This is a genomic window from Paenibacillus sp. FSL R5-192, from assembly GCF_000517845.1.
Taxonomy (GTDB): domain Bacteria; phylum Bacillota; class Bacilli; order Paenibacillales; family Paenibacillaceae; genus Paenibacillus; species Paenibacillus amylolyticus.
Window position 1 is genome coordinate 173,014 of sequence record NZ_ASPR01000022.1, and the last position, 57,671, is coordinate 230,684.

At 45.3% G+C, this 57,671-nt stretch carries 40 protein-coding genes (2 of these 40 only partly in view); 7 read left to right on the plus strand and 33 right to left on the minus strand.

The annotated features are described in order from the left end of the window. The 3 genes from srtB to C161_RS18115 form a co-directional block, all read right to left on the minus strand. Positions 1-710 carry the 5' portion of a class B sortase gene (gene srtB, locus C161_RS18105; RefSeq protein ID WP_036671839.1) on the minus strand. The gene continues 67 nt to the left of window position 1, outside the view, so 710 of the gene's 777 nt are visible here — the first part of the coding sequence; its start codon is at positions 708-710; its stop codon lies off the left edge, out of view. Between the two features lie 22 nt (positions 711-732). Beyond that, positions 733-6,786, minus strand: coding sequence for a DUF7601 domain-containing protein (locus C161_RS33345; protein ID WP_036671840.1), 6,054 nt, complete (start codon positions 6,784-6,786; stop codon positions 733-735). Between the two features lie 387 nt (positions 6,787-7,173). Next, the gene (locus tag C161_RS18115; protein ID WP_036671842.1) at positions 7,174-9,297 is read right to left on the minus strand and encodes a bifunctional metallophosphatase/5'-nucleotidase; all 2,124 of its coding nucleotides are present in this window, start codon (positions 9,295-9,297) and stop codon (positions 7,174-7,176) included. Positions 9,298-9,888: 591 nt separating this feature from the next. Between C161_RS18115 and C161_RS31615 the strand changes: the two genes are divergently transcribed. Further along, on the plus strand, positions 9,889-10,515 hold the full coding sequence (locus C161_RS31615; protein WP_051447237.1) for a hypothetical protein: 627 nt from the start codon (positions 9,889-9,891) through the stop codon (positions 10,513-10,515). Between the two features lie 211 nt (positions 10,516-10,726). Here C161_RS31615 and C161_RS18125 read toward each other — a convergent pair whose 3' ends face one another. After that, positions 10,727-17,017 (minus strand): Ig-like domain-containing protein, encoded by a 6,291-nt coding sequence (locus tag C161_RS18125; RefSeq protein WP_036671844.1) that lies wholly within the window; start codon positions 17,015-17,017, stop codon positions 10,727-10,729. Between the two features lie 344 nt (positions 17,018-17,361). On the opposite strand from C161_RS18125, the gene C161_RS18130 reads away from it, so the two are divergent. Together C161_RS18130 and C161_RS18135 are read left to right on the plus strand one after the other, a co-directional pair. Beyond that, the gene (locus tag C161_RS18130; RefSeq protein ID WP_036671845.1) at positions 17,362-17,775 is read left to right on the plus strand and encodes a DUF6199 family natural product biosynthesis protein; all 414 of its coding nucleotides are present in this window, start codon (positions 17,362-17,364) and stop codon (positions 17,773-17,775) included. A 298-nt stretch (positions 17,776-18,073) separates the two neighbouring features. Then, positions 18,074-19,114, plus strand: a complete 1,041-nt coding sequence (locus tag C161_RS18135) for a hypothetical protein (protein ID WP_051449798.1) — start codon at positions 18,074-18,076, stop codon at positions 19,112-19,114. Between the two features lie 396 nt (positions 19,115-19,510). Here the strand turns inward: C161_RS18135 and C161_RS18140 are convergent, their stop codons facing one another. Next, on the minus strand, positions 19,511-20,179 hold the full coding sequence (locus tag C161_RS18140) for a DNA alkylation repair protein (RefSeq protein ID WP_036671847.1): 669 nt from the start codon (positions 20,177-20,179) through the stop codon (positions 19,511-19,513). A gap of 213 nt (positions 20,180-20,392) precedes the next feature. On the opposite strand from C161_RS18140, the gene C161_RS18145 reads away from it, so the two are divergent. Both C161_RS18145 and C161_RS18150 read left to right on the plus strand, forming a co-directional pair. Then, positions 20,393-21,367, plus strand: coding sequence for a YndJ family transporter (locus tag C161_RS18145; RefSeq protein WP_036671848.1), 975 nt, complete (start codon positions 20,393-20,395; stop codon positions 21,365-21,367). A gap of 91 nt (positions 21,368-21,458) precedes the next feature. Next, a complete protein-coding gene (locus C161_RS18150; protein WP_036671849.1) occupies positions 21,459-21,911 on the plus strand; it encodes a HEAT repeat domain-containing protein in 453 nt (150 codons plus the stop codon). A 222-nt stretch (positions 21,912-22,133) separates the two neighbouring features. Here the strand turns inward: C161_RS18150 and C161_RS18155 are convergent, their stop codons facing one another. Continuing rightward, positions 22,134-23,624, minus strand: a complete 1,491-nt coding sequence (locus C161_RS18155) for an aldehyde dehydrogenase family protein (RefSeq protein WP_036671851.1) — start codon at positions 23,622-23,624, stop codon at positions 22,134-22,136. A gap of 28 nt (positions 23,625-23,652) precedes the next feature. Continuing rightward, a complete protein-coding gene (locus C161_RS18160; protein ID WP_036671853.1) occupies positions 23,653-24,738 on the minus strand; it encodes a 5-methyltetrahydropteroyltriglutamate--homocysteine S-methyltransferase in 1,086 nt (361 codons plus the stop codon). A 275-nt stretch (positions 24,739-25,013) separates the two neighbouring features. On the opposite strand from C161_RS18160, the gene C161_RS18165 reads away from it, so the two are divergent. Further along, positions 25,014-27,038: a right-handed parallel beta-helix repeat-containing protein gene (locus C161_RS18165; protein ID WP_036671854.1), complete on the plus strand. Its 2,025-nt coding sequence runs from the start codon at positions 25,014-25,016 to the stop codon at positions 27,036-27,038. Positions 27,039-27,273: 235 nt separating this feature from the next. On the opposite strand, the gene C161_RS18170 is transcribed toward C161_RS18165, so the two are convergent. The 7 genes from C161_RS18170 to C161_RS18190 form a co-directional block, all read right to left on the minus strand. After that, the gene (locus tag C161_RS18170) at positions 27,274-28,827 is read right to left on the minus strand and encodes a hypothetical protein (RefSeq protein WP_156946133.1); all 1,554 of its coding nucleotides are present in this window, start codon (positions 28,825-28,827) and stop codon (positions 27,274-27,276) included. A gap of 417 nt (positions 28,828-29,244) precedes the next feature. Further along, positions 29,245-29,724 carry a 23S rRNA (pseudouridine(1915)-N(3))-methyltransferase RlmH gene (gene rlmH, locus C161_RS18175; protein WP_017691463.1) on the minus strand — a complete coding sequence of 160 codons (480 nt, stop codon included), beginning with the start codon at positions 29,722-29,724 and terminating at the stop codon, positions 29,245-29,247. 257 nt (positions 29,725-29,981) lie between these two features. Beyond that, positions 29,982-30,113, minus strand: a complete 132-nt coding sequence (locus C161_RS33350) for a hypothetical protein (RefSeq protein WP_268745230.1) — start codon at positions 30,111-30,113, stop codon at positions 29,982-29,984. Between the two features lie 291 nt (positions 30,114-30,404). After that, a complete protein-coding gene (locus tag C161_RS32030; protein WP_017691462.1) occupies positions 30,405-30,572 on the minus strand; it encodes a CxxH/CxxC protein in 168 nt (55 codons plus the stop codon). 206 nt (positions 30,573-30,778) lie between these two features. Further along, positions 30,779-31,750 carry an MBL fold metallo-hydrolase gene (locus C161_RS18180; protein WP_036671858.1) on the minus strand — a complete coding sequence of 324 codons (972 nt, stop codon included), beginning with the start codon at positions 31,748-31,750 and terminating at the stop codon, positions 30,779-30,781. Between the two features lie 374 nt (positions 31,751-32,124). Continuing rightward, complete coding sequence (locus tag C161_RS33045; protein ID WP_051449799.1) at positions 32,125-32,649, minus strand: hypothetical protein; 525 nt, start codon at positions 32,647-32,649, stop codon at positions 32,125-32,127. 300 nt (positions 32,650-32,949) lie between these two features. After that, the gene (locus tag C161_RS18190; protein WP_036671859.1) at positions 32,950-34,227 is read right to left on the minus strand and encodes a S1C family serine protease; all 1,278 of its coding nucleotides are present in this window, start codon (positions 34,225-34,227) and stop codon (positions 32,950-32,952) included. Positions 34,228-34,944: 717 nt separating this feature from the next. Here C161_RS18190 and C161_RS18195 point away from each other — a divergent pair. Further along, positions 34,945-35,157, plus strand: coding sequence for a hypothetical protein (locus C161_RS18195; RefSeq protein ID WP_036611899.1), 213 nt, complete (start codon positions 34,945-34,947; stop codon positions 35,155-35,157). On the opposite strand, the gene C161_RS18200 is transcribed toward C161_RS18195, so the two are convergent. The 19 genes from C161_RS18200 to C161_RS18290 all read right to left on the minus strand — a co-directional run. Beyond that, entirely contained in the window at positions 35,126-35,932 is an 807-nt protein-coding gene (locus tag C161_RS18200; RefSeq protein ID WP_036671861.1) for an MBL fold metallo-hydrolase, read from the minus strand. The genes C161_RS18195 and C161_RS18200 overlap by 32 nt on opposite strands. Before the next feature lie 6 nt (positions 35,933-35,938). Beyond that, positions 35,939-36,682, minus strand: a complete 744-nt coding sequence (gene yycI / locus C161_RS18205; RefSeq protein WP_036612041.1) for a two-component system regulatory protein YycI — start codon at positions 36,680-36,682, stop codon at positions 35,939-35,941. Between the two features lie 272 nt (positions 36,683-36,954). Continuing rightward, the gene (locus C161_RS18210) at positions 36,955-38,235 is read right to left on the minus strand and encodes a YycH family regulatory protein (RefSeq protein ID WP_036671862.1); all 1,281 of its coding nucleotides are present in this window, start codon (positions 38,233-38,235) and stop codon (positions 36,955-36,957) included. Next, positions 38,219-40,069 carry a cell wall metabolism sensor histidine kinase WalK gene (gene walK, locus C161_RS18215; protein WP_036671863.1) on the minus strand — a complete coding sequence of 617 codons (1,851 nt, stop codon included), beginning with the start codon at positions 40,067-40,069 and terminating at the stop codon, positions 38,219-38,221. Before walK ends, C161_RS18210 begins: the two co-directional genes overlap by 17 nt. Beyond that, on the minus strand, positions 40,069-40,791 hold the full coding sequence (yycF, locus tag C161_RS18220; RefSeq protein WP_017691453.1) for a response regulator YycF: 723 nt from the start codon (positions 40,789-40,791) through the stop codon (positions 40,069-40,071). The genes walK and yycF overlap by 1 nt, the downstream gene beginning before the upstream one ends. Before the next feature lie 247 nt (positions 40,792-41,038). Next, positions 41,039-42,571, minus strand: coding sequence for a peptidoglycan DD-metalloendopeptidase family protein (locus tag C161_RS18225; RefSeq protein ID WP_036671864.1), 1,533 nt, complete (start codon positions 42,569-42,571; stop codon positions 41,039-41,041). Positions 42,572-43,057: 486 nt separating this feature from the next. Next, entirely contained in the window at positions 43,058-43,867 is an 810-nt protein-coding gene (locus tag C161_RS18230) for a class I SAM-dependent methyltransferase (protein WP_235193858.1), read from the minus strand. 286 nt (positions 43,868-44,153) lie between these two features. Next, entirely contained in the window at positions 44,154-44,921 is a 768-nt protein-coding gene (locus tag C161_RS18235; protein WP_036671865.1) for a hypothetical protein, read from the minus strand. 222 nt (positions 44,922-45,143) lie between these two features. After that, positions 45,144-46,430 carry an adenylosuccinate synthase gene (locus C161_RS18240; RefSeq protein ID WP_036671866.1) on the minus strand — a complete coding sequence of 429 codons (1,287 nt, stop codon included), beginning with the start codon at positions 46,428-46,430 and terminating at the stop codon, positions 45,144-45,146. A gap of 444 nt (positions 46,431-46,874) precedes the next feature. Continuing rightward, positions 46,875-48,236, minus strand: a complete 1,362-nt coding sequence (gene dnaB, locus C161_RS18245) for a replicative DNA helicase (RefSeq protein ID WP_036611922.1) — start codon at positions 48,234-48,236, stop codon at positions 46,875-46,877. A 1-nt stretch (position 48,237) separates the two neighbouring features. Beyond that, positions 48,238-48,681, minus strand: coding sequence for a 50S ribosomal protein L9 (gene rplI / locus C161_RS18250; RefSeq protein WP_036611925.1), 444 nt, complete (start codon positions 48,679-48,681; stop codon positions 48,238-48,240). Further along, on the minus strand, positions 48,678-50,669 hold the full coding sequence (locus C161_RS18255; RefSeq protein WP_036671867.1) for a DHH family phosphoesterase: 1,992 nt from the start codon (positions 50,667-50,669) through the stop codon (positions 48,678-48,680). The genes rplI and C161_RS18255 overlap by 4 nt, the downstream gene beginning before the upstream one ends. Before the next feature lie 11 nt (positions 50,670-50,680). After that, a complete protein-coding gene (locus C161_RS18260; protein WP_036612044.1) occupies positions 50,681-51,592 on the minus strand; it encodes a DUF2232 domain-containing protein in 912 nt (303 codons plus the stop codon). Between the two features lie 5 nt (positions 51,593-51,597). Then, positions 51,598-51,900 (minus strand): MazG-like family protein, encoded by a 303-nt coding sequence (locus tag C161_RS18265; RefSeq protein ID WP_017691445.1) that lies wholly within the window; start codon positions 51,898-51,900, stop codon positions 51,598-51,600. Positions 51,901-52,164: 264 nt separating this feature from the next. Beyond that, positions 52,165-52,590, minus strand: a complete 426-nt coding sequence (locus C161_RS18270) for a CBS domain-containing protein (RefSeq protein WP_036671868.1) — start codon at positions 52,588-52,590, stop codon at positions 52,165-52,167. 184 nt (positions 52,591-52,774) lie between these two features. Further along, the gene (locus C161_RS18275) at positions 52,775-53,809 is read right to left on the minus strand and encodes an LCP family protein (protein WP_036671869.1); all 1,035 of its coding nucleotides are present in this window, start codon (positions 53,807-53,809) and stop codon (positions 52,775-52,777) included. 242 nt (positions 53,810-54,051) lie between these two features. Beyond that, complete coding sequence (locus tag C161_RS18280) at positions 54,052-55,638, minus strand: MFS transporter (protein WP_036671871.1); 1,587 nt, start codon at positions 55,636-55,638, stop codon at positions 54,052-54,054. 252 nt (positions 55,639-55,890) lie between these two features. Then, on the minus strand, positions 55,891-56,796 hold the full coding sequence (locus C161_RS18285; RefSeq protein ID WP_036671873.1) for a D-alanyl-D-alanine carboxypeptidase family protein: 906 nt from the start codon (positions 56,794-56,796) through the stop codon (positions 55,891-55,893). A 254-nt stretch (positions 56,797-57,050) separates the two neighbouring features. After that, on the minus strand, positions 57,051-57,671 hold the 3' end of the coding sequence (locus tag C161_RS18290) for an oligopeptide ABC transporter substrate-binding protein (protein WP_036671874.1). The gene runs 1,206 nt beyond the window's last position; 621 of the gene's 1,827 nt are visible here — the last part of the coding sequence; its start codon lies beyond the right edge, outside the window; it ends in the stop codon at positions 57,051-57,053.

The following is a 57,671-nucleotide window of genomic DNA, read 5'->3' on the forward strand; positions in this document are numbered from 1 at the left end:
ATAAGCTTGTCCCCATACTGTGCTGTTACACCTGTGTCATAAAGAGAGCGTTGTTTGATATTCTGAACATATGAATCGAACTCGGCGGGCGTATTTACATTCTCAATCTGGTAGTATTTAAACACGTCGTCCGATTTGCGATAAACTTTTGACAGAATAACGGCAACAATCTCATACTCTTCCTTTTCGTAAAGCGTGCTGAACTGGAACGTCGCATGTTCTTGATAAAAGCTTTCGTTCTTGTACTTCATTAAATCTTTAAACATCCAACCACTTTTCATGTGATGACCATGAATCAGCAAAATGTCCGAATTGTTGGTCGTACTAGACTCGTCCAAAAAAGGAAGACCGCCTTGGTTGTCTTTTCTATCGAAATCATGATTGAGATAGTACTCCGAATCCTGTGGGCTCTGCATGACCGGGTACTCAATTCGGGTACCGTCAATCTTCAGCCAGCCGACGATGTCTGAGTTCCTCTCGTAAAGATCTCGAAATTCGGGAAGCATAACCGGCTCATTGCCTTTATTGAACAAAAGGGAGGGGATTGCATCCCCTCCACCTTGTTCTGATCCTTCTTTCCAAACCTTTGTTAACTCTTCGATTTTCTGCTTCTCGGCATAGTCTCGCAAGAAAGTCCTCGCAAGACTGACAAGTGAAAATACCAACACAAGCAAGGAAACAGCGATAAGAATTTTTTTAGTTTTGCTCATTTTCTTACCGCCTTCCCTTCCATTACTGGATGTGCTTTTTCTTCTTGTACCCGAGCAGACAGAACCCGATCGTCATTAAGGACATCAGCGCCAAAACCATATACAAGAATGGCGATACACTGTTATCTCCAGTTTTCGGAGCATCGTCCAACTCGTTGCTATCGTTCTTAAGCTGATCGTTACCATTGCCCGGTTCAGGCGTTACGGTTCCTGGTTCTGGCGTTACCGTGCCCGGATCTGGCGTTACCGTGCCCGGATCTGGCGTTACGGTGCCCGGATCTGGCGTTACGACGCTGCCTGGTTCAGGCGTTACCGTGCCTGGTTCAGGCGTTACCGTGCCTGGTTCAGGCGTTACAGTGCCTGGTTCAGGCGTTACATTGCCCGGTTCAGGCGTTACCGTGCCCGGTTCAGGCGTTACAGTGCCCGGATCTGGCGTTACTGTCCCTGGACCAGGCGTTACGGTGCCGCCTCCGTTGTTACCATTGCCGCCACCAGAACTAATTGGCTTCATTGGCACATCGTACCTGACAATGTCAAAATCGACTGAAATCGTACCACTTGTGTGCGTTTCGTATCCGTCCTTCGTTACGATCAGATAGTAATCCGCTTCAGGAAACACCATGTACGCATAGAAGCCATCTGCATCACTACTCTGCTCCGGGCTCTCGTTGTCGTACGGCGGGAAATTTGGAACCTTTGGAAGCGTTACTTTAGTACCCGGAATGCGGCCGTTATCTCTATTCCGCTGCGTATCCGCATAATACAGTGTAACTTTGGCTCCATCAATTTTCTTGCCAGTGACGGCATCTCCTGTCGTTTCATCATAGACCGTACCGTAAGGGTCGACTAACTCCTCTGAAATATTCAGCTCTCCGTTAGCTTTAACGTCAAGTTGCGCCACTTTGAGGAGCAATTCCTCGCCGGTCTCAGCTTGATAGCGAACTTCCATTGTGTACTTCTGCTCGCTTAGCCCTTCCACAGAGAAAGTTCCATTCGTAGCCATAGGGAATGCTTTAGGTTGGCCGTTTTCCTTAACATAATTGCCATCCTTGTCTTTCAAATAGATATGCATCTGGCTAGTCAACAAATCATTGAATAGCACTGTTGTTCCATCCAGTTGTTTGAACAGAATGATCCCCACGGCCGTAATGTCCGCTGGAACAGTCTCGTCCGTTACACTGCTGTTCACTTTTGCTTTCTGCGTAAATTCAACAGGTACATCCTTACCGCCTACCCGATACAATTTCGTATATCTGATCGTATAATCGGTATCCGCTACGGCTGGAATTGAATATTCACCCTTCTCGTTCGTCTGCGTCTGAATCTCTTCGCCTGTCTTCAGATCAGTTACCGTAATCGGTGCATTCGGAATGACTTCTCCTGTGTTATTGTTACGCAACACGCCTTCCAGATACGGTCGGGTATTGGCAAAATGTGCTTCAGATAATTTTTTCTCTGGAATAGTGCCCATGTGAATGAGACTCTCTGGATCAGTCACATAGCCATCTTCCGTATAATCATCTTGGGTCACTTTATACTGAAGATTGGTTGGAAGCCCTTGGACAATGAGCGTCTGTCCATCTGTAAGCTCAAAGCTCTCACCGCTCTTGATCATACCCTTACTGCCGTCTGATTTCTCATAGACGTAGGATTCGTCCGATCCCTCGCCGGTGAAGGCAACCGTGTACTTAAACAGCTTCTTCTTGTCTTCATCTTTGCCTTTAACTGTGTTGCTGATTAATAGGCCGCCCTTCAAGACTCGCACGTTCGTGAACGGGGCATCTTCATCAATGCCTTTCATGACTCCGGTATAGTACCGTTCCTCAGGAGTAGTCATGTATTCATCGGTTGTGTAATCTTGTTGGGTAACTGTATATTTCAGATTCTTAGGCAGGCCCAAAATATCCAGTGTCTCTCCATCCTTGAGGCGGAAAGTACCGCCGGACTTGATCGAACCTGTGCTGCCGTCCGTCTTCAAGTAAGAGTAACTTTCCTCTTTGCCTGTATCCTCAAAGTTGACGGTGTACTCGAACTCCTTCGTTTTATCGCCGCCGTTGCCCATGACCGTATTGCTGATGGTCAGCTTGTTAACGGTCCGTTCATTGATGAAGTCCGCCTTGTGATCACCTTTATTCACGATTGAGCCAGACAGCTCTCTCGTACCCGGTATCGTCGTATAACCGTCAACGGATGTATAATCAGCCTCGGTTACGGTATAGACCAGATCCGCAGGCAAGGCTGGGAACGTCACAGATTCCCCGTGCTTAAGGGCAATCTTGCCTCCGCTCTTGATCGTGCCAAACGTATCATCCGACTTCTTATAGGTATACTCTCTGTCCTTACCTTCGCCGGTGATGGTCACGGTGTACTCGAACTCTTTGTCCGGATCACTGCCGTTGCCTTCCACCTTATTGGTAATGGTCAGCTTGCCTTGGGCCGGTGTAGGCACGATCAGTGGATTATCAGAGGTTAATTTCACCCCGTCTACCCAGATGGGCTTCCCTGGCGTATTCCCTACATATACTTGGTATACCCTTGTAGTTGGCAGCCAAGTATTGGTGTCAATATAAGTTTCTTTCAGCTCATAATACCCTGGATCAGGGAATAGCAGATTAAGTTTCCCTCCGCTATCGGTTTTTCCTTTGGTGATTATAGTTCCGCCGTCTTTCTTATAGAGTGTAAACTCTACGTCTTTTAGCGGATTGCCATTGGGATCTACCTTTTTCAGAGGCAACAGAGCATTGGAACTTGAACTGCCGGCCACGTCCGAACTGTCCAGCGTGCTTTCGCTTCTGGCACTGACAGATTTCAGATTGTCATCGCCCTCCAGTTTTACCTCGTTGCCCATTTTCTCTCCAGCTTTCGCTTTAGATGGATCAACTTCTGTTTGGTACACAAACTGGTAAAACTGATTAGGGTCGTCCATTTTAAATGTTAGAACCGTAGTACCTTCTACGCCCGGTGCAACTTCTACTTGAACTTCAGCATTCGGGTCGCTTAGGTCCAGTGCTACGCCATCTCGTTCCAGAGTGCCGCTTGCAGTCAATTTAGCAGGATAGACTGCCATACTAGGTGATGTCAGCACAAGCTTTCCGTTTTCTTCATAACGCAAATTCATGCCTGCACCCAAGGTATCCTGCAAATAAACACCCTGCTTCATGTTAAATGGCGGGGTATAGTTCACCGTCCATTCCAGCACTCCTGGAACTGGCTTAGTTACCGACTTTCCAAGGGTCTGAATAGGTACAATAACTTTGCGCTGTTCGGTGACAACCTTCTCCACTCCACCCCATGTCATATGGAGGTCGGCTTTGTTATACAGCACCTGCTTGTCTGTGCCGTTGATAGTGTATTCCTCTAAATACTTCTGCAGAGCATCATTGGAAGGTCTTGCCTTCACCAGAATGACATAAGGACTTTCCAACTTAGAGAAGGTGAAGGTACCCTCGTTTCCAATGTGTGAAAAATGGACTACATGAGAACTAGTACCTGGTTCAATTAGAGTTCTAGCATCGTTTCTAACACCATATTCATTGCCTGAACCATTGTTCGAAATTCCTTTCCAAAGCTCAAAATCCTTAGTTTCAGAGAAAGGAACAAATTCCCACCCTTCGGGAAGTGTATCCACTAGCTTAATATTACTAATGACTCGATTACCGCCATCCTTAGCCATTTCTTCTGTGTTATATCCAGGCATATTAACCCCTAAACGGAATGTGACCGTCTTGGTTGTCCTGTCATAGCCAGAAATCGTCCATGCTTCATTGTTATCATCTCTAATGTAACTGCTAACATTATTCGGCGTCACATTTTCAAAATTACCATCTACTTTTAATGGCCTCGAAGCAAAGAGCATATCCTTGTTCAACATACGCAGGTGTAGGTTGGCACTACTATTTGCTTCTTTTACGGTTTCGCCATCAATGAGCAAAGCCCGATTCGAGCTTATTTTCCCTGCGTTAATTTCCTGTCTGAAGAGAATGTTCGGGTTGGTCTCAAGTGCACGGAAGCTGAAGGATGCCGCTTCTTCGGTGTATCCGGTCACCTTGATCAAATCCGCCACCACTTTACCGTCCACGGTTAATGGAATAGCTTTCATCGTCAATCCGGTTGCATTCGACTTCAGAGTTCCCGCTTTGTACTGCTTCCAAAGCTGCGCAGAAGTGATATTTGCTTTAATTTTCGCAATTGTCTCCGCACTCACCTCGCTGGTTTCATCTACAGCGTTGTCCAAGACGTTCAAGTCACCGCCATGCACAAGGACATCGTATACTACCGCGTTAGGTAAGGCATACTGTGGTGCTAGATTAACGGTCCACGTGATACTGCCCAGGTTATAATCCTCGGTTGATACTGCGCCTGTTTTTGTAAACGTGTGTGCGCCAATGCTGACGACTGCCTCATCTGTCACCGCAATAGGTCTTTTACCCGTCATTACATCGTTGTTCTGTATAACCCCTGGTGTATCCAAATTCCAGTTGGCACGAGGGTCAATTTGGAAGCTGGAACCACTTATCGCCTTGCTTTTAATCAACAATTCGACTTTTCCGTTAATATCCCCGAAGGAATACACGCCGTTTGAATCTGGTGTAATTGGCGTTTCTTCAGATACAGCGCCATCTACCCATGTCTGCCATGCAGCCGATTCAAATTCCAGCCCAGCCGGTAATACATTTGTGATGGTAAAGTCCTTTAACTCTTTTTTATTATATTGGTTAACCGCGATCTTCCATGTAATGGTTTCATTCGCATGGTCATACGAAGCGCTGGCTTGAATCCAGTCGGGAGCAAAAGAAATCTCCTGACCTGCCTGTACCAACATGTTGTTGTCCTGTCTCAGTTCCACTTTGCCATTCATGTCCCGGTAGCTGCGACCAAGATTGTTTGGCGGATTCCGATGTTCGTAATAATAAGCTTCCTTTGGAATCCATGTTTTATATTCAACCTTTGGATCTAGACCTGTTCCCTGCGGAAATATGTAAGTCAGCGATCCGTCGCCCCCAATGACTGGCGTTACATTTTGGCCGTTTACTTTGAATGAACCCTCCTTATAGATACCACGGACATTTCCAAAACCCGTATTATAAGTGGCTGGATTCGTATAGAATGTCTTCCCGTCTAACGGCAATTTGACTGTTTTATCAAACTGATCGAATGCAGAGACGTTTGACTCCCAAGTAATTGCACCTTCAACCAATTGCGCTGGCTGAATCCCGCGGTAACCATACTGATCCCACCTGATCATTCCAGGCGAGCTTAAAGTAATATTATACTCTGCTGTAACATCTGGGTTCTCAAGCTGATATGCACCACCAAAGATGTTGATCGGCTTTTTATCGCCATACGCTAGTCCCGTTATATCTGCATTGGCAGTAGATTCAAAGCTGAAGACGATACCTCGTCCAACACCATTGAAAAAATTATCTTCACCGTTAAATACAATCTTGATGCTATTTGGAGTGAAATAGGCGGTGCCCAGCTGTTTTGTACCTGATTCCGTCTGTGCATTCAAAGTTTTAGTAGCTGTTGGCAGCACCACTTCCTTGAAGTAATCTTCTCTTTTCAGCTCGATCCAGTCACCCTTTTGGATGTATTTCTCAGGATCTGCATTAGTGGGATTTGGGTCATCACCATTCACTGGTACCTTGAGACCTTCCGATTTGAGCGTAAAGGGCTGTCTACCCTGAATAATACCGTTTGGATTAATAACAGCATTCCCCTGTGTCACTTCCAGCGGAAAGGTTGAATTAGATTCCATAAATACCGCTGTTTTGTCCATTGGGACTGCCGCCATCGCTAAGAAATTGCTCGGTTCGTCGTTCACTGCCTCAGGTACCGAGAGCGGTTCCTCTTGCACTTCCTCAGGTTCCGAAAGCGGTTCGTCATTCACTGTCTCAGGTACCGAAAGTGGTTCGTCGGCACTCGGTGAGTCAGATTCAATGACCGCTTCCATTCCGGAATCGGTTGGCACACTCTCCGCATATGCGGCGGTGGAGTATATCACTGTCTGCAAGACGAGCAACATTGCCAGAAATAAAGACAATATCGGTTTACCTATATTGCGTTTTTGTTTCAAACGAAAATCTCCTCCACTTCTAAAATTTTTGCAGCAACCAGAAACTTTTTCCCTTTCCTTTGGCCATTCCATCCTTACAACAGAAACTGATAAAATTCATCAAGTTCATATGGCTTGCCTTACCATTTTACTTTAGAGCCCTTACCAAATTCTGAACACTAAACGGTAACCTAACCATAGAGCCAATTCAGACATAGATTTCTCCATAGAATCGTGGATTTTAAGCATAAAAAAAACATCCTAAATTGGGATATGGCATTCTCCTGGATAAACCCTTTTCACCAATTGAAGAAATACTTGATGAGAGGGTTTATCCGTAGAGTAATGCTCATTCGCCCGATAGGATGTGTTTCTCTGTTTTAATATAAAGTTTGAATAAGTTCTACATTATGAAGCTTTTGCTGCAACAGCTTTTTCAATTAATGCTTTTGCATCGTTAGTAGTCAGACCTAGTTTAGGTTGAAGTGATTTTTTATCTGTTCCAGCAAAAATACCTTTATCAATCAGTTTTGCCATAGGTTTAATTGCATAAGCAGACACCGATTTACCATCTTCATAACTAGCAATAATCGTAGCAGCGTCTTTATCAGTCGCTTGATCTTTTACCAATTTAGCAAGAATGGTAGCAGCTTCTTCACGTGTGATATCCCGATCAGGATAGAAGTTTCCACCATAACCTTGAATGAATCCAGCATGCATAGCTTCAGCGATCGCATCTGCATATGCAGCATTAGCCGCAACATCCTTGAATGCAGGTGCTGTAGCTACTTCGTTAAGTTTCAACATGTCGATCAGAGCACTTACAAATTCAGCACGAGAAATGACTTCTGTTGTTACAGGTGTTTCTGTTGGCTCGGTAGATGCAGCCAGGTTTGTGATACGTCCTTCATTTTTAGCTTCGATGCTACCGCCTTTATACGTGTCTACGATGTATTGGTAGAATACATCCAGATCGATAGGACCTGCCAGGGATGATTTAGCATCCAGTAGCACTTTATAGTTATCTCCACCTGCAGCCATAAAGTTGTTAACTACAGCCGTATATGTTTTTGCAGGATCAATCGTTGTTCCATCTTCCAGACTAAGACCAGTAACACGTTCTGCGACTGGCTTATTGAAATCTGCAGTGTATTTCAAACCAGAGATTTGGAGTGTTTTGGTATTAGGTGTACCGTCAGCATTGGTACCCCATTGCTGCTGCAACAAGGTTTTAACCTGTTCGCCAGTCAGCTCAAGTTTTACTAGAGTATTACCAAACGGTTGGATTTTGGCAAGATCAGCAAAGGTCACATCGCCTTGTGGCAGATCCGCACGAATACCGCCTGGATTCATAAATGCAAAGTCAGCAGCACTTGCCTTATCCCCAAAGTCTGCTTCACGCATTGAATCTGCAATGAGGTTGCCTAGAGGGGCTTCGTTATTATAAGCATCTGTACGGGTAACAGAACCATCCGTTGTACCTACTGGCTTCGTCAGCTCAGGATGCTTGTCTAATGATTTTTTAATAATAGTTAAAGATTCAGGGTCTTCTTTTACACCCTCTTGGAAAGTCGTTGTAACAGTCGCTGATTTTTCAGTTACATCCCCGGTAGCAGGGTCAATCATCAGCTTGATATCTTCAAACGCCGTACCATAGGAATAAGCTTGAACGATCAACTTTCCATTCACTTCACCGTTAGCCAAAGCATGATTGTCACCTGCAACGATAACGTCAACAGGGGAGTCCGCTGGTAAAGCTTTTGCCAGATCAGCTGCTTCTCCAGTGGTTACGCCTTCTTTGGTTGTTGCTGGATCATGTGCCAAAACAATGATCGTTTCTACACCTTGGTCTTGCAATTCTTTAGCATATTTATTAACGGCTTCCACTTCTTCTTCTGCGCTTAAGAAACGTACGCCAGCTGTCCCAGATGGAGATACTTTGGCAGGTGTTGATTTCGTCACTAGTCCGATAAATCCAATTTTGACTCCGCCCACTTCTTTAATCACATACGGCTTAATCAATGTTTTTCCTGTGGCAGTTTCAATCACGTTTGCATTGACGTAATCAAATTTTGCACCGGCATGCGTTACCTTACCTTCTTTTGGATCAAGGCCACCAAAGATCTGTGCCTTTAAAGCAGCGACACCTTGGTCGAATTCGTGATTCCCTAAGGACCCTACATCGAAGCCCATCATATTCATCCATTCCATGGTAGGCTCGTCACGATCCAAAGATGAGGCTGGAGCAGATGCACCAACAGAGTCTCCATTATGGAAGAGTAGGGAGTGTTCATATTTGGCTTGAGCTTCTTTGAGATAGGTTGCTAGAATTGGAGCCGTTCCTGCCTTCTTATCACCCACGATTGATGTGGTATCTAACTGACCGTGGAAATCATTGATTCCAATCAAGTGTACTTCTACATCGTTACCTGCGGCAGAGACAGAACCCGCTGCGCCCAATAGTTGCGTGAGTAATAGTGCAGCGGTAGCTACACGCAGTGTGCTTTTACCCAAAACTTTTTTCCAAAACATGAATGAAAAAACCCCTCTCCAATTTTAGATCCTGAGATATTTTACCATAGTTCAATTCATAAAAATCATTAAATATATAAAATGGGTGTAAAAAGTTGAGAGATTGATAGAGGAGATGAATACCTATATCTCGATCTGCACCAAAATTAGTGTTTAGCTTCAATTTATTCAATCGAATAATAGGTTTTTTTCTAGCCCAGGAGACGAGAAGTTATAACGCATTGGTTGTAAGTAATAGATTCAAAATTTCATGTAGAAAAATATGGATTTTATATTTTTTGTTGCTATAATGGAAAATAAAGTATGTATTTTCACTTGATGATATAACTCCTCTACTAAAAAACACTTAGCTTCCATCTCCTAAAACACACACATCCCATTACATAATATGTATCAAAGATTTTCACACTTCTATTAAAGGAGGTGACCGTTGGGAGCATTTTAGATCTTAGTTCCCGTTTTACACCAGATGGGGACGTGTTACCTCACCGCTCCTGACTGAATACAACGCAGAAACATGCAATAGCTGTAAGGATTTGTTGTTCTATGCATTTAACTTTAACCATTATAAGAAAAATAGGAGCGTGTCCAATGAACAAACGACTTTTTCCCAGATCTTTTCGAGTTCTTATGGCTTGCTTGTTGATTCTTGCATTTGCCGTACCAGCAACAGCTTCTGCTGGCTATCTTGGAGATAAACTCACGATCGGCCAAAGCATGGCAAAGGGTGACTATCTCACCTCCCAAGATGGCAGGTTCTCAGCCATCTGGCAAAATGACGGGAATTTTGTTATCTATCAAAATGGTTCTTCTCTCTGGAGTAGCGGAACTAGTAATAGTGGGGCTCTTTCATTCAATTTTGAATCACAGTATGGGAAACCTGTCATCTATAAATATGGCATGAAATATCAAGACGTTTACCAATATGGTTATCGTTATGGTTTCAACCCGGCTACAGGTAAATTCGAATATTACACCGGTTGGGGATGGGATAAAGTTTTGATGATTGATACTTCTGTACAGGTAGCTGCTTGGTCTCCCAATACCACCTCATGGATTCCAGGTCATCACGGGAGCAGCTTACCGGCTAACACAACAGGTGATACACTGGTCATGCAAAGTGATGGGAATTTAGTTCTCTATAACACAACCCTGACCAATAGCAATTATCCGAACAGTTGGATTCCTGTCTGGGCTTCCAATACGGGCGGGCGTTAAAGGGAAACGAACTCGAATGTTAAAGAAAGACAAAAAAGAGTCGCATGATTTGCGGCTCTTTTTTTGTGTCTAACGTTTTTGGGTCCACTCACCAATATATATGCATATAACCAGATAGTAAAAAAAATCTGAGGAATCTAATTAGATCCCTCAGATTAGTTTAAGATAACGTGCACTTATTACTACGTTTGAGTGTATTCGCGATGCAAAATTACCACAGATCTTCCGGGATGTACTTGATCATCGTTTCGGAGCCATCTTCATTGATCTTATACGTATGGGTTCTTGTGGCTTCTTCGACATGTCCATATGACCATTTGTTCAAACGGTTGTCCGGATATGAAGGTTCTGCTCCAGTCAGAGGACCTCTATACAGCATCCCATTAATCATCTTAACGGCTTCCTCTCGGGTAATCTGACTTCCTGGTTGGAAAGAAGCATCCTTATACCCTGATACGATACCAAAACGGAAAACTTCATCGATAGACTGCTCTGCCCAGTTCCCCTCAATATCTGTAAACGAGCTAATTCTCAAGATAGGGTCCATCTTCAGTTCTTTGGCAACGCCGAGATAACGCGCAATGGCTGTCGCCAGCTCTGCTCTTGTAATGGGCTGATCCGGTCTGAATGTATGATCCGCATAGCCTTTGAATATCCCTTTATTTGCAACAGCTTCAATATAATCGGCACCCCAGTAATCCGTAGCGACATCGCTGTACAGCTTGATGTGTCGAACCTCATCTTGCAAATGAAGCGTCCGGGCAAAAATAGCTGCAATCTCTGCACGAGTGATGAGCTTTTCAGGTTTCACATTACCGTCTGGGTACCCCATAATATATCGATCATGTTTGTGCTCATAACGGTTAGAGTACAACATCACTTTAATCAAGGACGTATCGTCCTGCGTATTCACAAGCGTAAGCTTATGATCTGAGCCGATCACAGCCGTAACAGAAGCATAGTTCTCGCCCTCGGTCATTTCGTTAACCTTTAGTTTAAACGTCAGTTGGCCTCGTGTGTCTCCTGCCAGCTTCCCAACATTCCATTTTATTTCTTGGCCGGTAACGACGCCGCCGTTAGCATCAACTAAACTCATTCCGGCCGGGATCGTAGCTTTAACATACAAGCCATCAGCCTCAGTCAACGTTTTATTGGCGTAAATCACCGTGAAGGTTAGAATATCATCTTCTCTGCCCTTCATTTTGTCCACAAGGATAGCTGTGGCAAAGTCAATGGGCTTGGTCGTTATGATCTTCGGTGGTGCAGGCTCAGTCGTTGTGACTGGTGGCGCTACAGGATCAGTCGTTACAACTGGAGATCCCCCTCCGTTGGATGACGGTAGTGGCGTCATGCTAAAGTCATACAGTACGATCTCCGTACCTACATGAATTAGTGGCTGCTTCGTATCGACAACTCTGCTGTCGAAATCCTTATATCCTGCCTTGGTCGCGGTTAAGTAGTAGTCCGTATGAGGAAATACCATGAACGCATACTGCCCAGTCGCATCACTCGTCTGCGGGTTCGCGTTATCCGCTGGCGGGAAGTTGCCCACAGGTGGCAAGTTGACCACCGTTCCGTTGCTGTAATGAAGCGTAACAATTGCACCGGATATTGGATGACCCGTCACGGAATCGGTAATTGTACCGTAGGGGTCAATGAGCACCTCACTAATGCTGATTTGTCCTTCTGAACTAATCTCAATATCAGCATGACCAACAACAACAGGTTGTGTTCCACCGCCCGGGAGCGGAATGTTATAGATGACATCGGCAGTGTAGATGCCCTTAAGTACACTGTCGATATTAAATATTCCATTAGAATCAATTTGGCCTGTATGAGTCCCATTGCCGTCATTGATCAACACCGTGTAACCGCCGCCCACAGTTCCGTTGAGTGCCAGGGAGCCACCCTGCGATGTTTCTACCAAGACAACACCAGAGACTGTTTTATTTCCCTCAAAGGATCGACCATCCACACTAGCATTTACTGGAACACTCTGATTAAACGTGACGGATTTTTTCTGTCCACCAATCTCTACTTGCTTTGTAATGGATACATCGTATGTCACATTACCCTTCGGTATAGCTAGGGTGTATGCCCCATCGCCCGCTGTAACTGCAACAGCATGAAAATCAGTAATACCGTCACCATCAAAATCTTTGCTCACTTTAATCAAAGCGCCTGCTACGGGGTGACCCGCTTGGTCTGTGACGATACCCGTAATAACACCAGGGGTGATCGTAATATGAATCGTATCACTAACGTAGAGATCTCTTGGGCTATCAGCAACCGTTGCCGTTAATGGAATAGATGCAGATTCCGTACCGCCAAGTATAGCCGCAGTGAAGGTTGTAGTTGCGATTCCGTGTGCGTCCGTCAAGACGCTTATCGTATTCAAGTTCCCAGCAAAATGGCCGTATGTTGTATCCGGCACTTTAAATACGACTTGAACCCCTGCCTGAGGATGACCCTCTTTATCAGTCACCACCACCTTAAAGAGGGATGTTGACGCGCCGTTACCAAGTATGGACGATGGGTTGGCCGTCAATGTCATTTCAAACTCGACAAGCTCAAAGTCTTGGATGACAACTCCATTCACATTAACGTTGATCGTGGATACTGAGATTTCTCGATGAGCAAAGCTGTACTCATCGCTAACCACTTCTAGAATATATTTATTGATCACGACATTCTCAAAATTGTATTTACCATTTGAACCTGTCGTGAACCGCTCCTTCTCTTTACCTGCAAGGTCACGTAAAATGACTGTCGCCCCGGATACCGGGTCTCCGGTTTTCTTATCCGTCACCACTCCAACAATGCTCGGGTTGGTAATTGTGATCGTCACCGTAGCTATGTTGGACTGACCTGTTCCGTCAGAAGCTTGATAAGTGAACGTCACACTTCCCGATGCTTCCTCTTTTGCCTCAAACGTGAATGAGCCATCTGAGTTGGCCGTCAGCGTACCCTTGCTTGCGTCGCTAACTGAACTAATATTCACTGCTGTGAGCGTATCATTCCCTGCGCTAGTATCGTTGAGTAAAATTCCTTTTTCCACCGGGACAGTAAGTTTACCCCCTCTTGCAACCTGATAGCTGTCATTCTCGGCAACTGGCACCGCTCTGAATTTTGCATAATAGTCTCCGGCTGTCTGAACAGTAAAGGTGTATGACGCATCCGAGCTTACCGGAATGCCTGTGCCTTCTTCGTTCTCATACCATCCCACGAATGAATAGCCCAGACTTGGGTTAGCCGCAATTGTTGCCGATTCGCCAAGCCCATAAGAATCGTCACCATCAGTCGTGCCCCCGACATTTCCAATGACATGTGTATTGATTGGCAACGTAATTGTGATCGTCACCGTAGCTACACTCGAATAAACGGTTCCGTCAAAGGCTTGATAGCTAAACGTAACATTACCGGAAGCATTCTCCTCCGCAATGAACGTGAACGATCCGTCAGGGCTCACATTCAGCGTGCCCATGCTTGGATCACTGATTGAGCTGACGTTCATCGCCGTAAGCGGATGATTCTCATCATCGGTATCGTTCGTGAGTATACCTGCCTCAACTGGAACAGTGAGTGTATCTCCACTCTTAATGCGATAGGTGTCATTCTCCGCAATAGGCTCATGCGTAGAAACTGGTAAAGTAATCGCAATCGTCACCGTAGCTACGTTTGACTGGGCGATGCCATTGTCTGCTTGGTAGGTAAACGTCACATTACCGGACGCTTCCTCATCTGCCACGAATGTGAATGATCCGTCAGGACTTACATTCAGAGTGCCCTTGCTCGGGTCGCTGACAGAGCTGATAGCCCCCGCCGTAAGTGGGCGTCCCTCCGCATCCGTATCGTTCATCAAGATGCCCTCTAGTGCCGAAACGGTGAGCTTATCTCCTCTTAAGACACTATACGTGTCATTCTCCGCGACTGGCAGCACAACATATTTAGCATAATAGCCTACATCCGTCTGAACGGTAAACGTATATGCTGCACTTGTACTTACTGGAGTACCAGTGCCTGCTTGGTTGTCGTACCATCCCACGAATGCATATCCTTGATCTGCGCTTGCCTTAATTGTTGCTGAGTCACCAATATTGTAGGTGTTATCCCCTTCAGTCGTGCCTCCAATGGCTTCGATGACATGCGTGGTGACTACAGCTGTTGTCACATCCGTTACATTGGTAGTTACTGTATTAGAGCCAAGATTAATCGCCGAAATTACAGCATTGTCGCTGATCACAGTTTGCGGTGTACCTGGAGCCGTTTTCGTGAAGCTCAGCACCTTACTGCTATTCGCGGGTACATCAATTCCCGTTTGTGTTTGGCCCTCACTGGTGACACTAAAACCTGTTTTTGTTGTATTCGTATAGTTATAGATTGTGACTGTGTAGTTTATAGATCCGTTGGTCTGAATCGTTGCGGGACCTGTCTTGTCAATCCCCATCTTCAGATCAAGCTTACCGTTGTTTCCAAGTTTCATCGTCGCTCTTCCATTATTCAGTGACTCCTCGGTTACATAGGTTGCACCAATTCCATCTGATTTGGAGATCGTCTGCTTACTCGTTAAAGCAAGATAGTAAGGGCTGTCCGTAGGCGGGAAGAAATAAGCCGCTGTTTTGGCCCCATCCATGGCATTACCTGAATTCAGGTAGCGAGATATGTTTCCTACATTATTGGGAGATACCTGAAAAGTAGGTTTTACTTTATAGTTGAGTGCAAATGAACCGTCTGTTGGTGCACTATATTCTCCCGACTTTGGGCTTGTCCGGTTCTTGAAGCGATAAATATGCCGTTGCATATCTTCTGCGTCGATATACCAAGTGAGACTGGTAACACCTGCGACTGTCTTAATGACGGCTTTACTTCCGTATCCAGCAAATTGATACGCTGTACCGCCATTTATCGTCGTATTTGCATCCACCGTTGCGACAGCGTCACCGATTTTCAACGTGGACAGATCAACATTAAAGTCCTTGCTGATTTCGTCTGCAACAACAATTGCACTTGCTATATCGGCTGTCTCTGAGCCAAGATCGGTAGTCTCCGGTATATTGAGAAGCGGAAGTATGGTCGTAGTAGCTTCAACATCATTGGCCAACCCAGCAAAAGCTGAACTCACAATGTCATAGGTTGGAGCGAATGTGTAATAATTACTGTAAACAAAAGAATCTGCGTAGTTAAAACCATTTGGCCCCTGAGCAGCATACGTTTTCAACTTGTCATAGGTATTCTTTGCCGTACCATAGTTATAACTACTGTCTTCCTTATGATCGTTGACTCTTTTTGGGTCAAGACCTGCCCAAGCATAGACTGGCTGGTTACCACTATACGGTCCGTTAATTGCCGTTGTGGAACCCAGTCCCACTGTATACACTTTGGCTTTAGTGGATTCTCCTCCATTGTATGCAGTGTACTGATTATCTAAAAGACCCTTCATATATGCACCCGTGAGTATAGTCAGCGCAGCGATTTCCGGATCACCTGTATTGGCCAGACTGGTACCGGCAGTAGCTGGTACGTATTTGGTACCATCAGTGCCACTCTGATTGTAGTTTGCAATCGTTGTAGCTTCGGTTACCGCATTCTGAAAATCAGTTTCAAACGATTTGCCTTTGGGCGAAGTATACCATGCCTTCTTGGCATGAATTGCCGCCCCATCTGATAGAAGGAACAAGTAAGGCTGGCGCTTAGGTCCCGTGCCCTTAGTTCCCACACTGCTCATCGTCTTGGAGACACCATACATGATACCGTCCTGCGTTGGCGTACCTGCCCCTAGCGAGACTGCCGACTTCGTTCCAACGGCTGTACCATCCTTGACTAGATTGCTGTTCAATGTGATGTTTTGGTTGGATGTTGCATATTTCAAATAATCTTCCGTTCCATGTCCTGAACTAAATACGTAGTGTCCTAGTTCCATAAAAGTGCCAAGGTGGTTGGAGCTAGCCGATCCTCCAAACCAATAAACCGCAACGCGGTTATTGGGATTCGCATCCATGACTGTGCGGATTGCATCATTGGCTGCTTTGGCCATCGCTTCGACACGATAGTACACACCAGGTCCACCTGCTGTTTCTGCTATTTCTCTCCCATTTAGATTTCCCATAGACGAACTCATGTCCAAAATAAAGGTTACGTCCGCCGCAGGACCGTCAGCATTGCCGCTCCCTCCGACACCTGGGTTGGTCAAATTTGCAGTCATATATTCTTGTGCTAACGCTGACAATTTGACATTAAAACTGCCATCACCCTCTGCCGTAACGCTCTTGTCAGTCCAAATACGTCCGTCTGATGCCGCTGTACCAAAGCCGCTAGGTGGCGCATCCGTCACCGGGTCGGCAGTTAACTTGACTTGGTACTGGTCGTAGTTCGTCTCCGCCATAGTCGGAGCGATTGCCGCATTGGCCACTGAGCCGTCTAAAGGAGTAAGACCACTAAGCCCAAATATTAGACAGACCGTAAGCGCAATTGAAATAAATTTTCTAAAGCCATTGTTGTTCATATCTAGTCCTCCGTACAAAATTGAAATGTAAATATCCCTAATACAGCAAACTTCTTGTGTTTATTCGTCTATAACCTAACCTGTTCAAAAAGAACTATAGCAACATTTATTACCTTCTTCCCGTCTCCAGATTTGTTGCGAATTTTAGTATAATCATTAACTCTAAACAAAAACTGAACAAGAACGTAATAGACTGATACTCAGTTCGATTACAGTGAATTCGATACATTAAATTAATCGCATTATGTATAGTTCCTAGATAAAATTGGGGACTAGTTTTTAGAGTGGTGTTCTTACTGTTTTTTATATTAGACTAATACTTAACATATAGAGGATCTGATTGTTTGACAGGTATCATAGGTGTTTTTGTCTTAATAATAGGATTAATTATGGCAATTTGGCCTTACTTTGCTTGGTATATACGACTGGGATGGAAGTTTAAAGATGCGGAGCCAAGTGATTTAGCACTAAGTGCTGGACGGATCTCAGGCATGATTAATCCCACCATATTAAGCGAGGAAGAAAAAAATACGGTTATCCAAATGATACAAGATGCAGAACTTAGACCTTTTGATGCAGGTGATGTGTTTGGATCGAACAATGATGGAAAAATTACATTTACAGACGAAACGAGCCTAGACATCGTTATTTTCGGACCTTCTGGAGGAATCGAATTGCATCCGAAGGCTACTGAGAAGGAGTATGAGATAATGAGTGAAGAGTTAAAAAATTGGTTTCACACCAATTATAGTGATTAGTAGTGTCACTTTAATATTCAAGAACCTCGCCATGGTGAGGTTCTTTTTGTTTGTCATATACAGACGTGAATCGCAAATTGATTAATACTGGGACATATCAAGGCAGCAAAATAAATAGAAAATTTCCGTTAACGGCCGGTCAGTCTATCGTAGCTAGCAGAGTAATTTCATTTATAAATTATGCTTTTAAATCACAACAATCAAAATTTACATAATATTCCATGTTATGTTTAGACAATATTTTCTACACAAGATATTATACATCTATTAATAAATCACTAGTTTTGGAGGTATCTCAATGTTTAAGGAAATAAAGGTTACATTAGGTTTCATAGCGCTATTTATTTTAGTTTCGTCACTTTTCGTTTCAAGTGTATCGGCCGCAACAGTTGGTCAGCAATTATCGGTTGCTGAGTCGGGATGGCAAAGAATAGACGATGCTGACAAAAAAATTTCGTATAATGGCGGTCAGTGGAAGGAAGAAACCGGCCCTAATTTTTTTGGTAATACGTTGCATTTCATCCCAAATAACCCTACGGATTCTTCTCAATCTGTAACATTCACATTTTATGGTACTCAATTAAGAATTATTGGTACAATGTATCAGGATTACACAACGAAATTGATTGTTACAATTGATGGAGTCGATTATTCTCCAGCTAATTCTTCTGGAACAGCAACACCAGTTAATAAGGCTCTCGTGTTCGGTGTGGAAAATTTAAAATCTGGTAAACATACTGTTCAAATAAAATCCACTGATACAAAACGTTGGGTTTTAGATGCTATTGATATTGATCAAACCGGTTATTTGATTAATCAAGGTATCGCTTCTCCAACTCTGAGTGCACAAGCTCAGGTCGCTAAGGTTGATCTTAAGTGGACTTCAGTCAGTAATGCAGTTACATATAACGTCAAACGCTCACTCACTTCTGGTGGCCCATTTGAAACGATTGCAACTGTAACTTCAACTACGTACACAGATATTGATGTTATCAATGGAACTACATACTATTACGAGATTACAGCCGCTAATGAAGATGGGGATAGCGCACCTTCTAACCAAGTTTCTGCTACGCCACAAGCTCAAATAGCGATAGAAAGAGCAATCTTTAAAATCACCTTTAATACTGGCTTAGAAAAAGAGTACGATCTCTCTATGACGGATGTAAATGCCTTCATTAAGTGGTATGAAGAAAAAGCATCTGGTACCGGACCTATCATGTTTGCAATCAATAAACTTCAAAATAACATTGGACAATTCAATAGTAGGAAAGACTATATCATCTTCGATAAAATCATTACATTTGAAGTAAATGAATACACCCCAGTATCAAAATAAATACAAACTGAAAAGCAGGGAGACTAATTATAAGTCTCTCTGCCTTTTTATCTTACTCACCAATTCATGTTGGTTTAGATGATAGAAGTATGCATTCAAAAAAGATCGATCACCATCATATTTAGGAGAGTGGATTGACCTCTTATTCGTTTTTTTTGCAGAAGACGCTAAATCAGCGAATGCCATAAAACGTTGAGATGTTGTTCGTGCTGTTAATTATTGTATAGTACGTATCGATTCCTATTTACGCCGTCCTGGAGGACAATCATGCGCTCAACATAAACTGTTAGACTCCGATAATCTCTCTACACAATCCCCTTTACTACCACTTATCTCAAAGTCCAAGCGGTTGATCCGCCAAAATTAATTCATCTTAATTGAACTTTTCAGGGATAACTAATTCTTATTTCGTTTGTTAACTTCAATTGCAATGAACTCTGGCAAATAATTAGGAGTACAACCCTTTGATACCATTTCATCTTTATAAAGCCCTGTATTCTCACCAAGTTTAATACAACGTGCACGATACTTTTGATCATAAATGCCTATCCAACCTGCAATGAAATTCATAGCCCACTGGACTGTCGGCTCTTCCTGCGTAATATTAGCTTCAATTGCAGATAGTAAGTCTTCGGTGTTATCAGGAGGCGTTTGTCCAGTCCATCTCAATCGCGCTTGATAATACCAAAAAGCTCGCCTTTGAAGAGCAGAAGGGCTATTTTCCCATGACTCCATCAATGCAATGGTCTTCTTGTCTTTGGTGAGCTGATTAGCCATTAACCAATCCATTAAGTTATTTCGCTCATCAAAAGTGTGAGTCTGCATATCCTTATCAAACTTATTAAGCACTTCTTGTGAAAGAAGTTTTTTGTCCATAATTAAGATAGCTAATAGTCTGGGCAAAAACGCTTCGGTCGACCAAAGTTCCATAGCTAGTTCGTGATCTTTTTTAATATCCTTTGCGATTTTTCGTAATTCGCCTAGCTTAGTTTTACTATTGATCTGCTGTAGAATGTCCTCTGCTTTTGAAGAGTATTTCATTTCTAAACTTTTGTCCTTATTCATTTGATACCACAGCTCCTTTATGGCGAAAGTCTTTGAAGAGCGGTAGAGCTATTTCCCATGACTCCATCAACCGCAGTAAGATAAGCTTATTTTCATATATTGACAAATAAATGTGTTAGACTACTTAAAGAAGAATTGCCGATCTATATTAAAGACGCTACACAACTGGATGCAGACAGTTATTACGATAAACGTAGTTAGAAAGGAAGCCCCATGGATAGTTCCTTGAAACAACGAATGAAATCATTATTAGCACCAGTGTTTCCCGGTGGAATCATAACCATTCTGATATTTTCCCTTGATTACTTCCAATTCGAACTTGTTGAAAAATTTCTGCTTTTTGCGGCTTTTGTCATTGTACCTCTTGTGATTTTACTTTTGAACCATGATGAAAAGAATAAACATCAACAAATGATTTATGCTGCTATGAAATGGCTTCAATTTCCCGCTGCGCTTCTTACCCTGGCCTCGGTAATGAGTAATAAGATGTGGGGGTTAGCAAGTACGGAAATCCCAGGGATTCTGTCTCTTGGATGGCTACTGTTCACACTGCTGCTTGGCATCTATGGCTTGACCACGATTGTAATCTCTAAAGGAAAAGCAGCTGAAATAGCGATTGGTGCGGGGCTCGTTTATTTTTTTATCGGGGGCATTTGGTTTACCTTATATCAATATCAATTGAACCTGTTCCAAGCTAATCCTTCAACGCACGCGTTAAGCTCGCTCCACTTCCATTTCTCATCTGCGATCGTTCCGATTTTTATTGGTGCACTGGGACGCATCATGACGAAGAAAAGCTGGTATCCTTGGGTCGTTGCCATCGATATCATCGGACCAATCTTGATTGCTATTGGTATGATTTTCTCCAAGCCAATTGAATACATTGGTGTCACTTTGTTCGCCTGTAATATTGTGGTTTACACCGCTTATCTCCTTACTTACTTGAGGAAAAATGCTTTGGATATTAAGGCAGCCTTTTTCTTAGGCCTTTCTTGTCTAGCCTTTTACACGGTTGTTGTCATTTCCATCTTCTATCCGTTACTGAAAAATATGTACTCCTTAACCATACTAGATTTTATTCCCATTTATGGATCTTTGCATGCGTTTGGTTTTGTTTTATGCGGACTGATTGGTTGGGTGTATATGGTGGACTTCATTAAGGAAAAGGCTAACCAATCGGCTTCATAGGAGTAGTTTGGTCAGGTTCGTGCTATAATAGTGATCACATAAATAACATTCATCATTCTGCCGAGATGGCGATGATTAAGGAGATTGAATTTTGACGAACAACCATGATATTGGAGCAGTTAACGAACTACCGGAGAACTTTGAAGAGCTCAAACGAGCGGCTAACCGGACGTCAAGCTGGAGAGAAAGACTGAATGCGGTGAACGAATTGGGGAACTGGGACACAGCCCCTACCATTAAGTTGCTTCAGCATGTTTTGAAAAATGATCAAGTGTTTCAAGTGCGCGAAGCCGCATATCACAAGCTCAAGCAGTTGGATGAAGATGTACAGATGCCTGCCAAAAACAAAGGTGAGCTGTTTAAAGGTACTAACAAAATTTTGCTACGGATTAAAAAAAGCCTTCCTGAAGGTCACACATTCGAGCAATTCAAGGAAAAACTGCAAAAGACACGTCTGGATATCTATGATACTTACGAGGGCGACAAAGATGCTGAATTCGACTCCTGGCTCCATGGCATTTGGGAGACACTAGGTAGAAGATAACCGCCGTTCACCGTATAATAACTGAGTACAAAGCCACTTCAAAATAATGGAGTGGCTTCTTTATTTCTTCAGCGTCACCTCCATCAGATGTGGGGGTATTTTCTCTCTAAAAAAGTCACCACTGTCAAACTGATCTGACAAAAAAACGCCCTGTCTACTGATTCTTAAAAATCAGTAAACAAAGCGCAAAGTTAGAGCCTTTTTGAACAACCTCTATACCATTTACTCTGGTATATAAGGAAGATCCAGTGTCTTCGGAACGTTGATGACATGCTTTTCTGTATAAGTGCGAATACCTTCGGCGCCGTATTCACGGCCAATACCAGATTGCTTGAAGCCACCGAAAGGGAACCGAACGTCGAGACCCTGCACAGCAGCTGTATTGATCATGGTCGTTCCCGCTTCGAGTTGGCGTGCGACGGAGATGGCATCCTCTTCTTTGCCCCACACAGAACTCGTCAATCCATATATGCTTTCATTGTGTAGATGAATAACCTGCTCTTCATCGTCAAATGGAAGAATCGGAACCGTAGGGCCAAACTGTTCCTCTACTACAATCGGATCATGAACATCGCAACCCAAAACAAGCGTAGGTTGTAGGTAGTAACCTTGGTTAAACAGCTTCTGATCCAGAATTTGACCGAGAGGGATGACCTTAGCCCCATGCTTTTGCGCATCTTCAACCAAACCAAGCACGACATTTTTCTGCTTCAGGTTATTAACCGGACCTACTGTCGTATTTGAATCAAATGGATCACCAATTCGAATCCAGCGATTTGCCGCCTCTATATATTTTTCCACAAACTCATCATAAATAGAACGGTGCACATACACACGTTTGGCGATCATACAGATCTGGCCTGCTGTCAAGAAATTAGAAATGACAATCCGGCGCATGGCTCGCTCATCATGAACATCAAAGCTTTCCAAGAAGATAGCCGCATCATTACCACCAAGCTCAAGCGTCATATCTTTAATCGTTTCCGAAGCTGCTTTCATAATATGCTTAGCTGTTTCCGTTCCACCTGTAAAGGCGATCTTCGTAACATGAGGATTACTAGTCAGTTCAACGCCTACATCCGCATCACCATGAACGACATTGATTACACCAGCCGGGAACTCACTCGCAATAATCTCTGCCACCTTCGCTGCCGCCAGTGGCGCATATGGGCTTGGTTTAAGCACAATCGTGTTGCCCGCAAGTAAGGCAGGAGCGATCTTAATCGTAGATAAAGCAATGGGATAGTTCCATGGACTAATCGCTGCCACCACACCAATGGGATCATAGGAAAGAATCGTTTTACCATTCTCATGCTCTTTGATCTCTTCCTGTAGAGCCGATTTGGCTTCATTACAAGCAAACTCCATCCACATTAACGAAACATAAATTTCACCGTGTGCATCATACAAGGGCTTGCCATGCTCTCTGGACAGCAAATGCACAATTTCATTCTCAGCTGCTCTAATCTTCTCGATCGCCTTGCGCATCATAATAATGCGTTCATCAATGGTGGTCTGCTTCCAGGTTTTAAAAGCCACTGCTGCCGCTTCAATAGCTTCCACGGCTTGTTCTTTCGTAGTGACAGGGAAATAGCCTACGATCTCGGATGGGTTTGTCGGATTCTCTTTTGCTAACTGCGAAAGGGATTTTACATTTTGACCATTAATGAACGCTTCAACTATAATTGTCTCTTGGTCTGCTTGCGTCGTCATTTTACATCCCCTCCGTTATTTAGATGGATTAATTCCAAACTTCTTCTGCAATTTCCTTCACATAACGAAGTTTACGCCATTGTTGTTCTTCCGTTAAAATGTTGCCTTCTTCTGTAGATGAAAAGCCACATTGCGGGCTCAAACAAAGTTGCTCAAGTGGTACATAGGTTGCCGCCTCTGCAATCCGAGCTTTAATGTGCTCTTTATCCTCTAATTCGCCTGTTTTTGATGTGAGTAAACCAAGCACGATTTTCAAATCTTTTCGATTCACATATTTTAATGGCTCGAAACCACCTGAACGCTCATCATCAAATTCTAAAAATAATCCATCTACGTTTAAGCCTCCAAAGATAACTTCAGAAGCGTAATCATAACCACCCGTTGAGAAATAGTTCGATTTATAGTTACCACGACAAATATGCATCGTCACAACTAAATCCGCCGGTTTATGAGCCAATGTTTCGTTAATCATTCGCTGCATCGTTTTCAACTCTTCTGCCGGTTCCAGACCTTTAGCACGTAGCTTATCGTGACCAGCTTCTGAGAATAGGTCCGCCCAAGCAGTATCATCTAATTGCAGGTATCGGCACCCCGCATCATAGAAAGCTTGAATTGCTTTTTGATACGCCGCAATCGTATCCTGAAGGAATTGCTCTCGGTCCGTATAGATATTAGCGTCATTTTCCAATCGGTATAGAAGCATGTTAGGACTTGGAATCGTCTGTTTCGCCACAGCGTCACCTGCATGCTTTTTCAAAAACTCAAAATCCTGAACAAAGGGATGACTCGAGAAATCAACTTTACCAACAACACGAATCCCACCCTTGCGCGTTTGCATATTATGGAATTTCGGTCCGTCTATTTGCTCATACAACTCTACGCCATCCAAGCCGCCCAGAAAATCAAAATGCCACCAGCTTCTGCGGAATTCACCATCCGTAACTGCCAATACGCCATTTTCTTTTTGCTTATCAATAATTCGAATAATCTCTTTATCTTCCACAGCTCTTAATTCCTCATATGTGATGTTGCCTGATTTATATTGTTCACGTGCCTGACTTAAATCTGCAGGACGTAGAAAGCTACCTACATGATCATTACGAAATGGTATCATAACTATTTCTCCTTCTAACTTTTTATTCTAATGAGTATAGCATGATGAAAAGGAATGCTTGTTATATGAAAAAAGCATGGCTAGTCATAGCTTTTAACAATAGCTAGAAGACTTTAATACGCAAAAACCCACAACTTCATAGGGTAGTGGATGTGGTTTTAACTTTATCAATATCAATTCAGGCTAACATATACCTTCCTATCTCTGCCATTATAATTATTTTCTAGTATAATAACGGGATACAACAAACATTTTAAAATAGAAGGAGAGTTGTTATGGAATATCATGTATCGATACATGGGAATGATCAAGGAAAAGGAACAGCGGATCAACCCCTTCGTACCATATCACGCGCTGCGGCTCATGCCATGGCTGGTGATACCGTTATTGTTCATGCGGGAGTATACAGAGAGTGGGTTAACCCGGCTAATGGGGGAACAGCGGAGCATAGAATCGTATATCGATCCGCAGGAGACGGAGAAGTAGTGATTACAGGAGCTGAGCGGATTACCAACTGGAATTCTGAAGGAGACCATGTTTGGAGCACAGAAGTGCTCAATTCCCTCTTTTCCATTCGCAATCCCTATGAGGTAGAGCTCAGTGGAGACTGGTTGTTTGACGGGCCTTTCCCGGTTCATCTCGGCGATGTCTATTTGAATGGCAAATCATTATATGAGTGCAATAGTGTTGAAAGCGTTCACAACCCTGAAGTTTGGCCCGAAGCCAAGTATCCCAAGGATTCATTGTTAAAATGGTATGCCGAGGTTGGTTCTACGACAACCAAAATCTGGGCCAACTTTGGTGGAAAAGATCCTTGTAAGGAAAATGTAGAAATTAATGTACGTCCTTATTGCTTCTGGCCTGAGAAACCGGGAATTAACTACATCACCGTAAGCGGTTTTACTCTGCGTCAGGCCTCCCCCCAATGGGCGCCACCTACAGACTACCAGGAAGGTTTGATTGGACCTCACTGGAGCAAGGGCTGGATTATTGAAAACAATATAATCAGTGAATCCAAATGCGTTGGTATTAGCCTGGGTACCGAAATCGGCACAGGGCACACCAAGTCTTTGGAGAAGCATAGTAAAGGTGGTACTCAACGCGAGCAGGAGGTTATTTTACGAGCATTACGCTCCGGCTGGCATAAGGATAACATCGGCAGTCACATTGTTCGAGGTAATGTAATTCATGATTGTGAACAGGCAGGTATTGTGGGTCATATGGGAGCAGCCTTCAGCCACATTTATCAGAACCGCATTTATAATATTCACCACAAACGACTCAGACATGGTGCTGAAGTAGCGGGAATTAAGCTACACGCTTCCCTGGATACTCAGATTAGCGAAAATATAATGTATAGCTGTTACCGCGCGCTTTGGCTGGACTGGCAGGCACAGGGGACGCGCATCAGCCGTAATGTATTTTTTGATAACCTCTCGGAAGATCTCTTCGTTGAGGTTTGCCATGGTCCGTATATGGTCGATCACAATCTATTTCTCTCTCCGATGAATTTCAGAAATATGGCTCAGGGCGGGGCGTTTGCTCATAATTTGTTTGCAGGCCGATTTGTCGTTCGTTCCGAAATTACTCGTATTACGCCATATCACTTCCCACACGAGACGGCCATGGCGGGATACTCCAATATCACTGGAGGCGATGACAGGTACTACAACAATATCTTCTTGGGTGATAACGATGCGAATAAAGAGCCTGTTCCTATCACCTTTTTTGAGCATCTTCCCCTTAAACCAAGGGATGAAGTTGGAGCGGACGGGAAGACGGTCATGGACGGGGTTCCGGACAATTCCATATGTTATCTGCATGCTGTGGGACTTGGCGGCTACGATCAACATCCTGATGTGAAAGATAAGAAATGGTGGGAATACACCAAAGAAGAGCTTATGGAGCTTGGCGATGCCGCGAAGGATTTCTTTATAGGCAATGCCGTTCTTCCGGTGGCTATGGGTGGCAATGTATTTCTTAACGATGCGGTTCCAAGCCGTCACGAATCCCAAGCGAAGATAGTTGCACAGAAGGGCGTAAAAATTGAGATCAATCCTGCGCTAGGTGAGGTGCACATTCAGATCCATGAACCCGAATTGCTTCGGGAAACCACTGCAATGTTAGTTACCACGGATCTGCTTGGAAAGACTTATCACGCCAACATGAAGTTTGAGGAGCCGGACAGCACTCCATATCATTTTGACTCTGATTTTTTCGGATCAAAGAGACCCGATGCAGATGTCACAGCTGGTCCTTTTGAATTAACCGAAAATGGTAGTGTTGAGTTTGAGATTTAGTTGTTATTGAGGGTCCAGTCACTTTAGGTGATTGGATCTTCTTTGTGTGTAAAGCCTATACTTCGCTCCGCTAATTGGGATAGAGGATTTAATTGGTAAACCGTAATCTATATTCTTTCGGGTGATCTCTATTTTATCAAAAGTATTCCGCTGTTACTTGTGGTACGGTTCACCGCGGCGTCTGTAACGGCAAGTTTAAGAGCCCTCCTAACCCAGGAAGGCTCCTTTCAATTATTTAATAAACCACTTCTTCTCCTTTGTTTCCGTTTATTTTCTCCTTTTTATGATCTCTAAAAAACTCCTTCAGTATCTTTTTATGTTCAGTATATATTTGTGAATTTCCAAAAAAATCCATCAATCCTTTGCGATCAAGATATACACTGGTAGGGAAATTTCTCATCTTTAAAAACTTCGATATGGCTTTTCTTTTCCCAAATTCCTCCATATATTCTAGCGCTTGTGGTGAGAATTCACCTGATGTTATAAAAACAGGAAAAACCTTTTTCCCAGTCGCAGCTTCAACGATTCTACAAGTTTTTTCAAAAAACTTTTTAACTGTATCTGAATCATTCTCAGACTCTCCAAGTTGTATTTGAGTCCCTTCGTTGTATCCTTTTGCTTCACAAACCAGAAGATATTCATCATCCACTGATATCACAACGTCGCATTCACATTTCTTATTCAATGCTTCATACTTCCACCCAATTTTTGAAGTGTAACCTTGATTGTTAAACATTGAAGCAACTATAAAGTTAAAAACATATCCTTTTAGTGAGCCAAATTTCCCATCATGACCACTGGCATCTGATGCTGCAAGAACAGCCGCTAATGCCTCTGGATCAATTTTACGCGGATCCAATTCTCTAACCATTTTAATTGCCTCAGCAATTTTTGTTCCGAAAACCTCAGAAATTGAGATAACCATTATTCCTCTTTGTCTAGCCAGTTGAAGAGCATCTGATTCAATACTTTGAACAAAGCATATAGGTATTATTCTATAATTATCCTTTACTCTAAGCCTTCCGTATAAAACACTGACACGTGCAATAAACCCTGCAACATCATACTTATTCATCACTCTGTGCAAAACTGACTCTATTACTATTGATGAAGGGGTTTTCTCAAGTGAAGGATTAAAAGGATCTATTTCATTTGCTTTATACAATCCCCATAGATAGGAGTATCCTATTGCATTCCAATAAAATCCGTTAAAATGATCTCTATCAAATTGTGTAAATAGGTGAGTACTATTGGTGCCTGCTAAATTCATTCTCTCTAACCACTTTAACAAACTTTCAGTAAAATCATTAGAAAAGGATAAATCTTTTAGTCTCTTTTGAATGTTGTTCTCATCAAGCTTTACTGTAGGAACCCATTCTTTTTTCGCAACTATAAAGCGTTCTGAGCCATGGTCGAGTATAGGTTCTATAATTTGTAACCTTAATAATTCATCAATAATTTGATATACATCCTTTTGCTTTAATGCTAGTTTCTCCTTTTCCTTTGTGTTAACAACACCAGCACAAATCTTTGCGAATTCACTTATATGCAGAAAACCTTGTTGTTCAATAAGCGCTTGATATAATCGGTGAAATGTTTGTCCATGGTCTGGAATTACACCCTTTAATTTATCCTTTAAATTTTGTTTCGGAAGAAAATAAAGTAATTGATTTCTAGCAAATTTCACTGGTTCCGTTGTTAATACTACCTTTTCATTACGTAACCTTAATAAGATTTGTCTAGCGTTATTTGGTTTGACATTGGTTTTATAAATGAGTTGTTCTTGCAACTCGCTTCCCAACATAGGCCCCATAGTCTTAAGCAACTCAACACAGATACCCGCATAATTTGGTTTAATAACTAATCGCCACCGTTCTCAAGAAATGTAACACTGACCTTATTATATTTTAAATAATAATACTAGGGCGATACATTTCTAAAAAATCGGTGTAAATTTTAAAAAGGACTCCTTACCTTCTGTGTCCTTAACTAGTTTAAATCTCTCCCCCTGATGGCAACTCCCGCTCCGTACACTATCGTTATCTGGATATTCAAATAGGAATAAGTCACAGACATATCCATGCCCTCAACTGACAGCATATCGCCTTTTTAGTAGGCTTTTCACAGAAACTGACTTAGGGTAAACCCTTGCCATGCTAATCTTTCTCCACGTCTTTTACGCAGTTCCCCAACAAAAAACATGCCGTTATTTGTGGTACGGTTCCCCCCGATTTATCTTCACAGCGCGATAAATCTGCTCCACCAGCACCAGCCGCATTAACTGATGCGGCAGGGTCATGCGCCCGAAGCTCAAGCGCTGCTTCGCGCGGCGCAACACCTCATCGGAGAGCCCGTGGCTTCCTCCGATGACAAACACGACATGGCTCGTCCCATACGTGCCCAGCTTGTCGATCTCCAATGCCAGCTCCTCGGAACTCCAGAGCTGGCCATCCAACGCGAGCGCGACAACATGCGCCTCGCTCTTCACATGCGCGAGGATACGTTCGCCCTCGCGCTCTTTCACCGCCCGAACCTCAGCTTCGCTCAGGGTATCGGGCGCCTTTTCGTCTGCGACCTCGATCATCTGAAACTTGATGTACGGGGCGAGCCGCTTGGCATATTCCTGAATGCCCAGCGTCAAATATTTTTCCTTCAATTTGCCTACGCCAATAATCTGAATAAACATGAAAATTCATTCCTCCTAAATTGTCTTGCGAGATATTCTATAAGTAAGATGCTTCATCGCATCCTTCGTTCCAACTGTATTGTACCTATACTACACATTTCTCCAAATTCTAACGAATCCTACACACCTTATTCAGCCCCATTTCGGCTCCTTTAAAATCTAACGAATCTGAAACACGCTATTCCGCACCAACCGAGCACTCCCCACCACTTTCGAGGCCATTTCAGCAATATAACGTGTCTACGATTCGTTAGATTTCAACCAGGCGGTGTTTGCCTCATATAAGGCGTCTCGAGTTCGTTAGAGCTACTCGGCCAGTCTACACCCACGTCACTACCCACATCGCTGTTACCCAACTGCACTTTCCCCCATGCCTCAGCGGCTTCCATTTCTATTACCTACAACTTGCACCTTTACTACAACCTAGCCCACTCCCAACTCGGAACTCTGCACCTACCTACCTTAATCTTCTCTTACTCTCGCCTACTCCCACGTCACCCCCTACGACCTTCGCCGCAGTTCCACGCTACCTACTAACCACACCAACTCCCCACACAAAGACAAAAAGAGCGCTCATCACGCTCTCCTTGGCTTCTTGCTGTGATGTTCATACCGGATGGAAAGTCAGCCCGAAGCGCCACCTTAAGTCACGCCTCCGGCCGTCTAAATCCTACAGTACGCTAAACGACGAGGAATTCCGCGTGCTGTTCGCACTCGGCGCATTTCGCAGGCGGGTCCCAGTCGGCAAATTCCGTCTCCTTCAGATCAACGATATCTGGAGCGTCCTCATACTCATCGACAAACATGTCGATGGCAATGTCCACGTGTTCTTTGCATACAACGTACATCCGTTAAGCATCCTTTCTGTAACCAGCTATGTTCCCGATTCACAACCGCGTATCCCATTACAGGATAGCCACTTCTCAGTTCTATCACACCTGCCGCCGAAAAGAAACCCCTACACGCCTAATGACAGCAAAAACATCCCTCCCACTTAACAGGATAAGGATGTTTGCCTTTTACTTATACCGTTTCTAGAAGTCCATCGTTCTACTTAAGGCCAAGAAATTTCGCCTTTAATTACCTGAGTGCTCGTCTCCAGATCGCCTGTATTCGTAAAGTCCGGATATGCTTTTTCCATGGCTGCAATCAGTTCTTTAGAATCTTTGGCTGTCTCTGCCTCTGCTTCAAATTTAGCAATATAATCACGAGTGAATGTAACACTCGATATATTCCCGGCACTGGTACCCAGGTAATGACCTGGAATCACTCGCTCTGGATTCAATGCAATAATTTGGTCTAGCAATTGGCGCCAATAGTCACGGCTCTCTGGCGTTTGGTTATCTGCAATCCAAACGTGCGAATTTTCGTAGACAGGAACACCACCAAGAACAGTCTTAATGGAAGGAATCCACAGGAACGTATGGGACGGATCGGAACCATCTAGACCGATAATCTCTACGGTTTCCCCATCTACGGTCAATTGAGCACCGTCAAGGACGTTCGGAACAATCTGTGCAGTTGGTGCATTTTCTTTCAGAATCGGATTCCAATAGTCATTCTTCACTTGAATTGTTTCCTTGATTCCTTCCACCGTTGCTGGAGTCGCAACGATTTTTGCATCAGGGAACGCCTCACGAATTACCGATAGACCGAAGTAATAGTCCGGGTCCTTGTGGCTGATATATACGGTGGTCAGTTTTTTACCCGAATCTTTAATCATTTTGACCAATTGCTCGGCATCATTCTTTTGGAACTGCGCATCAACGAGCACGACTTCAGTTGGACCTTCAATCAGATTTGATGAAACGCCAAAAATGCTGTTTTCCCCAGGATTATAGATAGTCACTTTCAGCTCCACCGCTGGTGTGTTTGTTTCCTCGCTCTTTGTATTTCCAGCACTAGCAGCATTGGATGAAGAGTCTTCCGCATTTTCGGTTTTACTTGCTGTACCCGCACAAGCACTCAGAATTAACATGAAACATAGAACAAGCATAACGCCCATTGATGATTTTTTAATAAACATTTAATTGATCTCCCTCTCTTTATGTCGCTGCCATTCATCCATATCAATGCATCTAGCAGCCAATTCCGTTGATTTTTTAAACCATCCTATAGTCTGGTTGTACAATTGCTTCGACTGAATCCCCCTTCAAATCATTATATGTAACTACTATAGTTACAACTTACATGATGTAATGATTATAGTTACAACTAAATGCGTATGTCAAGTTATTATCAGAAAAATCTATATCTAATTATTTCTCTGCTACTCACAGACTTTATAAAAACAACAAAAAGACCAACCAGAATTTTCTGATTGGTCCCCCATTTAACTTCCCCTAACCCTGTAATACGCTTTATTCCAAAGATTCGGACTCTTAATGTCCAATACTAATATTACTTCAATCCCGACTGCGCCTTCGTCAACAGCTTCCCGCCTTGAAAAGCAATAACCGCATTGGCACCATTGCCGGCTGTGCCTTTATAGTTGTAAACCACCATATTCTCCGCTTCACTCAATGCTTCACCTTCACCACCGAGGATCTCGATGACATCTCCCACCGACATGCCAACCTCAAGCTTCTCATACTGGGCAAAGGTAATCAGCACCCCATCGCCTTTCCCAGCCGATCCGTTGTTTCCCGATGTTACAGGCGTTTGACCACCAGCCTCACCTACCGCAATCACACTTGTACTCAACTCATTCAACTTGGTCTCAAGTGCTGCGATCTTTTGCTCCTGCTCAACGCTCTTGGCTCCCTGCTCCACCAGTTTCTTCTCAAGCCCTGCAATCTTCTCTTGCAGAGCACTTGTATCTACAGATGCTCCTGTCGTAGCTACCTCAGACCCACAGGCCGACAGCACAAACAGCGACAGCGCCAAACTCGTTCCCCCAAGCATCTTTTTCTTCAAATGTTTCATCAAAAATACCCCTTCCATTCTGAAATAAAAATATGATCGACAAACAGATGTTATTGCATCAGCGACCGTCTCCAACATATTGACAACAGTTTACCACAGCCCTAGTCTTATGTATCTGCTCCTTTGGCTCCGGGTCTAACTGATCATGAGAATATAAAAATGGTTAATCTACTCATTTACTGTCGAACGAGCACATCCACCCATAATAACTAAAAAAGAGTGGTCAGTTGATCTGATCACTCTTCTAGCATTCCCTATTTCAATCCACGCAACAGTGTGGGCTCGCTCGTTGATCTTCCCTTACTCCGGTTTATCCGTCAGCTTCACCGATACTTTCTCCACTTTGCCATCCCGGTAGAAGGTCACTTCAATCGTATCCCCAATCTTCTTCTGATCGTACAGATATTTCCGCAGGTCCAGCGTGGAGGTAATTTTTTGCCCGTCAAATTCCGTAATGACGTCATTCAGCTTCATACCTGCTTCGGATGCCGGACCGGATGCTTCCAGCACAACCACACCGCTGTCCACATGAGATGGCAGCTTCAGATCTTTACGCTGCTCGTCATCCAGTGGTGCATAAGGGTTGCTCAGATCTACCGTGTACACGCCCAGGTATGGACGAGATACTTTGCCGTTTAGTAGCAGGGAATCTACTGTTTTCATCACTTCGTTCATCGGAATCGCGAAGCCAAGACCTTCAACGCCCGTATCCGAGATCTTCATCGTGTTGATGCCGACCACTTTGCCGTTCAAATCGACCAATGCACCGCCGCTATTACCTTCATTAATCGCCGCATCCGTCTGGATTACGTTTTGCTCCCAGTCGTACACTCCGTCCTGATTAATCGATACAGGCAGAATACGATCCGTGTAACTGACAATACCGGATGTCAGCGTACCGCCCAGACCGAGCGGGTTCCCGATTGCCAGCACCGTTTGACCGCGCTGAAGTTTGCTGGAATCACCGATCTCCGCGACTGCTCCCAGCCCTTTATCTTCTGCGGATAATACAGCAATGTCACTTACACGGTCTTTACCGACCAGCTTTGCCTTATGTGTCTCCCCATCTACGGTCACAATCTCCAGATCACTCGCACCCTCCACAACGTGGTGGTTGGTCATAATATATGCCTTGCCATCTTCCTTCTTGAAAATGACCCCTGAGCCCAGCGCCGAATCTTCCATCGACAGACTGCTACCCGTTTTATGGTTCACAATACTCACCACGGAAGGACGAACGTGTGCTGCCGCTTGGATAATCCGGTCGTATGGATCAGCTGCCTGCGCTGTCTGTGCACCGCCTCCACCACCATTACCCGTAGCATTAGCCAGCGGTAACGAAGCGGGCTGTGTGATGAAGCTAAACAGCAGGACGGTCACGATGGAGCTGATCACCGAGCTAATCACAGCTACTTTCACTGTGGAGCTGATTCCCGTACGCGATCTGCGCGGATTGCTCCAGCGGTCACGTCCACGTGCTCTGCCTCCAGGGCGGATGATCTGAAGTTTGCCTTTCTGTTCAGGTTCGGCGCGTCTTGATACTTTGGTTGAATAAAAATCGTCTCCAAACAATCCCATCGTGATCCTCTCCCCTTCGTTGTCACGCATCAAGACCCTGACTGCCGCCTAAGTTGTCGCATGGTTCAACGATGGTGTTCTTACGTTACACCACTCCGCCAACAGACGAACCTTCCGATCGCTGTTACTCACAAATTTTTTTGATCCCCTCTTCCAAGGTGAAAATTTGTTACTAAAGGCGAACACTTTGTTTCTTCAGGTTTCTTCTGTCGTCTTCGTTACGTGAATACTCCAACGGTTCCCCATGCTTTTTTGCATTTTTATAAAATGGTCTTGCATATCGCCGCATCCCGGCATCAAATCAAGATACAGCGTCTATGTACAACAGAACGGACACGCCATTCTGTCAGTGACTCTATCAATCATGCTCTCGCATTCTATGACATGCCATTTCACACGCAAAACAGCCAAAATCACAATGCTCCTCATATACTAAACACGTCAAATCACAAAAAGTTGCATATTTACGAAAATTAAAGCAAATTTCCGCTATAACGCGCTTAACAATAAAGGTCCATAGTATCTATCACCACAAAATCCGGTCCGCTAAGCGCCATTTTGGCAAATTTGAAGAACTTTTTCACCCCTGCATAGTCACAGGTTCAGCATACACGTCTCATCACACAAATGTTAGCGGCAAAAAGAGGAATGTTTTCCATCAAGCCTGACTACAATAATAGTAAAAGACAATTCGAAGCTTCATAGAGGAGGATATATATGGATCGCACACGTACACTCACAGCCATGGATGAAGTTCATATGGCGGCCAAGCTGGCCGATCTCAAGGAAGAACACTATCGCAATACCCTTGCACTCAGCACCATCATTGAACTGCTTATTGATAAAGGCATCCTAACCCGCGAGGAAGTCGAGCGCAAAGCCGCCGAACTGGACAGCTTTATGGCTCACCCACCCTATCCCATGGCGTAGGACGGTCGTAATACGTATCACAGAGTTTGAACTCATGGTCCCGATAAAAGCATCCACGGCTCTCCATCGCGTCGCGCACCGACATTTTTGCCAAGTCCATCATATTATGATCTCGGCTAAGATGTGCCAAATACGTGCGCTTGATGCGTCCGTTCATCAGTTCACTAAGCGCTGCCCCTGCCGCTTCGTTCGACAAATGCCCAATGTCGCTCAAAATCCGGCGCTTGGTGTTCCATGGATAACGCCCCATACGCAGCAATTCGACATCATGATTCGCCTCCAGCACCAGCACGTCAGAATCGGAAATCGCATCGCGAACCTTGTCGCTCATGTACCCAAGATCGGTTGCAACAGACAGCTTCTCCGTACCATCATCGAATGTGTAACCTACCGGCTCAGCCGCATCATGCGAGATCCCGAAGGATTCCACGCGCAGTGACCCAAAATCATGCTTTTCACCTGTCTCAAATACCCTCCGGTTTTCCTCTGGAATCGCCCCAACCGACTTCTCCAGTGCCGCCCACGTATTCAGATTCGCGTAGATTGGTAAATTATATTTCCGAGACATCGCGCCTAGTCCTTTAATGTGATCGGAATGTTCATGTGTAACCAGAATCCCGTCCAGTTCTGCCCCAGAAATCTCCCTTTCCTGAAACAGTGCATCCAATCGCTTCGCACTAAGACCCGCGTCAATCATGAGAGAGGTACCCCCATGCTGTATGACTGTGGCATTACCTGTCGAACCGCTGGATAACACGGTAAAATATATCCCCATAACGCATTACTCCCCTGGTTTGTCTGTCTTGGGACTGAATACATCCCCACTGATGCCCTGCACGTACAACACTTCGCCACTTTCCAGCACGAACCGCCATGCCGGCATCGCTACCTGTATATCTGAATTGAACAACTGGCCGTAATAGCCCAGCTGAATATCTTTGACAATTGCATCATTTGGCAAAAAGTTCTCGATCAGCGTTCCCAGCGCCTTCGACGCCGGAAGCACCTGCTGATCGCTCTCCTCTGCGGTCGTAATCCGCACTGGAGTCTGACGGTAACCCGTTATTTTCTGATCGCTGTAGAATAGCTCCAGACTCACATTGAAGAGCGGCCATTTGCCATCGACCAGTGGGTGAAGCACAAAAGCCCCATCCTCGGCCATCAGCTGATCCAGCCGGTATGTCCCGATCTGTGGAATCTCACGCTCTAATGCATCTTCCAGCTCACTTTGAGAGAAGATTAACTTGCTATCTACAGGCTGTTCCAGTTCCATATCCACGCCAGCCTTGTCCTCTTCAATGAACTCATAGGACAACTTCGGCAGCTTTGGCGTTTCATTTGGAATCGGAGCCAGCACCTGAATGCCCTTCTCTTCCATCGCCTGCTGTGTATTATCTGCCAGTGAGGTGAAGTCCAGATTGGCTCCGGCCGTCTCTCGCGCATCCATCCAGATCTGGTATCCCAGCACCAGATTGAGCAGCAGAAAGGCATAGATCAACACATTTTTCGCCCGTCCCCAATCCAAAACGTTCCCCCCTAACTTAGCTGCTTGCAATACTTTCTCAAGTTGCCTACACCTTCCACCGTAACTGGCCGTTTATAGCCTTTGAACTTAAAGCTATACGATAACGGAGAGGGCAGAAATAACCTGAAGAAGCGGAGAGTTCGCCTTTACCACCAGATTTCTCCCGTGTTAAAAGGGAATTCAAGAAATCTGGGGGTAACAGCGATCGGAAGGTTATTCTGCACGCGTAGTGATAAAGTACAGCTACTCTTTGGTTCAAAGACTACAACCCATCAAGAAACGGTGGTTTCCTCCCCGTTTCCAAAGCGGATCACCCATACCGGAATCAGCTTAAGTCCGTCCTCAATCGAAGAAGGACGATACGCCGGGTACACGTCCACGACCTGGCGATTCTCACCTGCCACCTTTTTAATAAGAGCCTTCAGCTTGTCTCCGCCGGGCAACTTTACCGATTTCTTCGTTTCTGCACCCTCGTTCAGGTATTCCAGTGATCGTTCATAACTGGATACCGTCTCCTGCTGCATCTCCATGCTGATCGTGCCAAAGCGGAACTGCATGGAATCCATAATCGGATAGCTACCATAATACTGTTGGAATTCAAGCTGCGTCTTGATGTCGGCGGTCTCCAGCATCATGCGCGAACGGCCTTTCCAGCCACCATGCTGATTCACAAAGTCAACCGCAGACAACGCATCCTTCGCGGAATCAATCTGTCCCGCAGGCGGTGCCGCCGGATCGGTGTAACTGATCCAGCGCTGTTCCTGTTTTACCTGCAGACTACGTTTACTATCCGTGTAGATCTCCGATCCATCTTTTTCCCGGATATTCCGGGTCATGCTTGGATCGAAAAACAGACTACGCTGCATTTGCTCAACCGTGAATTGCCCTGTCGGCACATCTGCCTCAATCGTCTCTAGAGCTTCGGCCGGGATATAATACCCGCCAGCCATCAGCGTATATGGCGTCCAGTTCGTACCGAAGTCAACATGCTGTTGCACGTCTTGTACTGTCAGGTCCGCCTGCGTTGCTTCGTATACCACGTCTCCCTTGGCGCTGAAGAACAGCGCATGGGCCTTCGTTTCATTTTTGGACGTATAGATCGAAATTCGGTTAATGGTCTCCCCTTGGAACAAGGAATCCGTCCCAAGCCTCATCACCCGCTGTAACAATGCTACGGGAATACCTTCTTTGAACGATAGCTCAAACCCAGGGTTCTCCTTGCGAATCTGATCCCAGTTCACCGATTGCACACTGCGGCGCTGAAAATCATCGAACGCCCGCCCCTGTAACCGTGAATAGATCAACTGATAGAACGTATTGCCAGGGTAAAACACCGTATGTTTATCCTCACCCAGATGAATAATCATCTGATCAGGGAAGATCAATTCTTCAATATTCCGTTCCTGACCCATATTTTCCGTCTTCACATAATTCGTTTCTGACGTCACAATGGAATCCCCGCCTCCGGGCAAACGGTAGATCAGAAAATAACTCTGAACCAGACTGGCTACAACAAGGGCAGCAAGCACCAAGGATTTAATCCGTTCCTTCACGGTGCTCACCCCCTTTCTCACGCATCGGCAGTGTGAACGTTACTGTCGTTCCCACATCTACTTCAGACTCCAGAGAGATGCTACCATCATGTGCCTTCACAATTTCCCGGGCAATGGACAGTCCTAGCCCTGTGCCTCCCATACTGCGGGAACGAGCCTTGTCCACCCGATAAAACCGCTCAAAAATGCGATCCAAATCACGCTGTGGGATACCCATTCCGGTATCCGATACCGAGATGGCAAGTGCGTGTTCATCACTGCGTCTAGCCGCAATTGTAATGGTGCCGCCTTCCAATGTATATTTCAGCGCATTGGACACGACATTATCCAGCACCTGATCAATCTGGTCACGATCCAGCGGAACAGCCGGAATATCATTCTCTACAGACAGCACAGGCTGAATATCCTTCTGATGCATCTGAAACGAGAATCGATCCGTCACTTCCTCCAGCATTTCCAGGATGTCTGTTGGCTGTTTACGTAGCAAAGCCTCTTTGGAATCCAGCCGCGATAGATGCAGCAGATCCGTAACCAGTCGTATCATTCGTTCCGTCTCGTTCTGAATAACACCAACGAAACGACCGGCAAGCTGCGGATCTTCCAATGCCCCGTCATCCAGCGCTTCCGCGTAACTCTTGATCGTCGTCAGTGGTGTACGCAGTTCATGGGATACATTGGCCACAAATTCACGCCGGGATGCTTCAAGTTCTTCCTGCTCGGTAACATCCTGAAGTACGGCAATGGTTCCCGTGATTCCCCGTTCACGTCGATGAACCGGTGTGAACGTCATCCGAATGACCACAGGCTCTTCTTGTCCTGCGGGTGCAATCTGCAGCAAAGTTGAACCTGTGAAACCACTCGCGAGGGCTTCCGCATCCTCCGGATCAATGCCGAGTAATATGGCAAAGTGTCTTCCTTCAATATCCGCAGGATGCATACCCAGAATGCTGCTGGCACGACGGTTTACGAGAATGACTTTACCGTACTCATCCGTAGCCACCACACCATCACTCATATTCGTCAGAATGGAGGTCAACTTCTCCTTCTCCTCTTCATTCAGTGAAAGTGCATCCCGAAGCCGGCTGGTCATATAGTTAAAAGCCCGACTGAGCTGACCAATCTCATCCGTGCCAAATACAGGTGTCTGCTGATCAAAGTTACCTTCTGCGACCGCTGTCGCTCTCCGAGTCACTTCCTTAATCGGCTGCGTTATCGTATGGGACAAGATCACGCCAAGCACCGCCGTTAACACCAAGGCAATCAGAATGCCGGAGATGAAGATTTTGTTGATTCCCTCCATCGTGGAATACAGCTCGTTCATGGATGCCGCGATGTAGACCGCTCCAATGATCTTGCCGCCGGACAGCACCGGCTTGGCGACGACCTTTTTGCGAACATTATCCTCGTCCACGATATATTCCTCATTGTCCCGAATGCCTTGCAGCGCACGGCTGACAACGGTTTGGGTATTTTTGCGCCCCACATAGTCCGAATGTGAACTTAGCGAGGTCGTGAGTACCTTGCCGCTGGCATCCAGCACCTGAATCTCGGCACCGTTAATGTTGAACAGGTTGTTCACCAGCACACGCAGATTTTCCGTTTTGTCTTCGCCAGCCTCTGCTTCTCCACCAGCCATCGTCTCCCCCACGAGAACCGACAGCATCTCCGCACGCGCCTGCAAGTCTTCCGTAAAGTTGCTCGTTAGTGAGTTCTTCATCGCGCTCACAAAATAAACCCCGATCAATTGCATCGCAATCAGAATCAACAGTACATAGATAATTATCAATTTCGCCTGAATCGTTCGGAAGAACGAAAATCGCGCGAATCGGCCCATTATATCCCCACGCTTTTGGCACTGCGCACGAGATAACCGAGCCCGCGGCGAGTCAGAATCGTTTCCGGTTTGCTCGGATTCTCCTCAATCTTCTCACGCAAACGACGGATCGTGACATCCACGGTACGTACATCACCGAAATATTCATATCCCCATACCGCTTGCAGCAGATGTTCCCGTGTCATAACCTTGCCGGAATGCTTCGCCATATAATAGAGAAGTTCGTATTCACGGTGGGTCAGATCAAGCGGTTCTCCGCCTTTATAAGCCGTATACATGTCCATATCAAACGCCAGATCAAACAGTCGCATGACCTGCTTCTCTTCGTCTTCGTGAGCTTCTGCCGTAATCGCAAGCTTTTGCCGTCTGCGCATCTGTGCCTTCACCCGTGCAAGCAGCTCACGCGTACTGAATGGCTTCGTCACGTAATCATCCGCACCCAGTTCCAATCCGAGCACCTTGTCAATCTCGCCATCCTTGGCCGTAAGCATAATGATCGGCATCTCCAGATGAGCACGCACCTCACGACAGACGTCCATACCGTCCTTACCCGGGAGCATCAGATCCAGCAGCATCAGATCCGGTTTCTCGGATAACGCCAATTCAACCGCACGAATGCCATCAAATGCACAGATGACCTCGTACCCCTCTTTTTCCAAATTAAACTTCAGAATGTCCGCGATGGGCTGTTCATCGTCCACTACCAAAATCTTCCCCTGCATCGGCTAAGTTCACCCCTATATCCTGCTTAATCCGCATTAGCGTTTATATCTCTCTTCTATGTTTAGCTTGTACCAAGCCTACTTGATTTGTTTCTCTAGTTTGTTGTTTATACTCTCTAGTTTAACATACCTGAAGCACCGTCACATCCCGATCAGGGGCTTGGAAGGTCTTTCATCTGAAAATTTTTTACAGCAGCAAAAAACAAGGCCAGCATTATAGCCAACCTTGCTCCACTTAAGCTCTATATTAGTTCAAATACGTTAACGGATTTTCTACCGTTCCATTCTTAATAATCTCAAAATGCAGATGTGTTCCAGTCGAACGACCCGTATTGCCCATAACGCCGATACTCTCGCCTTTTTCAACCACTTGTCCAACCTTAACGCCAATGCTGTTCAAATGTCCATACAGTGTTTCGTATCCGTTACGGTGGTTAATAATGATGACATTACCATAACCGCTTTTCTGTCCTGCAAAAGTAATTACACCCTCATCAGACGCTTTCACATCGCGGTTACCTACCAGATCGACACCTTTGTGCTGGCGACCCCAACGTTGTCCAAAGCTGCTACTCATCGTTGCATTTGATACCGGCCAAGCAAATTCACCTGTGCCCTCACCAACAACTTTTGTTCCGCTAAGGACTACTTCAGTTACAGCTGCTTTAATCACTTCCTGACCAAGCCACTCTTCCTGAACCACTTCACCATTTTCTTTGGTTATACGATACTGCATGCTTTTCAAGCCGCTTTGTCCTGGGCGCACGACTTTTGTTGTACCTGCTTTCAACTCGTCACTTTTGCGCACTTCCACTTGCGGTTTAATCTCAATTTGTTCAACAACCTGCTCAACCGATTTAACGGTTACCGCCGGTTTCGGCACGGTCAAGGTCAGTTCGTCTCCGATTTGAAGCGACGTTTCCTTGATGCCCGGATTATGCTGGCGAATCTCGCTTTGTGTAATTTCATACTTGGCAGCGATCGAAGAGATCGTATCTCCTTCACGAACCACATAAGTTACAGGCGCGTCTTTACCAACGGTTAAAGCTTTAACCGCCTCGGACACATCCCATATTTTGTTTGGATCAGCCTTCACCACATCCGTCGCTACATCTTCCTTGATGCCTACAGACTTCAGGGTTGTGCTTGGTCCCTCGTCTTTCTTCGAGGAGTTAGCCGATACCGACTTCGTCTTAAGCGAACTTCGCACAGCCGATGCCGATATGTATTTGCTCTGCACTTGTTCCAGGATTGCATCAGCTGTTGCCTGATCCTTCACAATACCAATGACTTCACCATCTACCTTAAGCTCCACACCTTTGGCGTAGGCTGTCAGCATGTCACCCAGTTTGTCCAGCGTCTCGTCACTGTTCACTTCAGGTTTGTACGCTCTTACCGTTTCGGTTGTGATGCCATCTGTGTTCAGCACCATCTCTGCATCCGGATATTTATGTTGATATTCCTCAGTTTTGTCTGTAAATAGTTGTTGTAATTGTGCCTCATCTGCAATGGTACCAATCTCGCTACCTTTAACCATTACTTTATAGTACGGTACGGTGTTTGCAGTAACATATTGTTTGCCTGCGAACCCGAGCGATGCTGCGATGAATACACCACATGCTGCTGTAATGATCCATTTGCGCGAGGCCAGAACGCGCTTCTTATTCACACTGAAGGTGGACATGCTCATGTTGTTTTTGTCTTCGGCCGTCCGGTGTTCCCCGGATTGTTCGTGTACCCGGTCTTTGCCCGGTTGGCGTATGCCTCTGAAACCTTTCATGATTCTCTCCTTTTCAGCACTTCTCAGTTCGCATTTCTGTCAAGACATCACCCATCGTGTCTGTCCCATGCTCGTTGATACTTGTATTGGGTGTCCGCAAAATCAGGACTTTAGCTGCGCTCGTAAAAGTGTCAAAATTTTAACCTTTTATCACACCCGTATACTTTAACACAGGTTTTACACTCATTTCAACTCTACACGTCACACCGCAAAGCCACGCCCCGCTTGGTTTCCCTGAATTATCCATAAGATAGTATGGCTGGTCCATCACCCATTATGCCTCAATATCCGCTGTACTATGTACTTTTGTTCGCAAATTAAGACTAGGTTCTAAGACCCAGTGAAATATGCTTTATTTTTCATAAAAATACAAATAAAATCCCTCACCAGATCAACTCTGATAAGGGATTACGTAAACAACCTGATTGTGGTTTATCTTAAACTGGATTTCAGCTCATGCCACAATAGAAACTAACTTTTATGTCTCTATTCTTTGACTGCAAGAATTACAAATCGCTTCTGCTGTACTTCCCAGAATCCATTGTGCTCCATCTCCATATGAATATCCATTAACGGCTCACGGAAATGTTCCACTTTGAAATCAGGTACTTGCCACGGTATGGTCTTTAGATAATATACCAGTGCCCCTATATCATAGAAACGCTGCGCGGGAGTTGCTTCCCGTTGCTCTAGAATACGGAATCCACACTGTTCCAGCTGAAGAACAGCACGATCCAGCTCCCATCCAGCGTAATCCGCTGGCATAGGAATGCCGAGCCGATCATTGATCTCCCTGCAATCTGACCAACCTACCTGTTGAGTAAGAAACAGTCCCCCTACCGTTAGAATCCGCCTAACTTCCCGCTCATCATACGACTCATGCCGATTAAGAATCAGATCAAATTCCCCTTCTACGAAAGGAAGATTCGAATCATCAGTCACTGGAAGCACCTTCACACCGAGCGGCTGTAAACGTTCCTCTGCAATCGGTATATTCGGAAGATAACCTTCGGTCGCACATGTGTATGGAGGAAGGGGACGGAGTCTGGACAGCAACTCTCCTCCACCAGTCCCCATGTCGAGCATTCGTTCTGTTTGATTCAACAATCGGCGCGCCATTGTTCCATATGACCAAGGCAACATTCCGCTCTGGAATCGCCCACTCCCTGTTACATAGCTAAAATCCCAGCCACTAAACGGCTGGTCCGCCTCTTGCAGCCCTTGCTCGTATCGCTCTTTCGCCGCCTCGGCAAACTCTTTTACTGATGGTTCTGAATTAGAATGATATAAGTTCATGTTCAATACAACCTCCAATTAGTGTATTCATAAACACAAGTCCATCGGTTCTCTTGAAAGCACCTATGAACGGAGGTCCACGAATTGGACTGAAGGTTTCTGCAATGTTGCCTGAACGTTTTTATATGTCGTGTTCTTTCCCTTTATATTTCATACACTGTACCCTCCTATAGGAATTTCCAGTATTTATTTAAATGAATTATATTCAATCATCCTCGACAAGTCCATACATTATGAATCAGGCGATACCCGTCTATGAGCACGCCTGTCTTCCCTACCTATCATCCTATTCTGTTTGCAGTACTTCCATCAGGTTGTCATACTCTTCACTGGTCAGGTACTTCGAGATCACCTGTTCAATCTCACGTAATTCCTGTTCCGTTAGGCCACCTTCCATGGCACCTGAGATCTGCTGCATTTCTTTCTGTGGCAGCTTGTTCATGAGCAGGCTGAAGATTTTTTCTTTCTCCTCTGCTGGCAGCTTGTCCTTCGCTCCTGTAATGTCATCCGGTGATACAACAATGGCATCATTGCCTGAAGAAGCACCGCCGCTGGCCGCTCCGGTTCCATTGCCTGAAGCCGAACCACTACCCTGATCTGTTCCTGAGTCATTACCCGTGCCCGTATCCGTCCCATTGCCTGCACTTGTGCCTGAGTTTGATCCTACGGTCGTATCTGTACCTGAACCTTCCCCTGTGCCCTCGCCTGAGCCACTTCCTTGGGACGCATTGTTGCCTGCATCTACACCAGATTGACCGCTCTCCGTCCCATTCCCCATAACGGAAACAGCATCTTCCGGAACCTGCTCTTCGTCCGCTCCTGTCGGCTGATCTGTCGTCCCATTTCCTGATTTATTCCCCTCGCTGGTTTTACCGCCCAAGGCACCTTGGAACATAGCGGTTAACCCCATGGGTTGACCCTCCCACTGAATATTGAAACTCGCGAGTAGCGACTTCGCATATGACTGTACAATTAATCCGGTCGTGAGCAGTGTCAGTGAACTGACCAGCAACACGGTTAGCACGATTTTAACAAACCACACAAGCAACTTCATTCCGTTCTCTCCCTCCGATTATCCTACCCGTCTAGCATGCGCATGCTGGGGTCTGTGACTCTACTGTTAACCAGTATTGACGGAAATCTCGGGATTATATCCGAAAAACATACAAAAAACCTCCAGTCATCGCTATAAAAGCAACAACTGGAGGCTTAACATGCCTAAGTCGGCAAAGGATTCTATTTTATAATTCAAGAAACAATCTCTCTATTTCTTCGATTACTCGTAGATTGGAAGAACTTGATTTGTTTGCTCACGGTTACGACCAACGGAGAAGATGGCAATTGGAATGCCTGTCAGTTCGGAAACACGTTTTACATAATTCTGTGTGTTCACTGGCAGGTCTTCGAGTTTCTTAGCTCCAGTGATATCTTCGCTCCAGCCTGGCATCTCTTCGTATACTGCTTCACATTCTGCCAGCATTTTGAGGCTTGCCGGATAGTGTGTAATGACCTCGCCGCGGAATTTGTATCCTGTGCAGATTTTTACAGTTTCCAGACCTGTCATTACGTCCAGAGAGTTCAGGGACAGACCTGTGATTCCACTGACACGACGCGCGTGGCGAACAACAACACTATCGAACCAACCTACACGACGTGGACGTCCAGTTACCGTACCGTACTCATGTCCAGTCTCACGGATTTGGTCACCGATTGCATCATGCAATTCCGTAGGGAATGGGCCATCTCCTACACGGGTTGTGTAAGCTTTCGCTACCCCAATGACTTGTTGAATACGAGCCGGGCCTACGCCAGAACCAATACATACGCCACCTGCGGACGGATTGGATGATGTAACAAATGGATAAGTCCCTTGATCAAGGTCCAACATAACGCCTTGTGCACCTTCAAACAATACTTTTTTGTCCTCATCAATATATTCGTTCAGAACAACCGATGTATCACGTACGTAAGGACGCAGAATTTCAGCATATCCGAGGTAATCTTGCAGAATCTCTTCCACATCAACAGGCTGGCCGCCGTAGACTTGCTCGATGACACGGTTCTTTTCTTTGACCAGATGACGCAGTTTCAGTTCGAAATCTTCAGCATCCAGCAGGTCAACCATCCGAATACCAATACGGGCTGATTTGTCCATGTAACATGGGCCAATTCCTTTGCCAGTTGTACCGATTTTGTTCGGACCTTTGCTCTCTTCTTCGAGTGCATCCAGTACCATGTGATATGGCAAGATGATATGTGCGCGCTCACTGATGGACAGGTTCTTCGTTGTAAAATCATTGTCATGAATATAGTTAATTTCTTCGATGAGTGCCTTCGGGTTGATAACCATTCCGTTACCAATAACACACGCTTTATCTGTGTAGAAAATCCCTGATGGAATCATCGTCAGTTTATATTTTTTGTTATCAATCAGAATTGTATGACCCGCATTGTTACCACCTTGATAACGAGCCACCACATCAGCGCTCTCCGCCAAATAATCCGTGATTTTACCTTTTCCTTCGTCTCCCCATTGCGTTCCCACTACAACTACCGTTGACATAGTTAACATTCCTCCGTGGGTGCCTTGCGCACCTTTGTATTGGTCTGTCCGTCCTCTATCCCGGCAGGCGTGTTACGCAATAAACCGACTGAGAAGCGTGCTAACGGACAGTAAAAATGTCCTTCCGTTACATTCAAGGGAAGGTTTGCGCTGCTTTAACGCAGCAGTATTAGTGTACCAGTACCCTTTTTCAAAGTCAAATCAAATGGCGAACAATTAGATATAGTACAACCGTAATGTTCGGGATTTACCCATTATTTCAACACAAAAAACCGGAGACTTCAGTCCAAGCTTGCTTGACTGCTATCACCGGTTCAAGGATACCCATTTTAATGTGAATCTATATCTGGTATTTATAACACATGTTTGCGTTCAGTTGCTCTAATGGTTGATCTTCGGGACAGACGATTTTGCTTCTTGATCGAAGCTGTCAGCACCTGCCCGTTACATCGCGAAGGCGTCATTGTGCGCCCTCTCGTAATTGACGAATTTATTAAAGTTTTTCAGGAAGACCAGTTCTACCGTACCTACCGGACCGTTACGCTGTTTGGCGATAATGATCTCGATAATATTTTTCTTCTCGGTCTCCTGGTTGTAGTAGTCATCCCGGTACAGGAACGCTACGATGTCGGCATCTTGCTCGATTGAACCCGATTCCCGCAAGTCACTCATCATCGGACGTTTGTCCTGACGTTGCTCTACACCCCGGCTCAGCTGGGACAAGGCAATAACCGGAACTTCCAGTTCCCGGCCAATCTGTTTCAGTGTACGTGAGATCTCGGATACCTCTTGTTGACGGTTCTCCCCTGCTTTACCACGTCCACTAATCAGTTGAAGATAGTCGATCAGGATCATGCCAAGGCCTTTCTCTTTCTTCAGACGACGGCATTTGGCACGAATATCCGCTACGGTAATCCCTGGCGTATCATCTATAAAGATGTTGGCTTCTGACAAAGCTGCAATACCCATCGTCAGCTTCTGCCAGTCTTCATCTCCCTTGAAATCACCCATACGCATTACGCTGGCATCCAGGTTGGCTTCCGCACAGATCATACGTTGCACCAGCTGGGCAGCTGACATCTCCAGACTGAAGATGGCTACCGTCTCCTGGGCCCGAATGGCTACGTTCTGAGCGATATTCAGGGCAAAGGCCGTCTTACCTACGGAAGGACGGGCCGCTACAATGATCAAGTCACTGCGCTGGAATCCGGCAGTCATCTTGTCCAGATCGATAAACCCGGACGGAATACCTGTCGTTGTACCCTTATTCTGATGAAGTGTTTCCACACGATCGAATACTTCCATCAGTACGTCCTGAATGGCTATAAAACCACTACTGGAGCGACGGTTGGATATCTCCAGAATGCGACGTTCAGCTTCTCCAAGCATCGCTGCAACATCTTCACCGCCCGTATATCCTTCGCTCACGATCTGTGTTGCCGTACGAATCAGACGACGCAGCATCGATTTCTCTTCGATAATCTGAGCGTAATAGTCTACGTTCGCGGCTGTAGGTACACCATGGGCTAGCTTCGCCAGATAACTAACGCCCCCGATGTCCTCCAGCTCACCTTTATCCTTCAGAAGCGAAGTCAGTGTCACGAGGTCAATCGGTTGATTTCCCTCACCAAGCTGGATCATCGCTTCAAAGATTAATTGATGGGGTTTATCATAGAAATCCTCGGTTTGCACCCGTTCCATCGCTGTAATCAGGGCCTCGCCCTGCAACAGGATTGCACCCAGCACGGCCTGTTCGGCTTCCAGGTTCTGCGGGGGAATCCGGTCGAATAACATTTCTCCGCCCATCTTACTCTTCCGTTACCTGTACCTTCAAGGTTGCCTTCACTTCAGGGTGAACCTTGACAGTTACTTGTGTTACGCCGAGTGTACGAATAGGCTCGTCCAGCTCAATTTTGCGTTTGTCTACTTTCAGACCCTTTTTAGACAAAGCTTCTGCGATCTGTTTGCTAGTAATGGCGCCAAACAGACGACCACCTTCGCCGGACTTGGCTTTCAGTTCAGTTACTTCTGCTTCCAGCTTTTTCGCAAGTGCTTCCGCTTCCGCTTTCTCTTCCTGTTTGAGTCTTTCTTCAGCCGCCTTCTGGTTGTCCAGTGTCTTCATGTTGCCGTCTGTTGCCAGACGTGCGATTCCCCGTGGCAATAAGAAGTTCTGTGCGTAACCCTCAGATACTTCTTTCACTTGCCCTTTCTTGCCTTGACCCTTCATATCTTTTATAAAAATGACTTTCATTCGAACAGCCCCTCTTCCTTTTCGATTTCAGCCAGTACGTTCGTCAGCCGTTTTTCTGCCTCTCCAAGCGTTCCTTCAAGCTGCACGGCAGCATTTGTCAAATGTCCGCCACCGCCCAGTCGTTCCATGACAACTTGAACATTCATGCGCCCCAGCGATCTCGCGCTGATGCCAATCAGTCCATCCGGACGCTCACTAATCACAAATGAAGCGACCACGTCAGTCATGTTCAGCAATGTGTCCGCCACCTGGGCGATCATCATCTGTGAAATCTTGCTGCCAGGGTCCGTGACCGCCAGCGCAATGTTTCCATATACCATTTTAGCATGCTTTATGATTTCTGCCTTAGCAATATATTCTGACAGATCCTCTTTCATCAACCGCTGGATCATAATGGTGTCCGCACCGCTACGGCGCAAGAAACCTGCCGCTTCGAACGTTCTGGACCCCGTGTGCAGTGCAAAATGCTTCGTATCCACCGTAATCCCGGCAAGTAGAGCCGTAGCTTCTAGCGGAGTGAATTGTACCTTATCATGAATGTATTGCAAGAGTTCGGTTACCAATTCGGCAGCAGAGGACGCATAAGGTTCCAGATAGATCAACACTGCGTCATTGATGAACTCTTCACCCCGGCGATGGTGATCCACAACTACGACACGGGTAGCAGACTGTACCAGTTTTGGCTCCATGGTCATGGAGGCCTTATGAGTATCCACCACCACCAGTAACGTGTGCTCGGTCATCATCTGGGTTGCCTGTTCCGGTGATACAAATGCTTTGGACAACTTCTCGTCCTTGTTCACTTGCTCCATCATGCGTTCAATCGATGGATTCATTCCATCCAGAACAATTCGGGCCTCCACATTGTACAGACTGGCCGCTTTCCACACTCCGATGGATGCGCCGATCGCGTCCATATCCGGAATTTTGTGCCCCATGATGAGCACCCGGTCGCTCTCCTGCATGAGATCACGCAGCGCGTGTGCAATAACGCGGGCTCTTACCCGTGTCCGTTTCTCCACTGCGTTAGACTTGCCGCCATAGAAAGACAGGCGTTGTCCGGACTTCACGGCAGCCTGATCACCCCCACGTCCAAGTGCCATGTCCAGGCTGGACTGTGCCAGTTCTCCCATCTCACTGATGCTATCCGATCCAAACGCCAGTCCAACACTGAGTGTCATTGGCACTTTGAGGTCAGCAGTCATCTCCCGAACTTCATCCAAAATGACAAATCGGCTCTGCTCCAGTTCCTGCAAAGACTTATGATTCAGCATCAACAGATAACGATCAGAAGACAGGCGGCGCAGGTACACTTCGTACCGCTTGGCCCAAGACGTAATTTCGCTGGTCACTCGAGCAATCAGCGCTGTACGCTGTTGATCGTCCATGCCTTGGGCAGCTTCGTCCAGATTATCCAGAACGAGAATTCCCAATGCAAGGCGTTCATTTTCATATTTATCACGAAGAATGGCTAGCTCCGTAATCTCGTATACATATACATACCGCTCCTGCGGGTTATGAATAACTCCATAATGCCGATCATCCAACTGGAATTCGTCATGCAACTCCTTGGATGAATGTTCCTTCGTCCCATCCTTCTTCTCTTTAGGCTGAGGAAGTCTGGGAAACATATTAAGTAGCGGATTACCCACCATTGTCTTCTCCTGGAACATCTCCGCGACAAAGCGGTTATGCCACTCTACCGTACGATCTTCGCTGTACAGCACAATTCCGAATGGAAGCATGCTGACCGCTTCCCCCTCCATCCGTTTGATCCGAATAGATAGGCCATTAATGTAGTCGTTAAGCTCACGGCGGAACGCGAGCTCCGCCTTAATCATGACGATTCCCAGCGCCGAAGCCAGTATCAGACTAATCAAACCAAGCGTCCAGTTATAAATGGTAACGAACATAACGAGCAACAGCAGCAGTATGAACGCCCATACGGTATAGTAGCCGTGCCAGCGTTTCTTCAGAAATTTAGGCATGACTCATCACCCTATCGTTTTGATTTCGATATTGCCTCACGAAGCGGGAACGCCAGATCGATAATTCCGATAATCCGAAGCGGACCAATGAAGAAGACCGCAGCCGCCAGGAAATATGGTATAACCGGATTCCATTTCTTTGTATGTGAGAGAAAGAAGAAGAAACCGATCGCTTGAATCATGAAGCCCAGATTGATTAACGGCGACAGATTCATGGCAATCATGGTCCAGTACGTTCCATCACTTTGTCTGGAGATCACTTCGATCAACAGTGCAAGGAAATAATACCAGATCAATGCACGCGGCATACGCCACTCTCTCGCTGGTGGAAGCTTCGATACCACCACACCCATCACGTTCAGAATCGGACGAGCTATGGCGTGTGTAATAAAGGCCATTACCATCGATGTGACAACGAGAGCAAACGGAATCATAAGCTGTGTTTGTTTGGCAACATCCTCGGTCATCTCAGGTGTCCATGCAAACCCGTTGATCATCTGATTCGATGTATTGGTTAACGGTTCAATGGTCAATTTGACCACATCTTCAATATAACTGGACAGGTCGAATTGGAAAATGACACTGCCGACCAAGAGCAACAACAAGTATTCTGCCAACATCATGCCACTTCCCGCCATCAGGGCGAACAGGGCTGATTTGCGTGTTTTATACGCGTGACCCATAACGATCGCAGGCAGGGTAAAGATGAGCAATAGTAACAGATAGATGGGGTGGAATACGACCAAAATAACGGCTACGGGCACGAGATGCCATATAAATGATTTTAAAGATAATGAAGCATACAAAATAACTCCCGGAATCATCATAAAAAATATGGCAAGTACCGATAAAGGAGTTAACAGCGAAAGTAGCAAGAGCAGATAAACTGCGCTCCAAACAGCTGATTTAAAGCTAAATTTCAACAAATTCACCTCTTACGCATATGATCTTCTAGCGCGGAAATATCCTGGTACCAGTCTTCAAGCTGGTGACCTTCCTGTTTATGCTTTTTCAACTTCTCAACTAGCAGTGCATCCAGATCCTTGAAAGGAATACCGAGCCTGCGGCCCAATATGTAACTACTCATAATCAAACTGGCAAGACTGTCCCCGATTCGAGTTGTACTGCCTTCCCATAACGCCTTGAATAATCGGGATACCTGATCAAGCACTTCGGTTTTCAGCCATTCAATCACTTTAGCGCGTTTGGCTACATCCAGTTCTTTAGGCATTTGGCGAAAGTCACTCTCCCCCGAAAAAGCTTTATTCTCGATTATAGCATAAAAAGAGGGCCCGCAAAATTACCCCAAAAAACGGAGAAGTTCTCCGAAACTGATGTCAGGTACTTATGCGGAGTCCTCCGTACATCCTATCGACCTATATATTTGTAAAAAACTTCGAATGCGCCCTTGGTTCAGGACTTCTTAAGTTTAACATGATACCGGACGGCTGTGATTATCCATCATGACACAATAATGTTTAAATTCGTAACAGCCTTACTTAGCCTTGATCGATTCTTTGGCTACAATGCCCTCGCAGTACTCAATAATCTGACTCCGTCTGACAATACCAATGAACCGATCCATATCATCGACCACAGGAACAAAGTTCTGAACTTTAGCCAGATTAATCAGGTCCTCCATGTTGGCGTTAATGGATACAGGTTTCATATCCAAGCGAAGGGGAACATCCTTGAGCAAGAATTTTGAAGCGTTTTCAAATGAAATCTTTCCCTCGGCATTTTTCATATACCACAGTAAGTCGCCTTCGGTAACCGTACCAATATATTTGCCCTCTTTATTCAAAATGGGTACCGCCGTAAAACGATGATATTCCATCCGTTCCAACGTTTGCCGCAGTGTAGAATCCGACGTCACGCACGTAACCTCTTGTTTGGGTAGCAAAAAAAATGCGATGTTCATACCCTTGTGTATCCTCCTTGTGAATTTCTTCGTTCAACTTATCTCGCTCAACTTATATTATACGGATCAGAACGCAGGATGTTCCAAAAGGATAATAGTTCTCAATACAAAGAAAAAAAACAGCAGCCCGCGAATAAACGTACTGCTGATTGTGGTCTACAACACATCATTGGTATGGAATTGGTTATTCAATCTTTTGCCGGTCAGGGATCATGACTTCACCGGCTGGGGTCGATTGATCCATCCAGTTGTTAATCAGCTCTTTGGCATATTGGACATCTTTCTCGTCAGCCTGACCATAATAGATACCGTCTTTTTTCATCCCCTCACCCAGAATGGTGAAGCTTGAAATCTGTGGTTTCTCCTGAGTAAGCACTTGTTTAGCCAGATCAATAATGAAAGAAGCTCGCATATCCGTCTGGAAGCTGTCTCCCATGATCTGAATCAATTCCGGAATTTTGGCGATTTGATTCAAATTCAGCATCTCATTCGCCATCGCGTTCAGGAAAATCTGCTGCCGCTTGGTACGATTAAAATCGCTATCCTCACGGTATCTTACATAATACAGCGCTTCCTGCCCGTCATAGATCGGCTTACCACCTTCAATCGTGAATTGCACATGATCCGGATTCTTGTTCACAATGTCCTCATCGATTGGCAGTTTTACACCACCAAGCGCATCAACCACTTTTTTGATTCCGTCGAAGTTGATTGTTGCATAATAACCCACATCAGCATCAAGGAATTTCTCCACCGTATTGATGGACATATTCTCCCCACCAAAAGCATAGGCATGCGCCAGCTTATCATAATCATCTTCGCCGTCCTTGTTGGCATCCCGTCCTACAATCTGCACATACGTATCACGTGGAATGGATACCAACAGCACACGGGATTCCTTCGGACGTACTACAGCATAGATGACGGTATCGGAACGTCCACGCGTTTTCTCATAGGCGCGTTTATCCGAACCGAGCAGTAACACGGAGAATGGTTCCTTACGGTATACCGTTGGATCAGGCGTGTTGTTGCCTTCTTGCGGTACATAAGAGCGGGATAACTGATCTTCTACTGAACCGGCGAGAAACAGATCAAATGCCGCTACAGCCAGCTGCTGACGGAACAAATACCCTCCGATTAACAAAACAACAAGTGAAACGAGCGTTATATATAGGCCTTTTCTTCTTTTCTTCTTCTTATCTTTAGTTCTGCTTTTCATCCATTGATTCCTTCTTCACTATCAAAATGATAATCCATAATACCAATTAAACGTCTGGGATGCCTTGTGACTCGGTGTTCTCTGAAGTTTTCTCTCTCTTGAATCAAGACACCGCTTACGCTCGTTCTATTGTAATCATTGCAGGAGCAAGAAAAGTTACAATCCGGTTAAATTGAAAAGAACAGCGACTCCTTTTTAGCTACAAAAGGTGCACTGTTCTCTTCATTTCTAACGTTATCGAATCAGTTTGTGGATACACTTTCCACATGTTGGCTCTTCTCTTTTTGACGCAGACGTCCCGTTATAAGCGCAGCTACCAGCGTAAGTACACTGAATACCACCGCAGACCAGAAAAGGCCATTATAACCCTGCCCTGTCGTTTGATGCACTGCCTGGAGCAACACATCACGGATGCCTTCATCAGGAATCTGGGACAGGCCCTCTGTCAGACTGGAGACATCACTCCCTGCTGCTCCACCCGATGCATATTGCTCCAGCATCTCCGGAGGCACCTGAATTCCTTTGTCAGCGAATCCTGCCTGAATGTTGGACCCCAGATTAATGAAAGAACGTGCCAGGAATCCAGCGAAAATCGTAGGTGCAATAGCCATCGCCATCTGGCGGAATAACGAACTGGTCGCTACCGCGATGCCTTTGTTGTTCTCCCCCGCCTGTTCCGTGACAAGTACGTTAACTGGCGCACCAAGCATCATACCGAAACCGATACCTACGAATGTACTCGCGATGACAAATTGCCAGATATGCTCCACCCATAGCGGGAACAGCAGGAATCCAATGGCAGATAGTAGGCCCGCAACCGATAACGTCCAGATTGGCCCTTTGCGGTCAACGAGGTATCCACCTCCACCTGCCCCGATGCCGGATGCCAACGCGAGTGGAGTAAACCAGTACCCGGAAGCTGTATTGGATACGCCGAGATATTGCTCAACAAATCCGGGAATAAAGATCACCGAGGCCAGAATGGCTCCCGAGAAAAAGGCAATTAGCAACGTCCAGCGAAAGGACGCAATGCCCAGAAGCTGTGTCGATACAACAGGTTCACGTTCAGATCCTTCTAGCCTTTTTTCCATGAAGTAAAAGAGCACCAGAAGGATTACACCTGCCATGAAAAAGCCGTAGAACATCGGTGATCCCAGGCTTTGAAGCATGTTCACACCGTCCAGATTGCTGAAGCTATACATTAAACTGAGTACACCCAACGTTAGGACAGCAATACCGCTCCAGTCCACTGCTGCACGGTTCAGTTCCTGCTCTTCCTGAATAAATCGAATACCTGCTATGAATAGCAGAATGGCGATAGGCACGTTAATCAGGAATAACCAATGCCAGTTGCCAGTCAGATCCAGTATAAAAGCACCGACATTGGGTCCCAAGATAGCGGCAACACCATTCATCCCTCCCAGCAGACCCAAGGCTGTACCTTGTCGCTCCGCCGGGAACTTGCTTAATACATATGAGCTGGCAATGATAAAAATCCCACCACCGCCCAAAGCTTGAATGACACGAGCAATCAGGAAAAAGGTAAACGATGTGCTCAGCGCGACAAGCAGGGACCCGATCCCAAACAACGCCACTTCAATCAAAAATAGTTTCTTGCGACCATAACGGTCCGACAGTTTGCCTGCAATAGGTACACTCACCGCAAGCCCAAGCGTGTAAAGCGTAATCGTCCATGCTCCCCATGTTGGCGACACACCAAATGATGCATTTAAGGTGGTCAGTGAAGAGGTGATGATCCCATTATCCAGCGCAGCCATAAATACCCCTATGGCAAACAGGACTAGCGGCCATTTCATTTGTTTTTGCATCACATGTTACCTCCCGATCAGATCGTAAATTCAGTATCGTACAGTTGGTTTGGTACATATATATTAAACCCAGTTGAATAATAATGACTCACTGGTCATTTTAAAACAAAAGAAAACCATATGTCAATTTAATAATATGGTTATATGGATCAATTTACCTCTGAGTCGATAAAATAGAGCTGCCACACGTTCAGTCGAACCTGCGGGACAGCCCTCATATCTTATCTAACGTACTAACGCTTGCGTAATGCTTCAATAATCTGGTCTGACTCGGTTTCCCGAAAACCCATAGTTGAATAACTTCCGAGTCTCCACAAAACGCCCTTCACGCGTATCTGTTCCAAATACAACTGATATCAGTCTTTTACCATCACGTTCAGCTGTCCCCACAAAATGATATCCGGAATCTTCATCATACCCGGTCTTCAATCCGTCATTCCCATCATAAGCATACGGTCCACCAATAGAGGACAACATCCAGTTCGTGTTACTCATGTACATCCCTTTTTGGTGCATTGATACTTGCATTTGACTGGAGATTCTTAAAATCTCGGGATGGTTATTCAGCAGATATCGCGCAAGCTTGCATGCATCTATAGCCGTCATTAAGGTCTGCCCTTGTATATCCATCGGACGGTTAGGACCAAGCAGTTTTTCACTGAGGCCCGTTGAATTCGTGAATTGTGTATCCTCAGAAAGTCCAATCTGAGTTGCTTTGTGATTCATCTGTTGCACGAACTTCTGCTCTGTACCACTGATATGTTCAGCCAGAGCAACCGCTGCATCATTGGCTGAATAGACAGCTACGATCTCGAACAACTCCTGAACGGTGAACTGCTCTCCCTGTTTCAGGGTCAGTTGACTGCCCCCCACGGAGCTGGCATACAGACTCACATTAACAAGATCATTCCAGCCTATATCACCATTGATCACGGCCTCCATTACTAACAGTTCTGTCATCAACTTACTGACGCCTGCCGGAGCAATCTCTTCGGAGCCGTTAAAATCCATTAAGATCTGTTCAGAGTTCATATCCATTAATACCGCAGATTCAGCTTTAATTCCCGGTTTGCCTACCAGCATGTCCGGTTTCACACCCAAATATATAATAAGCAAGAGAGCCAGCAGCATACCTGCCCGTTTCCACCATTTTTTCATAAGATGATCACCTCTTACCTATATAGACGAAGTAAAGAGGCATTTTGTCTGCACTTTTTTGAAAAAAAGTTAAATTTTTTTTATTTTTTGGTTACAAAAAAAACATGAACCCCATACACCCATGCCAGAGTGTACAGAATCCATGTTTTTAAAGACACTTTTTATTCATTTTCCCAGGAGAATTTTTCATTAATAATCTAGCAACCGGCTTCTTAAAGGACCCCAATCCTTACAGCTGCTAATTTAAGAATGTTTTACTGAGCTACAACTGCTTTGTCTGCATTAACTTGCAGGTCGCTCAGGTAAACGCCTGTTCCATCACCAATCGCATAGTTCATTACACGTTTGTTAACGGGTGCTACAACTGCACGATACAGTGTAGGGAATACAGGAACTTCATCTACCATGTATTGTTGCCATTGATTGTAGATCTCTTTACGCTTGTCTACATCAAATGCTTCAGCAGAGATACCTTGTGCCAGCAATTTGTCATTCTCTTCGCTGGAGAATCTGGAGAAGTTGTAGAGTGCATCGCGGCCATACAGACCAGATGGATCTACGTCAATACCAACGCCCCATGCTGCTTGATACACATCAATTTTCGGATCATCTTTACCTGTGTTACCTACACGGTCATAGAAGCTGTTGAACTCAACCATTTCCAGGTTTACTTTCAAACCAATAGCTGCCCATGATTGAACATAATAACGAGCCAATGGTTCAGCTGTGTCGCCGCCAGTCATGGATACAAAGTTGATTTCGAGTGGTGTTCCATCCGGATTCGTACGGAATTCACCATCCAATTTATAACCAGCTTCGTCGAGCAATGCTTTCGCTGCTTCTGGATCATATGTTACACCCTTATTGTTGGAATC

Excerpts from the sequence above, each read along its gene's own strand:
- C161_RS18280 (WP_036671871.1), bottom strand. The coding sequence starts at position 55,638 with ATGCAAAAACAAATGAAATGGCCGCTAGTCCTGTTTGCCATAGGGGTA.
- C161_RS18265 (WP_017691445.1), bottom strand. The coding sequence starts at position 51,900 with ATGCCTAAAGAACTGGATGTAGCCAAACGCGCTAAAGTGATTGAATGG.
- C161_RS18255 (WP_036671867.1), bottom strand. The coding sequence starts at position 50,669 with ATGCCTAAATTTCTGAAGAAACGCTGGCACGGCTACTATACCGTATGG.
- C161_RS32030 (WP_017691462.1), bottom strand. The coding sequence starts at position 30,572 with ATGTACGTTGTATGCAAAGAACACGTGGACATTGCCATCGACATGTTT.
- C161_RS18160 (WP_036671853.1), bottom strand. The coding sequence starts at position 24,738 with ATGATACCATTTCGTAATGATCATGTAGGTAGCTTTCTACGTCCTGCA.
- rlmH (WP_017691463.1), bottom strand. The coding sequence starts at position 29,724 with ATGTTTATTCAGATTATTGGCGTAGGCAAATTGAAGGAAAAATATTTG.
- dnaB (WP_036611922.1), bottom strand. The coding sequence starts at position 48,236 with ATGGGCGGAGAAATGTTATTCGACCGGATTCCCCCGCAGAACCTGGAA.
- C161_RS18275 (WP_036671869.1), bottom strand. The coding sequence starts at position 53,809 with ATGAAAAGCAGAACTAAAGATAAGAAGAAGAAAAGAAGAAAAGGCCTA.
- C161_RS18180 (WP_036671858.1), bottom strand. The coding sequence starts at position 31,750 with ATGTTTATTAAAAAATCATCAATGGGCGTTATGCTTGTTCTATGTTTC.
- C161_RS18230 (WP_235193858.1), bottom strand. The coding sequence starts at position 43,867 with ATGAACTTATATCATTCTAATTCAGAACCATCAGTAAAAGAGTTTGCC.
- C161_RS18165 (WP_036671854.1), top strand. The coding sequence starts at position 25,014 with ATGGAATATCATGTATCGATACATGGGAATGATCAAGGAAAAGGAACA.
- yycF (WP_017691453.1), bottom strand. The coding sequence starts at position 40,791 with ATGCAGGGGAAGATTTTGGTAGTGGACGATGAACAGCCCATCGCGGAC.
- C161_RS33045 (WP_051449799.1), bottom strand. The coding sequence starts at position 32,649 with ATGAAACATTTGAAGAAAAAGATGCTTGGGGGAACGAGTTTGGCGCTG.
- walK (WP_036671863.1), bottom strand. The coding sequence starts at position 40,069 with ATGGGCCGATTCGCGCGATTTTCGTTCTTCCGAACGATTCAGGCGAAA.
- C161_RS18155 (WP_036671851.1), bottom strand. The coding sequence starts at position 23,624 with ATGACGACGCAAGCAGACCAAGAGACAATTATAGTTGAAGCGTTCATT.
- C161_RS18270 (WP_036671868.1), bottom strand. The coding sequence starts at position 52,590 with ATGAACATCGCATTTTTTTTGCTACCCAAACAAGAGGTTACGTGCGTG.
- C161_RS18285 (WP_036671873.1), bottom strand. The coding sequence starts at position 56,796 with ATGAAAAAATGGTGGAAACGGGCAGGTATGCTGCTGGCTCTCTTGCTT.
- C161_RS18225 (WP_036671864.1), bottom strand. The coding sequence starts at position 42,571 with ATGAAAGGTTTCAGAGGCATACGCCAACCGGGCAAAGACCGGGTACAC.
- C161_RS33350 (WP_268745230.1), bottom strand. The coding sequence starts at position 30,113 with ATGGAAGCCGCTGAGGCATGGGGGAAAGTGCAGTTGGGTAACAGCGAT.
- C161_RS18200 (WP_036671861.1), bottom strand. The coding sequence starts at position 35,932 with ATGGGGATATATTTTACCGTGTTATCCAGCGGTTCGACAGGTAATGCC.
- C161_RS18145 (WP_036671848.1), top strand. The coding sequence starts at position 20,393 with ATGGATAGTTCCTTGAAACAACGAATGAAATCATTATTAGCACCAGTG.
- rplI (WP_036611925.1), bottom strand. The coding sequence starts at position 48,681 with ATGAAAGTCATTTTTATAAAAGATATGAAGGGTCAAGGCAAGAAAGGG.
- C161_RS18135 (WP_051449798.1), top strand. The coding sequence starts at position 18,074 with ATGTTTAAGGAAATAAAGGTTACATTAGGTTTCATAGCGCTATTTATT.
- C161_RS18115 (WP_036671842.1), bottom strand. The coding sequence starts at position 9,297 with ATGTTTTGGAAAAAAGTTTTGGGTAAAAGCACACTGCGTGTAGCTACC.
- C161_RS18125 (WP_036671844.1), bottom strand. The coding sequence starts at position 17,017 with ATGAACAACAATGGCTTTAGAAAATTTATTTCAATTGCGCTTACGGTC.
- C161_RS18240 (WP_036671866.1), bottom strand. The coding sequence starts at position 46,430 with ATGTCAACGGTAGTTGTAGTGGGAACGCAATGGGGAGACGAAGGAAAA.
- C161_RS18235 (WP_036671865.1), bottom strand. The coding sequence starts at position 44,921 with ATGAAGTTGCTTGTGTGGTTTGTTAAAATCGTGCTAACCGTGTTGCTG.
- C161_RS18190 (WP_036671859.1), bottom strand. The coding sequence starts at position 34,227 with ATGGGATTGTTTGGAGACGATTTTTATTCAACCAAAGTATCAAGACGC.
- C161_RS18195 (WP_036611899.1), top strand. The coding sequence starts at position 34,945 with ATGGATCGCACACGTACACTCACAGCCATGGATGAAGTTCATATGGCG.
- C161_RS18140 (WP_036671847.1), bottom strand. The coding sequence starts at position 20,179 with ATGAATAAGGACAAAAGTTTAGAAATGAAATACTCTTCAAAAGCAGAG.
- C161_RS31615 (WP_051447237.1), top strand. The coding sequence starts at position 9,889 with ATGAACAAACGACTTTTTCCCAGATCTTTTCGAGTTCTTATGGCTTGC.